Origin of the sequence: Enterococcus faecalis (genome assembly GCF_029024925.1) — a bacterium.
In the GTDB taxonomy this organism is placed as follows: domain Bacteria; phylum Bacillota; class Bacilli; order Lactobacillales; family Enterococcaceae; genus Enterococcus; species Enterococcus faecalis.
The window spans coordinates 1938088-1995758 of the sequence record NZ_CP118962.1; the positions used below are offsets into that span (position 1 = coordinate 1938088).

Here is a 57671-nt window from a genome sequence, read left to right on the forward strand (position 1 = left end):
AAAAAGAAGAAGAATTCGTAGACAAATGTCTACGAATTCTTCTTAACTTCAAAAAGCGATTACCCTTCTTCGCTGTATAACATCCCTGTTGCTTCATCAACTGGATCGACTTTATTAAAGATGCCTTTCTTTCTGAAAATATAAGTTAAGCCCATTGGTACGATAATGGCAATCACCATTGCGACTAAAAACGGCAAGTAATATTGTGGCACAATAGATAAAATTCCTGGCAAGCCACCGACGCCGATACTTGTCGCACGAACGCCCATTAAAGTGGCAAACATTCCTGCCATTGCTGAACCAATCATGCCCGCAACAAATGGATAAACATATTTTAAGTTGATCCCAAACATCGCTGGTTCAGTCACACCTAGGTAACAAGAAATCATCGCTGGAATCGAAACTTGTTCTTCTTTTTTGTTTCCACGATGCATAAAGATAACTGCTAAAACCGCTGAACCTTGTGCAATATTTGATAGAGCAATCATTGGCCATAAGTTGGTTGACTGAAAGTCAGCAATCAACTGTAAATCAATAGCATTACTCATATGATGTAACCCAGTGATGACTAATGGTGCGTACATAAAGCCAAAGACGGCGCCAAATAACCAATTAAATGTTGACGTTAATCCTGCATTTACGATATCAGAAACCCAACTACCAATCGTCCAACCGATTGGTCCTAAAATGACATGTGCAGCCAATACTGTTGGTACTAAAGCAAACAATGGGACAAAAATCATTGAAATTGCTTGAGGAATCACTTTTCTAAAGAAAATTTCAAGATAGGCAAGCAAGAAGCCGGCTAACATAGCTGGGATAACTTGCGCTTGATAACCAATCATGTTAACTTGAGCAAACCCAAAATCCCAGAAAGGAATTTCTGCTGCTTTAGTCGTCGCAACTGAATAAGCATTCAGAAGTTGTGGTGAGACTAATGTAATCCCTAGGACAATCCCCAAGATTTGTGTGGTTCCCATTTTCTTCGTAATACTCCACGTAATCCCAACTGGCAAGAAGTGGAAAATTGCTTCGCCGATTAACCATAAGAATGAATTGACTCCATTCCAAAATTGAGAAACTTCCACGATTGTTTGACCATCAAGAAAGCCAAATGGAACCCCTTCCAAAATATTGCGGAACCCTAAAATCAATCCCCCGATAACAAGTGCAGGAATTAATGGTGTAAAAATCTCAGCTAAAACAGAAACAACTCGTTGAACAGGACTCAAATTACTTTTGGCAGCTGCTTTCCCTTCTTCTTTTGAAACCCCTTCTAAACCGGAAATTGCAGAAAAATCATTATAAAATTGTGGGACTTCATTCCCAATAATTACTTGAAACTGTCCAGCATTTGTAAAGGTTCCTTTTACAGAAGGAATATCTTCAATCACAGGTACATCCGCTTTTTTTGGATCTTTTAATACAAAACGCATTCGAGTTGCACAATGAGAAACAGCTGAAATATTTTCTTTGCCTCCTACTGCTTTCAACAACTGTTGTGCATCGCTTTGAAACTTACCCATTTTACATTCTCCTCTCAAACTTGTATATACAATTAAGTTGTATATACATCATACTTGATTATTCTTTTTTTGGCAAGCGCTTTCTTTCAAAAAAAAGAATTTTATTTTTTTACAAATCCCTTGTCTTTTCTTAAAGAGTCAAACAGAACGCTTTTTTAGCTGCTTCTTTATTGCTATACTACAGAGGGAAAAAACGAAAAGGAGTATGAAAAATGTTTTTTAAAGAAATTCATCATGTGGCAATCAATGCCTCAAATTATCAAGCAACTAAAAATTTTTATGTCGAAAAGTTGGGCTTTGAAGTTCTTCGCGAAAATCATCGTCCCGAAAAAAACGATATTAAATTAGATTTAAAATTAGGCAGCCAAGAATTGGAAATTTTCATTTCTGATCAATTTCCAGCTCGCCCCTCTTATCCTGAAGCTTTAGGATTACGTCATTTAGCTTTTAAAGTTGAACATATTGAAGAAGTGATTGCTTTTTTAAATGAGCAAGGAATTGAAACAGAACCGCTACGAGTAGATGATTTTACGGGTGAAAAAATGACCTTCTTTTTTGATCCAGATGGACTACCTTTAGAACTTCATGAATAATAAATAAAGGAGAGAAACAAAATGAAAGATACCTTTCGCTTAGAAAACCAGACGATTTATTTTGGTACAGAACGAGCAATTTCAGCCAGCCCTCAAACGATTTGGCGCTACTTAACTGAGACAGACAAGCTAAAACAATGGTTTCCAGAATTAGAGATTGGTGAATTAGGTGTTAACGGGTTTTGGCGGTTTATTCTGCCCGATTTTGAAGAAACAATGCCTTTCACTGATTATGCAGAGGAAAAATATCTGGGCGTGACTTGGGATACTGGTATCATCTATTTTGACTTAAAAGAACAAGCACCTCATCAGACCCTGTTAGTCTTTTCAGAATCTCTCCCAGAAAATTTTACAACACCTCGCCATAAAGATATCGCTGGTTGGTCAATTGTTCTCAATCGCTTGAAGCAAGTAGTTGAAACTCCTGATGCAGCACCAGAAAAAATAGATTTTCCGCAAATAGAAAATCATTACTTGGAAAAATTAACGAATTTAGAAAATTAAAAAGTGTGGCACAACGGGTAAATAACCCTCTGTGCCACACTTTTTAAAAACGCAAGATACGCTGATAAACAAATAAACCTAAATCAATTAAGCAAACAACAAAAATTGCCAATAATACAAAAGAGACCCGCAACTCTGCGGCGTACATCCCTCGTAAACTAATTGTTGCCAAACATAACCCAAAAATCGTTGCCATTGTCACTTGTAACACGGTTCCTGGTTTTAGGGCATAAACAAAAATGCCAATAATACTAGAAACAACGAGGTGTGTCAGTGGCAATTGAAGCCAATTGACAACAAACAGACTAAGGAAACATCCTAAAAGAGTCCCCCAAAAACGTGTCTTAATACGCGTGTTCATTTCTGCTTTCACTGGATGCAAGAGTAGAAAAACATTCATCGGAATCCAAATTATTTTAATGCCTCCTACACTCCACATTAAAATAAAACTCAGCGTAATGGTGAAACTCATACGAACAGCTAAACGAAATCGTTGCACCCTTTCGTCAGGACTTTCTAAAAATTGTTTGAAACTTGTAATCCCAAAAAAAGTCTGTTGTAAGTCGTGCCAGAAATTAATAACCGCCAATTTCTGTTGCTTCATATTTAATTGAATACTTTTATGGCCCCTACTCTTTAAGCTGGTTAGCTGACTTAATCCTGTTTGCCACCAAGCATTTAATGTTAAAGCCAATAAAAAAAGACCAATTAAAAAGGCCACAACTTGAGATTGCATCAAAAATGTATTTCCTTTAACCTGGATTAACTGACAAAACGTAAACATCATCAAATAACTATGATACCGCATCGGTGTCGCAGATGAATAAAATAAATAAACAATTAAAAATGTCACACTACTATTTAAAATAATAGACCAGCTAAAGGAACTACTAGCTATAAATGCTAAAAAACTGATCACAAATTGCCTGATACTCATTTTGAGCAGCGCTACAAGCGAATAATCTTTTTTATAGTTAATTTTAAACATAATAGTAAATACAGGCACCATAATTAAATAGCTTGGGGAAAATAAAAAATCCAATGTATAAAAACTAACCAAAAAAAAGGCGATGACTGGGAAAATGGCCCAAACATACGCAAAAAATTGCTGACTTTTTGTACTAAAAAAATAAATAACAATCACTCCAATATCGATTCCTTATCCATTGTAACATGCTTGTCAATTCCCTCTCCAAATTGAATATACCAATTCGTTAAAAATAAATAAAAAAGCAAATAAATACGCTTTCATTTCTCGTTTTTTGTGCTATAATCAGCCTATATGATATATCATTTAAAACAAAGGAGCTACTTTCATGAATATTCAAGCGATTGATACGCGACACGGAACTGCCAACCAACATAGTTTTTCAAATGGAAATTGTCTACCCTATACTGGCGTGCCATTTGGGATGAATTTTTACGCCCCGCAAACAACTGACCAAAAAGGCAGCTGGTGGTTTCATCCAGAAGATCGAACATTTCAAGGCTATCGAGTAACGCATCAACCAAGTCCTTGGATGGGTGATTTTAGCCATTTATTAATGACCCCTGTCAGTGGTTCATTGTCGGAACTTTCTTTATTCCATGCCCAAAGTTCTTATCGTCCAGAAGAAAGCCTTTTTTCTCCTGTCGAAATTAACTTAACTCAATTACGCTATCAAATAACTTCTCAATTAATCCCAAGCATGTATGGTGGTATCTTAACCATTGATTATCACCAAAAAGATAATCACTTACTACTAACTCTGCCTGGACGTTATCAAGTAAAACAATTAGATGACCATCAAGTGGCTGTAAAAGTCATCAACTATTCTGGTTGTGAAGATCCAGATTTTAGTTTTTATTTTGTGCTTCATTTTGAACAGCCTTTAACCAAATGGTTTGCCCCTTCTTCAGGTGAAGATGGCAAAATCCTTCTTTCTTTTGGAAATATTGCTCAACAAGTTGTTCATTTTAGTAGTTCATTTATTTCTGAAAAACAAGCGCAGTTAAATTTAGCGCGAGAAATCTCTTTGCGTTCTACTGAGATGCTGCAACAAGGAATCGCAGATTGGCATAATTATTTCGATCGCCTTAAAGTAACGCATGAAAATCCTGAACATACTAAAACGTTTTATCATACACTGTATCGAACATTCCTATTTCCGCAAACCTTTTATGAATTGGACGAAAATCAGCAGCCGATTCATTATGATACGTTCTCGCAAACGGTTCGTCCTGGTGTACTATATACCAATAATGGCTTTTGGGATACTTATAAAACGGTTTACCCATTGTTCTCACTAATTGCTCAAGAAAAATACGAAGAGATGCTAGAAGGCTTTTTAAATAGTTACAACGAAACAGGTTTCTTGCCAAAATGGTTATCTCCAGATGAGCGTGGTTTAATGCCCGGCACCTTGATTGACGCTGTCATTGCTGATGCCGCCGTGAAAAAGATTCGTCCTGACTTGATGCCTCAGTTCCTAGAAGCGATGAAAAAAGGCGCCACACAACAAAGCGAACGAGAAAATTATGGACGTCAAGGAACTCTGGATTATCTAAAATATGGCTATGTTCCTTCAACCTATCATGAATCTGTCAATCATACCTTAGACTATGCGTACAGCGATTTCTGTATTTCGCAAGTTGCAAAAACACTGAATGATTCAGAGACCGCAACGTTTTATCGTCAACAAGCCTTGAATTATCAACAACTTTTTAATCCTGAAACTGGCTTTATGCAAGCCAAGGATACTGAAGGTAATTTCCGTCCTGACTTTTTAGATATTCGTTGGGGCAAAGATTACGCCGAAGGAAGTGCTTGGCAATCAAGTTTTGCGGTTTATCAAGATTTTGCAGGTTTGATTAAGCTATATGGTAGCGAGTTAGCTTTCGAAAAAAAATTAATTCAGCTCTGCAATCAAGCGCCTAACTTTAACGTTGAAGGCTATGGTTTTGAAATTCATGAAATGAGTGAAATGGCGGCAATTGATTTTGGTCAATTAGCCATCTCAAATCAACCAAGTTTCCATTATCCGTTTCTATTCAGCTACATCGGCAAACCAGAGATGGCTCAACCACTTTTAAAACAACTAATGCAAACATTTGATGCTTCACCAACTGGCTATCCAGGTGATGAAGACAATGGTAGCATGTCTGCTTGGTATATTTTTAATAGCTTAGGCTTTTATCCCGTCACACCAGGAACTGGTGAATATGTAATCGGGATGCCTTTAGTCCAGACGGCGGAAGTAAAACTATCAAATGGTAAACAATTAACCATTCAAACATCACCAAACAAAGTCCAACAACAATTTATTCATGAAATTCAGTTAAACCAAGAAAAACATACTGCGCCTTATTTTACTCATCAAGAACTATTAAACGGCGGGACTTTAGATTATCAATTAGGGATTGTCCCGAATCCACAAAACACAGCAGAACGACCGTTTTCATTAAGTACAGAAAAATAATAAAAAGAAAGATGTTCATAAAAATTGAACATCTTTCTTTTTATTATTCGACACCTGCGTAATTTGATTGGTATTGCTCTCGAAATTCTTTTGGCGTAATTCCATTTAATTTTTTAAACATTTTTGAAAAATAGTTGGTATTGTTGAACCCTACTTTTTCTGAAATTTCGTTGATTGTATCATCCGTGTACAATAATAATTTCTGGGCATGCTTGGTACGCACTTGATTCAAATATTGAGAAAAACTCCGCTTGGTTTCTTTTTTGAAAATTTGGCCTAAATAACTAGGGTTCAAATGAAGTTCATCCGCCACCGTTTTTAAGTTTAATTCTTCTAAATAGCCTTGTTCAATTCTTTCTACAGCTTGGCTAACACTTTCTGAATATTTTTTTATTTTAGGTTTATTTTTCACTTCTGCTAAGACTTGCTGCATTAACGCATACAGTGTATTAAGATTGTTGCTGGCTCGAATTTCTTCCACGATTTTTTCATAGTTTTCTTCTAACACAGTTGGATACTGACGCGAAATATCTGAAAAAAGTAAAAAGACTACATAGCGTACATATTCTGGTGTAGCGTGTTGTTGACTTAACTGATTGAAAATGGCATCTAATTCCCGTTGAATGGTCTGCATATCCCCAATCATCAAGGCTTGGTTAAACGCTAGAAAAGTAAAATCTTCTGCCGAACGATTCATTTGTTCTTTTTGATTATTTGGCAGAAATTCTTGATAGAACGTTTCAATTGCTTGCAACTGTTTTACTTTCTCATAACTTTCATAAACCGTTTCCCATTCATTGACAGATTCCCCTACAAAAATCTGACCTTGACCAGCTAGAATCGCTTCAATTTCACGAATAAATAAGAACGCTTCTTGTCTGGCCCCTTTATAGATAAGTAACAATTGGTGGTACGTACTCATCCAACTTTCAATGAATAACAGTTGGCCTTTTTTCATAAATAGTTCCTTGATTGTTTCTAAAAATGACATCTCAGCTTCAACCAATAAAACGGTAAAATCACCTGGTTTTATAGTCGCAAATTGCTGCATTAACTCTTCGTATTCTCCTTCGCTGATTTCATCATTAAGCCAACGCATCAAGCCATTTTCTAGATATAGACGAACGCGGGCATGGGATTTTTTTTGTTGGTCCAATTCTGTTTTAATTCTCTGGATATTGGCTAATAGTTCTTGCTTATTGACTGGTTTCAAAAGATAATCTTGGACCTGCAAAGCCATGCCTTTTTTGACGTAATCAAACTCTTGATAACCTGATAAAATTAAACTAATAAATTGATGTCCTTTTTTCTTTGCTTGCTCAATTAATTCGATCCCACTCATTTCCGGCATCGTAATATCTGTTAATAAAACATCAATGGATTCTGTTTCTAAAAAAGCCAATGCTTCTTGCGCACTACGCGCTGTTTTAACAATTTCAAAGCCTAACTCTTGCCAAGGAATAATCCATTTTAAGCCTTCTAAAATCATATATTCATCATCAACAAACATCACTCGATACATCTTTTCACCCCTTATGCTACAAACGAAAGACGAATTGTCGTCCCTTCTCCTTCTTTCCCTTCAATGGTTAAACCATAACTCTCCCCAAAAAAGCGTTGTAAACGTTCATGAACATTTCTTAACCCAATGGATTGTTCCGTGTCTATTTCTGTTTGATTTAAACGTGCGCGAATTTCCTCTAACCGATTGGCGGTAATTCCTTTTCCATTATCCACAACAGCCACAATAATTTTTTCGCCTTCTCGGTAGGCGTGGACCTTAATAGCATTGTCTTGTCGTTGATAGTCAATACCATGCACAAAATAATTTTCGACAAGCGGCTGAATAATGAACTTAGGAATTTCAACATCAGCAATTGCTTCTTCTATTTCGAACTTATAGGCAAATTGGTCGGGATAACGCATTTGATACAAATACACATACTTTTCGCAAAATGAGATTTCCTCTGCCAAGGTCGTGGTTTTTTCTTGGTTAATATTATTCCTAAGTAACGTTGAAAAAGCATAGACAACATCAGCTAGTTCTTCTTGTTGCCGACTCAAGGCATACATACGAATATATTCCAACGTATTATAAAGAAAATGAGGATTAATTTGCGACTGTAACGCTCTCATGTGAGCATCGCGTTGCTTAATTTCTAAAGTATAAATATCGTGAATGTATTGATCTAAACTGTCTACCATAAAATTAATCGCGGAAGCAATATCATTCAACTCTTCCTGAACTTGATTCGTGTCAATTCGTTCTTTTAAATTGCCATCGCCAATGGCTCGTGTCGCTTCTAAAATTAATTGGACTTGTTGAGAATAGCGTTTAAACAGGCGGTTTAAGCCCACTAATAAAATAACAATCAAAAGTAACCCAATCCCTAAAATGGCCGCATAATTCATAAACAATTGCTGAAATAAGACTCGGCGGCTTGTTAATAAGAGAATGGTACTCCGGCCACTGCTTTCTATTTCCGTAATATCGTAGCGATTATGAAAAACCTGTTGAATGTCACTATCGGTGTGCATTCTTTTATCTAGTTGCCGCTCTTCTTCTTTGGTAAATTGTGCTTTTTCAGAAAAAATTTGATTTCCAGCACTATCATAGATAAACGCATTAATACCTGATTTTTTCAATAAGTCTGCTTGGTTGCCTAGCAACTCTTGACTTGAAAACACAGTGTATAATTCTCCCAACGGTTGTCCTGTATAAGGATCGGAAATAATTCGCATTAGTTGAAAGCCATGTTTTTTAATTGATGACATATCCATTTTTTTCCCATTTGTAGCTGTGCGATTGGCGAACAAAACCTGATCAAATTCATCTAAGCGAATAATCACTTCTTCTAAGTCAGGAAAGGTGCTAAATAATGTACTTAAATTATTTCCAAAGTGGGTACTGACCCGATCTTCCGACCATTGACTGTAAGTATAGTCAAAATACTCAGGAGGAGAAAGTTCCATATATTTTCGCATGTTTTCAATTTTACTTGCAGAGCCAGCTAATTCATTAATCATATTTGTCGCCGCATTATTTTTATTCGTTACATAGCTGTCAATTTGGGAAATGGCATTATTTTTTTGTGAATCAATTGATAAGTTAATTGTATAAGTAACATAAGCGCACAAAGCAGCCACCGTTAACAAAATAATACTTGTTAACAGTAGACTGTATTTTTGTACTAATCGATTTAATAAATATTTTTTTTTAAACAGTTTTTTGAAGATTCGCTTCATTTTGTTCCAACTTTCCATCAATAAACTGGCGATTTTTACGCGTGACATAGGCACACCACATCATAATTAAGGCAAACGAAGCAAATAGTAGCAGTCCTTTCATTTTCCAAGTTAAAGCAATGATACTAATTACACCGAATAAGACTTTAAAAAATACACCGAGGTTTAAAAAGATACTGATAAATGAAAGCTTCATTAAATCAATAGTTGAGATAAAATAGCTTCCTTCATATAGTAGCATATAAATGTAAAAAATAACGAGTATTAGGGAAACAAAAAATAAAATAAATGTAATAATTAACCACATTATTCCGGTAAATTGAACGGCTAAATAAATATTATAAAAAACAAATCCTAAAGTGAAGAGAAAAAGTAAAAAATAACAGTTACTTCTTTTAAAATGTGCTTTCCATGATTCAAATGCTCGTTTAACGGTGATTGCTTGATAATTCATGCCCTCTTCCAAAATGAAATCAGTCATCATTTGGAGTGCTGGACCAACACCAAAAATAATCCCTCCAGCTAAACTAAATAAAACAAACAGTAAATTTAGTTTGATTACTGTCCAGGAAAGGTAAAACAACCGTTGAATCCCTGTACTTTCCATCTTCCTCTTCCTTTCTATTATGTAAAAGGCTGAGCCAAAAGCGCTCAGCTAATGCCTCAGCCTCCTGTGATTATTTTTGAGATTGGATATATTCGTCTAATTGTGTTTGCATTTCTTTTTGAACTTTATCCCAGCCAGCTGTTTTTAGGTCATCCATTAATTTTGGAAGTGTTTCTTCTGGATCAACAGTTCCTGTATTTAAGCTTGCTGCGTAGCGGTTCATAACTGTAGCAACGTTAGTGATTTCAGTTTTCACTTTATCATTTACAAAAGTAAACCCAAGAATTGGTGAATCTTTTGCTTCTTCGATGCTCTTATCACGTTCTTTAACCATGTCTTCAGTGACAGATTCTTCTGGCCAAATGATTAAGTTGTTTCCTGTGTTCCAAGCACTCAAATGAGTTGTTGGTGTGTAATCTTTCAATAATTTCACGCGATCATCGCCAACTTTTTCATATTGTTTGCCTTCTTCACCATAAACAAGTCCGTTTAACAATTCTGGATTGCTGTTTAATAAGCCTAGCAATTCAACAGCTTTTTCTTTGTTTTTAGACGTATTTGCAACAACATAGTTAGCCATTTGCGCTTGTGCTGTTGTTTTTAATGGCTCTGTTAGTGGGCGAGAAACAAGTGGTTTGCCAGCAGCTTGTGTTAAGATTGTATCACCATAATCCATAGGTCCTTGTGTTTCTTGACGCATGAACCAAGTATTGGTATTTAAGTCATATGGTGTTGTACTTGTAGCAGCATCTGTTGGAATCAAGCCATCTTTATACCATTGATGTAAGACTTTTAAGTTATTAATCATGTCTTTGTCGGCATATTGGTTAATAATTTTTGGTGAGCCAGTATCAGTTGTTTTTACTGCAAATGGATATTGGTTACCAATAGGGAAGTCATAATTACCTGTTGCAAAGAATGTTTGGCCGATAGCAAAAGCAGCAATATTTGGTTCTTTTTTATGGAATTCTTTTAGAACTTCCGTTGCACTTTCATAACTACCATCGACTTTACTAATATCTAAATTGTATTTATCGACATATTCTTTATTAAAAGTTAAAACTTGTTGACCGTAAGAGTTACCTAAAATTGGGAACGCATACAGTTTTCCATTGATCGTATTTCCTTTAATATAGTTATCTGGTAATTGATCATAGGCTTCTTTTGCATATTTAGGTGCTAAATCAGTTAAATCAGCATAGGCGCCTTTTTGTGCATTCGTTGCATAATTTTGTGCTAATGAAATATCATAGCTTTCACCAGAAGCAACGATTGTTGACATTTTTTGGTCCCAATCGCCCCAACCAACAAATTCCATTTTTAATTTTGCCCCAATTTTTTTCTCGATAATTTTATTCGCATTATCGATTAATTGGTCATAATTATCTGGTTTGTCCCCAACACGATACATTAATAACGTTGGTGTACTATCATCACCTTTTGACGCTGCATCTTTTGAAGATTTACCGCACGCGCTTAATCCTACAGCTAAAGCTGCTGCGCCAGCTACGGCTAATCCTTTTTGCCATTTTTTCATTCCTTATTTCCTCCTGTACAATTTTATTCTTTCACGCCACCGATTGTTAAACCACCCACGAAATATTTTTGGAAGAATGGGTAAGTTAACGCAATTGGTAACGTAGATAAGACAACAATCGCCATTCGAGCCGATTCACTTGGTAGAACGCCTAACCCTTCTTGTGCTGCTGCACCCATATCCGTACTTCTTGATAAGAACTCTAAGTTGTTTTGAATTTTCATCAATAAATACTGTAATGGTACCAAGGTATCTTTTTGAATGTAAAGTAATGCATTGAACCAATCGTTCCAATAACCCAAAGCCGCAAACAAACTAATTGTGGCAATCCCTGGAACGGCTAGTGGTAACACAATGCTGACAAAAATGCGCATTTCACTTGCGCCATCAATACGTGCCGATTCAATAATACTGTCAGGCACGGTTTTCTTGAAAAACGTTCGCATCACTAAAATATTAAATGGTCCTAAAGCTAAAGGCAAAATTAACGCCCAAATTGTATCTTTCAATTGCAATAAGTTTGTCATTACTAAATAGTTCGCAACCATCCCTGGTGAAAATAACATTGTAATTAAAGCAAACAATGTAAAGAATTTTTTAAATGGAAAGTTGGAACGAGAAATGACATAGGCATATAATGACGTCATTGTTGCATTGACAATCGTCCCTGTCACCGTAATGAAGACCGTTACCCCTAAGGCATGAATAATACGTTGACTCATTGCCCCTTGGAAAATGTAACGATAGGCCTCCAATGAAAATTCTTTTGGCCAAAACCGGTAGCCGTTTGCTGCTAATGATCCTTCACTTGTCAATGAAATCATAATAACAAAGAAAAACGGAACCACACAGGAAATAGCAAAAATAGCAATGACAATATTGAAAATCAAATTCGCTGTCGGGTTGAAGGATCGAACGTTAACGCTAGTGACTTTTTTCTTTTTCATAATCCTTCCTCCTAAAATAGTGCTGAATCTGGTTCAATTCGACGAACAACTAAATTCGCAATTAATAATAAACATGCCCCAACGACAGATTGATATAACGCTGCAGCTGCCGTCATGCCTACATCACCAGTAGCCGTTAAGCCATTGTAAATATAGGTATCTAACACACTTGTCACGTTGTAAAGCGCACCTGAATTTCTTGGTACGATGTAGAACAAACCAAAGTCTGCTCTGAAGATACCGCCGATGTTTAAAATTAATAAAACAGACATCATTGGTAAAATTTGTGGAATCGTAACATTTTTTATTTGTTGCCATTTGTTGGCACCATCTACCATCGCTGCTTCATAGTATGTCGGATCAATCCCCATCACAGAAGCATAGTAGATAATACTGTTGTAGCCTAGACTCTTCCAAACATTTAGGAAGACAAAAATTACTGGCCACCAACGTGGATCTGCATACCAGTTAATCATTGTACCGCCATTACCAGTAATCCATTGATTCAAAATCCCTTTATCTGGACTTAAAAAGGCATAAACAAAATAGTTAATAACCATCCAAGATAAGAAATATGGTAGCAATGACATCGTGTGATAAACTTTAACCAAGCGACGATTTCTTAATTCACTCATAATAATAGCAAAAGCAATCGCGAAGAATAAGTTAAAGGCTAAAAAGACGACATTGTACAAAATGGTATTTCTAGTAATTAACCAAGCATCTTTTGACGCAAATAAAAATTTAAAGTTTTCAAAACCAACCCAAGGACTTTCTCTTAGACTAGCTAAGAAACCATCTGGTGAAATATGAAAATCTTTAAATGCGACCACATTGGCTAAGACTGGTATATAGAAGAAAAATATAAACCAGATAAATCCTGGTAACGCCATAAGAATTAAGGCCTTATAACGCCATACATTTTGAAAAAACCCGTTTTTCTTCTTCATTCATTTCGCTCCTTTCATAAATATAATAGCGTTTTCATAATATCTTTTTAAGGAACAAATTATAGGATTTGAGAAACAAATTATAGATTTTGTATCATTTTAAGGTAAAAATTTACCGAATTGACCGTTCTTTGTGAAAACGTTTATCTGATATTTTTTTAATAACTATTTAAGAACTTAAAAAATAATTGGATAAATCTCACTCATAAAGCGGTTTCGCTAGTGCGTATTTGTTGTATAAAAGCTGAGAACTTGTTATTTTCACAAAGGATATTATCTAATTATTTTTGAGGAGGACTATTTTTGAATTTTATCCGTAAAAACACTAGAGCAATTAGTTTAATTGTGGTATATTTTTTCACAGTTTTAATGCAAGCTGGTTCTTTATTATTATTAGCTATTTCACTGTTATTTGATAATAATTTAGTAGAATCATCTTTTGCAAATCTCGTAACAGGTTTAACTATTACTGCTATTGTGGGAATAGTTTTATTTTGGAAAGAAATCGTTGCTGGGTTCGACTATTTTAAAGAAGAGACTCTTTGGCGTATTTTTAGCATTTTCTTATGGGTGGGGCTGATTTTTTTAGTCGATATTATTATTCAAAAAATCATGAGTAATAATCCAATTGCTAATCAACAAGATGTTCTCTCATTTGGTGCACAAGTTCCATTGCTTGTTACTCTATTTTTCTTAGCAATCGTGGGGCCAATTGCTGAAGAACTAGTTTTTCGGCAAGTATTAATGAATTGTTTATCGGAAACAATTGGTATAGCCAGTGCGACTATAATTTCAATTTTTTTATTCACCTTTATGCACACACAACAGCCCCTTGATTTTCTCATTTATCTGCCAGGAGCTATTTTATTATCTGCAGCTTACTTAAAATCAAATCGTTCGCTTGTATTTGTTATGGCTATTCATATTGTTAATAATATGTTGGGTTTCTTGTTATAAATCAAAAAGAGTTGGCGACATAGGTCATTTTGACTTATGTTGCCAACTCTTAAATTTTCAGCTAATTAGTCGTTCTAAAACAATCGATTTTGTTTACTCTTCTTTTTCTTTGTTTCTCTTTATAACATAGAGAATTAATACAATTAAGATCAGTCCTACACCCAGATATGCAAATATTTTTTGGACTTTTTCTCCTGTTTTTGGTAAATAGGATGATTTAGACGTTTCTTTCTTGTTTATGGCAATTTCATTTTTACTATTTTTTGTAGGTTTGTTCTGGTCTGTAACAACTTTTTTTGTTTCCTTTTTATTTTTCGCTGGTTCTTCGGGTGTAATAGGCACCTCTGGTTCTTCGGGCGGATTAACTGTGTCATCTACTTTGGCTTTGTTGAGAATTGTTTCGCCCGCTTTGGCTTCTTCATTAACAATCACTTTGAAGCGAATACTCCGCTCTTTTGTATCAGTGATACTTGGGTATTCCGCCGTGATTATGCCGTTGGCTTCTTTCAAGCTGGTAGGTTTTGGTGCATCACCGACACTTGTTAGGCTATCTTTGACATACGTCAATCCTTTTGGTAGTTGGTCTGTGATAACTACTTTGTTTAGGATGCCATTTTCGATAGTGTTGCGGAAGCTAATGGTGTATTCGATTGCTTCCCCTAGTTTTGGTTTGGCGTTATTAACGGTTTTTGTTGCGGTTAGTTTGCCTTCTTTTATTCGAGGTGTGATTGGTTCTTCGGGTGTAATGGGTACCTCTGGTTCTTCGGGCGGATTAACTGTGTCATCTACTTTGGCTTTGTTAAGAATTGTTTCGCCCGCTTTGGCTTCTTCATTAACAATCACTTTGAAGCGAATACTCCGCTCTTTTGTATCAGTGATACTTGGGTATTCCGCTGTGATTGTGCCATTAGTTTCTTTCAAGCTGGTTGGCTTTGGTTCATCGCCGACACTTGTTAGACTATCTTTGACATACGTCAGTCCTTTGGGTAGTTGGTCTGTGATAACTACTTTGTTTAGGACGCCATTTTCGATGGTGTTGCGGAAGCTGATTGTGTACTCGATTTCTTCCCCTAGTTTTGGTTTGGCGTTATTAACGGTTTTTGTAGCGGCTAGTTTGCCTGCTTTCGCTTCTGGTACCACAGGCACCTCTGGTTCTTCGGGCGGATTAACTGTGTCATCTACTTTGGCTTTGTTAAGAATTGTTTCGCCCGCTTTGGCTTCTTCGTTAACGATCACTTTGAAGCGAATACTCCGCTCTTTTGTATCAGTGATACTTGGGTATTCCGCTGTGATTGTGCCATTAGTTTCTTTCAAACTGATTGGCTTGGGTTCATCACCGACACTTGTTAGGCTATCTTTGACATATGTCAGTCCTTTGGGTAGTTGGTCTGTGATAACTACTTTGTTTAGGATGCCATTTTCGATGGTGTTGCGGAAGCTAATTGTGTACTCGATAGTTTCGCCTAGTTTTGGTTTGGCGTTATTAACGGTTTTTGTAGCGGCTAGTTTGCCTGCTTTCGCTTCTGGTACCACAGGCACCTCTGGTTCTTCGGGCGGATTAACTGTGTCATCTACTTTGGCTTTGTTGAGAATTGTTTCGCCCGCTTTGGCTTCTTCATTAACAATCACTTTGAAGCGAATACTCCGCTCTTTTGTATCAGTGATACTTGGGTATTCCGCCGTGATTATGCCGTTGGTTTCTTTCAAGCTGGTTGGCTTGGGTTCATCACCGACACTTGTTAGGCTATCTTTGACATACGTCAGTCCTTTTGGTAGTTGGTCTGTGATAACCACTTTGTTTAAGACGCCATTTTCGACAGTGTTGCGGAAGCTAATGGTGTACTCGATAGTTTCGCCTAGTTTTGGTTTAGCGTTATTAACGGTTTTTGTTGCGGTTAATTTGCCAGTTACTTGTTCGTCCGCAATTTTTGCTTCTACTATATTAGAAGTTTCGTTGACTTTTGCAGATGTTAAAATATCTACTGCCTCAACGGTTGCGCTATTAGGCACTAATTCATTTGCTTTTGCTCGTTCATTTATCTGCGCTTTAAATTCGTAAATTGTTTCAGCTGTATCAGCTTTGTAGCTACCTCCTTGTGTAGCAGTTGCACCATTGCCAACACGGACTATAATTTGTTTATTGGTTGCATCATATTCTGCTTGATCATCGCCTGAAGCATCCGTTTTTTCACCAGAATTTGGTCCACTAATAATTTTTAAAGAGCCTGGCAAATAATTTAAGCGACCATCTAGTGCATCCTTCGAAACTGAATTTATCGCTTCTGAATCAGCTTTTGTATTTTTTAGTGAGACACGATACGTGATTGTTTCACCAACTTTGTAAGTTTCTTTTGGTTCCACAATTTCTTTCTTAATTTCAAATTCAGGTGTTTCTGCGTTTACAGCAAAACCAATCGCATTCGTAGAATAATCGTCACCACTACTTGTTGTTCTAAAATTAATTTGGTTTTGTCCAGCATTTAAAACACCTTCGGGAATTGCCATACGATCGATATCAATATCTAAAAAATTAGGATAATCCGGCGCAAATTTCCCTGGATACTTGTCTACCATATGTTCATCGTTATCTGTCACAGTTGCGTTCATAGCATTGTTAACTGGATTGAGCGTGTTCGAAATATTTACCCAAGTTCCTGCGCTATTTTTAATTTGTGCGTTGTCTCCAGTCCAGTATTTATCTCCTTGAACAGTAAACCAGGTCACAATTGGATCAAGCTTTCCTTGTTTTGCTGTTAAAAAGTTGCTCATAGTAAATTCATTATTAGTTCCAGCAGCATTGCCACGTGCTCCATAGTAAATACTAAAAGCTCTTGACTTACTTGCCTGATCCTTTGTAACAACAAACAAACTCCAACCACTAAAGTTATAATATTGATATTGACCATTTAAACTACTTGTCATAGGAATATCTGCTAACGTATAACTTCCTGTCGCACTTTTATCCCCTTGTAAAATTGAAGTTACATCTGCATAATTAGAAAATCCAGTATTATTGTATCCGAAACGTTGTCCTGGGTTTGTTGCATCTTGATCGATACGATGGTACCTTTGGGGCGAAACACGCTGTACGGTTCCATTTGGTGTTGTAAATTGAACTGGTGCACTAATTTCTTCATCAGAAAGATTTGTTCCGTAAGCAGGGCCTTTATATCTAGAGGCACTCCAAAATAAGCCCGCCCAAGCAATCTCTTTTGCACCATTTAAATCAATATAAGCCCGACTAGAGTTATACGTATTTGGATCATTGTCAACATCTGCAAATTCTAAAGGAAAATTGTTAATTGCATAACCACTACTTGCTCCTCGTGTGTTTAAAAATGTTTGCGCAGCCCCCGTATTTTCATTCGCAATTTTTAAGTTGGTATTTCCCGTTGAAAAAAGTTCTCCTCTATGAACGCTTTGATAAATCGGTGTATTAAACCCCCGACCAGGTGTTGGTGGCACTAACGGACCAGTAGGTTGCGCCTTTAATGGAGGTTGCTCAGGACTTTCGGTAGCCTGCGTTAGTGCTGTCTCTTGAATACTTTCTGTCGCCTTTCCTGCTTCAGGCTTTGTTTCGTTACTAGTAGTTGCGGTCATTTCATTTGTAGAAGAGGCTGTTTCGCTTGCCTGATTTTCTACTTTTGTTTCTGAAGTTTCCTGTTTTTCCTTCGAAACAAACTCTTTATCTGCTAGCATATCTTTACTAGGTAAATCAATTACTAGTGTCCCTTTTTCATTATCTTCTATTAGTACGCTGACCAATAACTTGCTCGACGCTTTTGTAGTTATTTGCCCATTTATGGTAATCTTTCTTGTTGAATTTGGTTGAAGGTTAAGCAGTTTAATATCGGTTGTTTGATCTTTCTCATTTGTTTCAACCTTTGCTTGTTCTTCTAAAGACGTAGGTCCTCGCTCTTCGCTTAAAGTATCTAATACAAATTTGATTGGACTATCATTGTTATTTTTTTGTTTTAAAATGAGATTTTTGATTGGTACATCTCGTGTATTTGTTATTTCGTAAGTGACCGTTTTAATATCTTCTTGAGACGATGTATCTTCTATTTTCCCTATTACTTTGAGCCCGTCTTTTTCAACAGTATTCTCAGCATCACTCGTTACTTCTTGAGCAAATGCGTTCATCATTGGTAACAAATTTAAAATAAACAGCATGGTAATCATAAGGTAACTCACAAAATTTTTAACTGCTTTATTCATTTACATTCTCCTTCGTTCTTTTCATTTACTTAAACAAATCATCTTCAAACAACTTTTACAATTACTCATTGTTTCTCAATATCCACCTCCATAAAATACTTTTCAACCTTCAATTCTTTCTTTATTTAGCTACAACAACTTTTTTTAACGTACGATTTTCCGTTTCTCCTTATAATCAAAAAGTAACACATTATATTGGCTAAAAAAAGAAAAAAACCCGATATTTCAACAAAAAATTACGAATTAAATAACACGTTTTATATGAAGCAAATATATTGACTTTCCCTAAAAAAATACAAATATAGGTAAGTTCTAGCTTTAAGAGTAATTTTTTTATTGTTTTCCCTTTAATAACATTCGTTCTAAATTGTTTTAAAAACTAAAAATTTTTTCATGTAATTTTCATTACATTTACCAAAAAAAGAAACTAGCTTAGCTACATTTGCTATTACTAGTTTCTTTTTTTTAAATTGTTTTACTTTTCCCCTAAAATTTCAATCCAACCATAATAATATTCAATATATTGATTTTCCTCTTCTAGTTGTGTCAAGATATGCTCTCCGACAACGATGCCTGTTTCAAATCCTTGTTTTGCTAAACGCTTTTTTACTTCTTCGATATTATTCAAACGGGTATCTTGTGTATTGACTTTTAAAATAAAGCCTTTGTATTGGCTACTTGGTTCTTTGAGCCAAATCACTTTGTCTAAACTTTTTTTATTCACATGATTTGCCAAACAAATCCCATACGTCAGTTCATTGGATTCACTTAAATCCCCGTAAATACCTAAAGTTGAAATGTGTTCCATGTAAACTTTCATCTCTTCTGGATCCTCAATATCAACAACAACAATTTTATCAAAAGGAATTGGTTCATCTGAAAAAACCAATGTTTCTAAATCAATTAACGCATGTAAATGTAATTTTCTTTTCTTGATTTCTTTGTATTTATGCTGAAGCCTTTTTATTTCTTGCCCCAGTTGTTCTTCTGTTGCTTCCATGGTGGCATAGAGATCGGTAGGAGTCTTTTTATACAAATTCAACATATCTTTGATAGGAATCCCCATTTTTCGATAAAAATCAATATCATATATTTTGAACAAATCTTCTAAATCAAAGGTTCGATATCCGTTTTCTTCATTGCGTGTTGTACTAATCAACCCTTGCTCGTCCCAATAACGAATCGTGGACTTAGGGATATTTAACAACTCAGAAACATCTTTTATTGTGTAATTTTTTTCCATACTGTTCCCTCCATCAAAAAGTTTAGCATTTCTACTGTTGACATTCAAGTTACTTGAACGTGTACAATGACTCTTTGTAACAGCTAAAACGGTATTGTTTAAGGAGGAAATTTCATGAAATTAATGAAAGAGTTTATTAAAGAAAATAAATGGATTGTTCTTGCGACAACTTTAACCATCTGTTTGCAAATCGCAGGAACCCTTGGCGTCCCTAAATTAGTTGGCAAGTTGATTGATGTGGGCATCGTTAGCGGTGACCAACAAGTAATTAAAACGATTGGCATACAAATGTTTCTTGTGGCATTCATTGGAACAATTGCCGCAATTATTTCTAGCTATTTGTCTGCTTTAGTAGCTGCTAAATTTGGTTTCCAAGTTAGAGGATTGTTCTTTAAAAAATTTCAACAATTCTCGATGAAAAATGTTGATAAATTTGGTTCAAATTCTTTGCTAACTAGAATGACCAACGATGTAGATAATGTTCAAACAATGATTGTGCTGTTTTGCCAATTAATCTTTCCAGCGCCTATTATTAGTTTATTTGCCTTAGTGATGACATTTTCTTATTCAGTTTCACTCGCTTGGGTAACATTGGCTTCCATCGTATTTTACTTAGTCGTTGTTTATTTTTTAATGAAAAAAGGCACCCCTTTATCTTTAAAAATTCAACCAAAAATGGATCGAATTACTACGACTTTACGAGAGTTCTTTACTGGAATTAATATGATTCGTGCGTTCAATAATCAAGACTTTGAAGAGCAGCGAACCAATCAAACATTTAAAAATTATGCTGAACGCATGAGTAAAGTGAATCGAATCTTTGCTTGGATTACTCCTGTTGCCTTTTTATTAATGGGCGTTGTGTATGCCTCTATTTTGTGGTTTGGCGGTAATTTAGTGGCGGTAGGCACCCTACAAATTGGCACCGTTACAGCTGTGATTGAATATACGCTTCTAACTTTGGCCTACTTAATGATCGCGGCTATGGTATTAGTTGTCATTCCACGGTCCGTTGCTTCCTTGAATCGCTTGCAAGAAGTTTTGTCAGAAGAAATTGAAATTAGCGATCCTCATACTGAAGCAATCATTGCTTATCATCCTGAGAAAGCCTTGATTTGCTTCGATCACGTCACGTTTCAATACACAGAAACAGCTGATCCTGTTTTAGAAAATGTTAGTTTTGTCATCCCTAAAGGAAAAACAACGGCGATTGTTGGGGCAACTGGCGCTGGTAAAAGTACTTTAGTTAAGTTACTTTTACGAATAAATGAGGTCACAGCCGGCACGATTAGCTATTCTGGCACAGATATCCGCTCATTATCTCAGCAAACGATTCGCCAAGTCATCAGTTATGTGCCACAAAAAGCCTTTCTTTTCAGTGGGACAATCTTATCAAACTTATTAATGGGAAATGCCAAAGCAACTACAGAAGAAATAAGAACGGCACTAGAAATTTCACAATCTTCTGAATTTATCGATTCCTTACCACAAGGGATTGAAAGTTTCGTAGCACAAGGCGGGGCCAACTATTCTGGTGGTCAAAAACAAAGAATGTGTATTGCACGAGCCTTAATCAAACCGGCAGATGTTTATATTTTCGATGATAGCTTTTCCGCATTAGATTACAAAACTGATGCCGCTCTACGTGCCGCTTTACATGCACAAATGGCGGACAAAACTTTACTCATTGTTGCTCAACGGTTAAGTACAATCATGAACGCTGACAATATTATCGTCCTAGATGAAGGAAGGATTGTTGGTCAAGGCACCCACGCTGATTTACTTACCACTAATAGCTATTACCAAGACTTTGCTAAATCGCAAGGTATCTTACCCAAGTAATTAAAGAAAGGATGTGACTGCTTGAAAGAAAGTTTTCTTTTCAAGCCATACAATGAAAAAAACAATGAATCTTCAAAGCTTTAAACGTTTCTGGAAAATGATTAAACCTGAGCATCCAATCTTTTATGGTCTAATGATCTGCAGTTTAATTGGAAACTTATTAATTGTTGCCATGACCTATATTATGGCAATCGGGATTGATAACCTCTTAGAAGCGATCAAGCGTGTCGGGCTCAAAGGCATGACACTTCCTTTAGTTGAAGAAGCACTCTTAGGTCCCGTCTTACTTTTAATTCTCTTTTCAATCATTAGTAGTATCACTTCTTTTATCCAGGAACGAGCAATGGCTTCTTTAAGCGAACGGGTTACTTTAAGAATTAGAAAAGAAGTGACAAAAAAGTTTAAAACTTTACCAATGGCCTTCTTTGACAATCACCAAGTGGGCGATATCATTAGTCGTTCAACAACTGGCTTAAACCAATTGTCACAAGTTCTTTTAACAGGCATCAACCAATTTTTCACTTCCGTCGTGACTATCCTTTTTGCAGGAATTATGTTGTTCTATATTGATGCAAAATTAACTATTTTAGTGTTGCTACTAATTGGCGGTAGTACTTTCATGACGACAAAAATTGCGAATAAAAACAAGGTGTTTGCTGATCAAAGTCAAGCTGAATTAGGTCAATTAAATAATAAAATGGAAGAATATTTAGCAGGAAATTTGGTCACAAAAACCTTTAATCAACAGCAAAATGCTGAAAAAACAATTGCTGCTGTTAATCAACAACATTATCGTGCCTTTAAAAAAGCACAGTTTCTAAATTTTGCGATTTATCCAGCTATTCGTTTTATCAATCAGTTGGCTTTTATTATCAGTGCTATCTTAGGCGCAATGCTCGTTTTATCTGGTGGTATTACGATTGGTTTCTTGCAAGCGTATTTGCAATATATCAACCAAATTTCTGAGCCGATTTCTACCGCTTCTTATGTCATTAACTCAATTCAAGCAGCGATGGCTTCCATTGATCGGATTTTTGTTATCTTAGATGAAGCTGATGAACAGCCAGAAGCAACTCATTTAGAAACTATTTCTTCTCCTAAAGGAGCCATTGAATTTAAAAATGTTCAATTTGGCTACACACCAGAAAAAATTTTAATGAAGAATGTTGATTTTTCTGTTCAACCGAAAAAAACAGTGGCCATTGTGGGACCCACCGGCGCTGGTAAAACAACATTAGTCAACTTATTGATGCGTTTCTATGAAATAAATCAAGGCGCCATTACTTTTGATGGGATTGATATTACGAAACTTTCTCGACAAAATCTAAGAAATTTATTTGGCATGGTATTACAAAACACTTGGCTATTTGAAGGAACCGTAGCAGATAATATTGCCTATGGAAAAAAAGACGCTTCTCGTGAAGAAATAATTGAAGCGGCTAAAATTGCTCAATGTGATCATTTTATTCGGACCCTTCCTCAAGGATATGACACAATTATTTCTAGCGAAAATGGTGCATTATCACAAGGGCAACAACAGTTATTAACCATCGCCCGAATCATTTTAGCAAATCCGCCCGTTGTTATTCTCGATGAAGCAACTTCGAGTGTGGACACACGAACAGAAGCCCATATTCAAAAAGCGATGGAAACTGTCACAGAAAATCGAACAAGCTTCGTTATCGCTCATCGATTATCCACGATTGAAAATGCTGATTTAATTTTAGTGATGAAAAATGGCGATATTATTGAAAAGGGAACGCATCAGGAACTATTACAAGCTCCGACTCTTTACGCCAGCTTATATAATAGTCAATTTCAAACCACTTAAAAAGAACTGGAACAAGTCATTCTTCTTTTGACTTGTTCCAGTTCTTTTATTGCTTAGAAATATTGAATTCCCATCGCTTTTTTGACTTCTGTTAAGGTTTGTGCTGCCACTTTTTCAGCAGCAAGACTTCCTTTATGCAACATTTCCATAATCGCTTCTGGATTTTTAGCCAGCTCTTCACGACGTCGACGAATCGGTGCGAGTTCTTCTTCTAGGACATCAATTAAGTAACGTTTAATTTTCACATCTCCTAAACCGCCATGACGATAGTGCTCTTTTAATTCTTCAATATATTCTTTCTCTTTCCCAAAGACATCCAAGTAAGTAAAGACCATATTTCCTTCAACTTGTCCTGGGTCCTCTATACGAATATGATTTGGATCGGTATACATACTCATTACTTTTTTCTGAACCACTTCAGCTGGATCTGAAAGATAAATACCATTACCTAAAGACTTACTCATTTTTCCGTTGCCATCAATTCCTGGCAAGCGTCCCATGCCTTTTGGTGGTAACACAGCTTCCGGTCTAACTAAAACTTCACCGTACGTCTGATTAAAACTATGCACAATTTCTTGCGCTTGTTCCAACATTGGTTTTTGGTCTTCCCCAACTGGGACTAAGTTCGCTTGAAAGGCAGTAATATCAGCAGCTTGTGAAACGGGATAAATAAAGAATCCTGTCGGAACACCCTCGCCAAATTTTTTTTGCTCAATTTCTGCTTTGACCGTTGGATTCCGACGAACACGTGACGTGGTCACTAAATTTAGATAGTACATTGTTAATTCAGCTAACTGTGGAATTTGCGATTGGATAAAAATTGTTGTTTTCGTAGGGTCTAAACCAACTGCTAAATAGTCCAAAGCAACTTCTAAAACATTGGCTGAAACTTTTTCGGGATTTTTTGCATTATCTGTCAATGCTTGTAAATCTGCAATCATGACAAATAATTGATTTGTAGGGTCTGCTTGCATTTCTACTCGTTTTTTTAAGGAACCTACGTAATGTCCTAGGTGCAATTTACCAGTTGGACGATCACCTGTTAAGATAGTATTCATTGTCTACACACCTTTATCGTTTTTAAGTAGTTTAGAAAAACAAGACAACGAAAAAGGTTGTCTTGTTTTTCTGTTTATTTTTTCTGATCATCTTCATCCATTTTCAGAACCGCCATAAAGGCTTCTTGAGGAACTTCCACGGATCCAATTTGTTTCATCCGTTTCTTCCCTTCTTTTTGTTTCTCTAACAATTTACGTTTACGAGAAACATCGCCACCATAGCATTTAGCCAGTACGTTTTTGCGTAAGGCTTTAATATCTGAACGAGCCACAATTTTTTGACCAATCGCCGCTTGAACTGGGACTTCAAACTGTTGACGTGGAATTAGTTTTTTCAGTTTCTCAACAATCGCTTTTCCACGCTCAAATGCGAAATCTCGGTGAACAATAAAGCTTAACGCATCCACTTTTTCAGCATTTAATAGAATATCCATTTTCACTAGGCGGCTGGTACGATAGCCAGCCATTTCGTAATCTAAGGATGCATAGCCTTTTGTACTTGATTTCAATTTATCGAAAAAGTCAAACACGATTTCAGATAACGGAATTTCATAAACTACGTTTACACGATAATCGTCTAAGTAATCCATTGTAATGAATTCGCCACGTTTACGTTGTGATAATTCCATTACTGCTCCTACATAATCGTTTGGCACCATGATTTGCGCTTTAACATAAGGTTCTTCCACAGATTCAATCGTTACTGGTTCTGGAAATTCAGCTGGGTTATCAACAACAACGGTTGTTCCGTCAGTTTTATTAACGTGATAGATTACAGACGGTGCTGTTGTAATTAACTCTAAATTAAATTCTCGTTCCAAACGTTCCTGAACAACATCCATGTGCAGCAAACCTAAGAAACCACAACGGAAACCAAACCCTAAAGCTTGCGATGTTTCCGGTTCAAATTGTAACGCCGCATCATTTAATTGTAATTTTTCTAATGCTTCCCGTAAATCATTGTAGCGCGACGTATCAATTGGATATAAGCCACAATAAACCATTGGATTCATTTTGCGGTAGCCTGGTAGTGCTTCTGCTGCTGGATTGTCAGCCAAAGTCACTGTATCCCCAACCCGTGTATCTTGAACCGTTTTAATGCTAGCGGTGATATAGCCCACATCACCAACCATTAAATAATCACGAGCAATTGGTTTCGGTGAAAAAACGCCGACTTCTGTTACATCAAACGTTTTACCGTTACTCATCATTTGGATTTTATCTCCAGGACGAACGACACCGTCAATTACACGAATGTTTAAAACGACCCCCCGATAACTATCGTAAATAGAGTCAAAAATCAAAGCCTTTAAAGGAGCCTCAATGTCCCCTGATGGAGCTGGTACATACTCCACCACTTGTTCTAAAATATCTTCAATCCCAATTCCTGCTTTTGCACTTGCTAAAACAGCTTCCGATGCATCAATTCCAATTACGTCTTCAATCTCTGTCCGAACACGCTCTGGATCAGCAGCGGGTAAATCAATTTTATTAATAACAGGTAAAATTTCTAAGTCATTATCCAATGCCAAATAGACATTTGCTAGCGTTTGCGCTTCAATTCCTTGCGCCGCATCAACAACTAAAACAGCCCCTTCACAAGCTGCCAAACTACGAGAAACTTCGTAGGTGAAATCGACGTGCCCTGGTGTGTCAATCAAATGGAAAGTATAGGTTTCACCATCTTTGGCTGTATAGTTTAATTCAATGGCGTTCAATTTGATGGTAATGCCGCGTTCTCTCTCTAAATCCATTGAATCAAGTAATTGATCTTGCATTTCTCGACTGCTGACTGTATTTGTTTTTTCCAAAATCCGGTCGGCTAAAGTTGACTTCCCATGGTCAATGTGGGCAATGATCGAGAAATTACGAATTTTCTCTTGTCTTGCTTTCATTTCTTTATTGTTCATTTTTTGCCTCATTTCTTTTAAGAAAAGCTAGCTCCCTGCTAGCTTCATCAATCAATTGTTATATTTTAGTTGCCTTTTTTATCAAATTATCATGTTTAAAGGTCTAGGATAATCAGCACTTTTCATTATACCAATTTTTGATGAAGATTTAAAGCACTTCCCTTTTATTCTTTTGGTTTCGAAAGGCTAACAGAGTTTCGAAAAATTTGGTATACTAAAAACAGTAAATTTATTGGAGATGGAAAAATGGATGAACAAGAATTTCGAAAGCAACTGACCTTAAAGCCTGTTGAGGAAGAACACATTGATCAATTTAATGAACTTCTTTCCTATGTTTTTCAAGTGACTGAAGCAGATATTGAAGAAAGTGGTTTTGAAAACAAACGCGCATTTATCAAATCAAAACAACCGATTTTAGAACTTTCAAAAGTATTTGGCTGGTTTCACGAAAATCAATTAATTTCACAAATTGCTATCTATCCATGCGAAGTCAATATCCATGGTGCTTTATATAAAATGGGCGGCGTTACTGGTGTCGGTACCTATCCTGAATATGCCAACCACGGTTTAATGAAAGACTTGATTCAAACGGCATTAGAAGAAATGCGCCAAGATAAACAGTGGATTTCTTATCTTTTCCCTTACAACATTCCTTATTACCGACGTAAAGGTTGGGAAATCATGTCCGACAAGTTATCTTTTAAAATTCGGGATACACAATTACCAAAAACCGTTCCAGTTCCAGGAATGATTGAACGATTAGCTGTCGATCACCCAGATGTCTTTGATGTCTATGCGCGATTCGCTCGTCAAAATCACGGCGCACTCATTCGTAGTGCCTTCAACTGGGAAGAATATTGGCGTTTCGAAAACGAGGAAGAACGGACTGCTGCTGTCTATTATGGTGCCAATCAAGAACCTTTAGGAGTACTTTTCTATTGGGTGGCCGATGAGGTATTTCATATTAAGGAAATGTTTTACTTGAACCAAGAAGCCCGAAATGGCTTGTGGAATTTTATTACTGCGCATTTTTCGATGGTTTATTGGGTCAAGGGCGATATCTATAAAAACGAACCATTAGCCTTTCTTTTAGAAGACAGCCAAATTAAAGAAAGCATTGAGCCCTATTATATGGCGCGAATTGTTGATGTCAAAGCCTTTTTAGAAAACTTTCCTTTTGAAAGTACAGCTAAGCCCTTCCATTTTGTCGTTAAAGATCCTGTCGCTGAGTGGAATAATGGTATTTTTGGCTTAATTTGGGATGAAAATGATCAAGTGACCATTACGGATGAACCTCTAGGCACCGCCGTTCACTTAGATATTCAAACACTAACTTGTTTAGTCATGAATTACCGACGCCCTTCGTACTTACATCGAATTGAACGTATTGATACAGATAAAGAAACTTTAAATTCTTTGGAACGGATTTTTCCTGACCAAGAAGCTTATTTCAGTGATTATTTCTAAACCCTTGGATTGGAGACAGACAAATGACAAAAATTTATTTTGCAGGACCTTTATTTTCGCAAGCTGACTTACGTTATAATGCCTATTTAGTCGAACAAATTCGACAATTGGATAAAACAATCGATCTTTATTTACCACAAGAAAATGCGGCGATTAACGACAAATCTGCTTATGCCGATAGCAAAATGATTGCCTTAGCAGATACAGAAAACGTCCTTGCTAGCGACTTATTGGTTGCTTTATTAGACGGACCAACCATTGATGCGGGCGTAGCTTCAGAAATTGGTGTTGCTTATGCCAAAGGAATCCCGGTGGTTGCCCTTTACACAGACAGCCGCCAACAAGGTGCTGATAATCACCAAAAGCTTGATGCTTTGAACGAAGTCGCTGAAAATCAATTCCATTATTTAAACCTTTATACAGTTGGTTTGATTAAATTGAATGGTCGGGTTGTTTCTTCAGAAGAGGACTTGTTGGAAGAAATTAAGCAACGATTGTCATAATAAAAAAGAACGAGCGAATTCGCTCGTTCTTTTTTTATACTTCTTCTATTGGTTCATTTTCAAAAACTAATTGATTGTCTAATAGACTAATCGTGACTTTTGTTTTTGGCATTACTCGACCAGAAACAATTTCTTTTGCTAATGGTGTTTCGACTTCGCGAGTAATGAAACGTTTTAACGGACGAGCTCCATAAGCTGGCTCATACCCATTTTCAGCAATCCATGTTTTAGCTTCATCAGTGATTTCCAACACAATTTCTTGTTGCTCTAAACGATGAGCAAGTTGTGCGGTCATTTTACCAATGATTCCTTTCACATTATCCAAGCTCAATGGTGTGAATAAAATGGTATCATCAATTCTGTTTAAGAACTCTGGTTTAAAGTGTCCTTTTAGAATATTCATGACTTGATTTTCAACTTCTTCGGGAATTGTTCCTTCAGGTGTCACACCTTCCAGTAAAAGCTGAGAACCGATATTGCTTGTCATAATTAAAACTGTATTTTTAAAATCAACGACTCGACCTTTAGAATCTGTCAAACGACCATCATCTAAAACTTGTAATAAGATATTAAAGACATCTGGGTGCGCTTTTTCAATTTCGTCTAATAAGACAATTGTATAAGGGTTTCGACGAACAGCTTCCGTTAACTGGCCACCTTCTTCATAACCAACATAGCCTGGAGGGGCACCAACCAAACGAGACACGGCATGTTTTTCCATGTATTCACTCATGTCAATCCGTACCATATGATCTTCAGAATCAAACAAATCTTCAGCTAAGGCTTTAGCAAGTTCTGTTTTACCAACACCAGTTGGTCCTAAGAAAAGGAACGAACCGAGTGGGCGATTTGGATCTTGTAATCCTGCTCTTGAACGAATTACCGCATCACTAACAGCATCGACGGCTTCATCTTGACCAATCACACGTTTGTGTAATGTTTCATTCAGTTTCATTAATTTTTCTCGTTCGCCTTCAACTAATTTTGTCACAGGAATGCCGGTTAAACGACCGACCACTTGCGCAATTTCGTTTTCAGTAACCGATTCTTGTACCATTTTGACGTTATCTTTAGCGTTCTTTTCTTCCAATTCTTTCAATTCATGTTCTAATTGTGGAATTGTTCCATGACGCAAAACAGCAGCTCGTTCTAAATCATAATTATTTTCAGCATCTTCTAATTCGTGTTTTGCTTTATCAATCTCTGCACGTTTGTTGGAAACCGCATTAACTTCTTCTTTTTCCGTTTCCCATTGCATTTTCATTGAGTTGGCTTCTTCACGCAAATCTGCTAATTCTTCTTGCAAGTTGGCTAACCGTTTTTTACTTGCATCATCCGATTCTTTTTTCAAGGCCGCTTCTTCAATTTCTAGTTGCATTAACCGACGTGTTACTTGGTCGAGCTCTGTTGGCATCGAATTCATTTCCACTCGAATCGTTGCGCTTGCTTCATCGACTAAGTCAATCGCTTTATCTGGTAAGAAACGATCAGTAATATAGCGATCGGATAAAGTAGCGGCAGCAACTAAAGCATTGTCATGAATATTCACGCCGTGGTGAATTTCAAATCGTTCTTTTAAGCCACGCAAAATAGAAATTGTATCTTCTACTGTTGGTTCTTTGACTAATACTTTTTGGAAACGACGTTCTAAGGCTTTATCTTTTTCCATATATTGGCGATATTCATCAAGCGTTGTGGCACCGATTAAATGCAATTCACCACGTGCTAGCATCGGTTTTAATAAATTCCCGGCGTCCATACTGCCTTCAGTTTTACCAGCTCCGACGATATTATGAATTTCATCAATGAATAAAATGATTTTGCCATCACTTTTTTTCACTTCTTTTAAAACAGCTTTTAACCGTTCTTCAAATTCGCCACGGAATTTTGCTCCCGCAATTAAGGCACCCATATCTAAAGAAAAAATGGTTTTATCTTTTAAGTTTTCGGGAACATCTTTACGAACGATTCGTTGTGCTAATCCTTCAACAATCGCTGTTTTACCAACACCTGGTTCACCAATTAAGACTGGATTATTTTTAGTTTTTCTTGATAAAATCCGAATAACGTCACGAATTTCTTCGTCACGACCAATGATTGGATCTTGTTTTCCTGCTTTTACTTGTTGTACTAAGTCAACACCGTATTTTTCTAGTGCTTTATATTGTTCTTCCTGGTTTTGAGAAGTCACACGATCTCCTCCTCTCATCTCTTCAATATTTTTTCTTAACTCTTTTTCCGTAATGCCTTGTTGCATTAAATATTTTGTTAAACGATAATTTTTCAATTTCATTAAAGCTAAAAGTACAATTTCGGTTGATAAAAATTCATCTTGGAATTCTTCTCGAAGTGAATCAGCTTCTTGCAATAAATGGAACAAATTTTGACTTAAATTTTGACCATATTGCACATTACCGCCCGCCACACTTGGATATTCATCTAACGCGTTATCTACTTCTCGTTCAAATGCGTCAACATCTAAACCAGCATCTGTGTAAAAATTACGTCCAAAATGGTTTGGTTGAAGAAAAATTTTCCATAAATGTGCGATATCAATTTCTTGATGTTGCCGTGTCACCGCAACTTTTTGAGCTTCAGCAATCGCCTCTTGTAGCGTGGTTGTCATTTTTTCAATATTCATAAACGATCCCTCCCGTTTATTGTTTTGTCTTTTTTATTTTAACATTCTTTACAATTATTATTATCCGACTTTTGATGGATTTCTTCAAAAGTTAAGGTATTCGTAAACCTTATAAATTTATTATACTCTATTGGTCAGTAAAGGTCAATAAGCAAATTGACCTTTTTTGACCTTTTTGATAAAAAAAACCTAAAACAACTAAATATCACTGTTTTAGGGCTTTTTCGCAATCACAACTAGTTTGACCAACTCTTTATTGCTTTGATTTATTAAAAATAAAGTTTTAACGTAAGATACTTTTTATCGGCATAGCTAACCAAAATAGCCAAACTGGTTATCGCTAAAAATAATTCGTACTCATAACCACTAAAACCACTTGCCAAACCAAAAGAAAAAATAGCTCCGACTAAAACTGCTATGAATCCTACTGATACCAAAGGAATTAAAAAGCCAATAATCATAAATAATCCACCAATTAATTCAATTGCCGCTACACCATACACGAAAAGGCTTGGCAAACCAATACTAGCAAAAAACGCTAAAGTATCTTCTAATGACGTTACTTTCATCACTCCATGAATTAGCATCGTCACCCCTAGCCAAATTCTAATCACTTGAATGCCTCGTTGTTGTTTATCCATGCTTCTCCTCCTTTGTTTGCATTAAATAGCTAATGTAACTATTTAAGTTACATTATAAAGGATAAATCGAAAAAAGTATAGAAAAAAACAAACGTATTTAACAATACGTTTGTTTTTTAATCCTTCAGTTTATAACATTATAAGAGAAAAGCGAGAAGAATCATCCTTCTTCTCGCTTTCTTGTTATCCTAAACCAACACGTTCAAAAATCGTGTCAACGTTTTTTAAATGATAATGGTAATCAAAGGCATCATCTAGCTCTTCTTTTGATAAGACAGATGTAATTTTTTCATCCGCATCTAGCAACGGACGGAACGCCGTTTGATGATCCCATGCGTAAGCTGTTTTTGGTTGGACCAGATCATACGCTTCTTCACGTGTCATGCCGTGGTCAATCAATTTTAATAAGACACGTTGGCTGTAAATTAGTCCATAGGTCGCATCCATGTTACGTTTCATATTTTCTGGGAAGACCGTTAAGTTTTTGACAATATTACCAAAACGATTCAACATGTAATTTAGCAAAATCGTCGTATCGGGAATAATAATCCGTTCAGCAGACGAGTGAGAAATATCTCGTTCATGCCATAAACTCACATTTTCAAAGGCAGTAATGACATGACCACGAATCACACGTGCCAAACCAGTCATATTTTCAGAACCAATTGGATTCCGTTTATGCGGCATTGCCGAAGATCCTTTTTGTCCTTTTGCAAAAAATTCTTCTACTTCACGCGTTTCTGATTTTTGTAGACCACGAATTTCTGTTGCAAATTTTTCAATACTTGTCGCAATTAATGCCATGGCAGAAACATATTCTGCATGTAAATCACGTGGTAAAACTTGTGTCGAAATCTCTTGAGCACGGATCCCCAAATGTTCGCAAACATATTCTTCAACAAATGGTGAAATATTGGCAAAGGTACCTACGGCTCCACTGATTTTACCTGCTTCGACACCTTTGGCTGCATGTTCAAAACGTTCAATGTTGCGTTTCATTTCAGAATACCACAACGCTAATTTCAAACCAAATGTAGTCGGTTCTGCATGAACGCCATGCGTTCTTCCCATCATGACCGTATGTTTATACTCTTTGGCTTTGGCTCCGACAATCTCCGTAAATGTTTGTAAATCTTTCCGTAAAATATCATTCGCCTGTTTCAATAGATAACCATAGGCAGTATCCACAACATCTGTGCTGGTTAACCCATAGTGCACCCATTTTCGCTCTTCACCAAGCGTTTCTGAAACGGCACGAGTAAAAGCGACAACATCATGACGTGTTTCTGCTTCAATTTCTAAAATACGTGCAACATCAAATGATGCATTTTCTCGGATTTTTTGTACATCTTCTTTAGGAATTTCGCCAAGTTCTGCCCAAGCTTCATCCGCCAAAATTTCAACTTCTAGCCATGCCTTGTAACGGTTCTCATCTGTCCAAATTGCGCCCATTTCGGGTCTTGTATAACGATCAATCATTGTGCCTTATCCCCTCTTTACTCCTCAATTTTTGAAAAATAATTACGACCAAATCTTTGTTTCTTTAATTTCTTCCAGTGTTTCATCGATTTCTTTGGTTAATATAGTAATGTGCCCCATCGCTCGTTGCGCTTTTGCTTCACTGTGGCCATAATAGTGGAAATGCCAATCTGGATGTTCATTAATAATGTCCATCGTTTCATAGGCTTCATTCCCAAGCACATTGACCGTAACCGCTTCTGACAACAGTTGAATCGTTGGCATTGGCCAATTACATAAACCACGAATATGCGTATCATATTGGCTAAAAGAACAAGCATCTATAGAAAAATTCCCAGCATCTTCTGGACGAGGTAAAATTTTATTTACATAAATCCCGCCTGTTTCTGTATAAAACATTTCAATTGAAAGGGTGCCGACTAAACCAACTGCTTTAGCAATCACCTTAGCAATTCGTTGCAACTCGCCACTAACTTCTTCATCAATTCGGGCTGGCGCAATCGTTTCATGTAGCTTACGCTCTTTTTTAATTGTTTCCACAACTGGAAATGTCGCAAATTCGCCGCGACCATTACCAGAAATCAGAACAGATAATTCTTTTTCGTAAGGAATCCAAGCTTCCAAGACACAGGTTCCTTCTCTCAGAAGATTCATGGATGGCGCTAAGTCTGAAGTACTATGTAGTACATAGCGACCTTCCCCTCGCGTATTCTTCAAGATACACGGGTAGCCAATGCCATCAATTGCTTCCTGAATATCAGTCGGACTAACAATCGTTGCATAAGGCGCAATCACAATATTATTATCTTCCAAGAAACTTTTTTCCATTAAACGATCTTGCGTAATCGCTAAAATGTCTGTTCCTTGAGGTATATTCGCCAAATGTTGAATCGCTGTTAACGCATCAACATCTGCATGTTCAAATTCATACGTAATCACTTGGGCACGTTTTGCCAATTTCTCTAACGCTTCAGGATCATTATATGCTCCTAATAATTGCCAATCGGCAACTTGTGCAGCAGGACAATCAATTTGTGGATCTAGCACACCCACTCGAAACCCCATTTCTCTTGCACTAAGGGCCATCATTTTTGCTAAATGTCCGCCACCAATGATACCAATCACTTGACCAGGTAATAGTGGTTTATCCAAGTTCATCACAACTTTCCATCACAGTTTTATCCTTAAAATCCTTCTACGGTTTCTCGTCGCAGTCTAGCCTTTAAGAGTGCTCTTTTTACATGATACAAGGAAAAAGGCTCAACTTCAAGTGCCAGCAGTGTTTCCCTTAGGTTTTCTCATCAGAATTTATTAACATACTTTAGGATAAAACAGCGGTAACTTACTACTCGTCTCTTTGTAACCAAGCTCTTTTCTCTTTTTCTCTTCAAATTGATGAAAACATTAAATTTTTCTAAACGATGATTAGGTCAAAAAAGTATGAAAGAAAAGCCATCTGACCTTATCTATCATACTTTTTTGAAACTATTCGTTACTTTCTGAGGTTTCTTTTAAACCATTGAATAAAAGATTTAAAATAATTGCGGTAATGCTGCTCATGACAATTCCATTACCAGTAAACATGCTAACAGTTTCTGGTACTTTATTAAAGAGCGTTGGCATAATATTAAAGCCTAAACCAAAGCCAATCGAGATGGCAATAATTAATAAATTTTTGTCATTTGAGTAGTCAACTTTTGACAACATGCGCATTCCTTGGACAGCCACCATTCCAAACATAACCAGCATTCCGCCGCCTAAAACCGGCTCTGGGATAATTTGAGCCATCGCACCAATTTTTGGTAATAAGCCTAAAATAATTAAGAAAAAAGCAGAAAAATAAATTGGTCGACGTGTTTTGATCCCAGATAATTGAACTAACCCGACATTTTGAGAGAAACCTGTATAAGGAAACGTATTAAAAATCCCCCCTAAAATGACGGCTAAACCTTCTGCATGATACCCACGACGTAAATCATCTTCGCCAATTTTCTTCCCTGTAATGTCTCCTAAGGCAAAATAAACACCTGTTGATTCAACCATACTAACAATTGAAATAATAATCATCAACACAATAGAAGAAAGATCAAACGTTGGTTTGCCAAAATAAAATGGCTGTGGAAAATGAAACCACGTAGCTTGACCAACAGGAGACAAATCCACTAATCCCAGAAACGCAGCTAAAATTGTGCCACCGACTAGGCCGATTAACACGGCAATTGACTTGATAAAGCCACGTCCCCAAACTTGCACAACAATGATTAAGGCAATTGTTACAAATGCGAGGAGCAAGTTTTTAGGATCACCAAAACTTTTGTCCGTTGCTAAGCCGCCACCCATTTTTTCAACAGCAACAGGAATTAAGGTCAAACCAATAACTGTAATGACTGTGCCGGTGACTAAAGGCGGAAATAGACGTTTAATTTTTGAGAAAAATCCTGCAATAAGAACGACAAAAATGCCCGAAGCAATAATTGAACCGTAAATTGCACCAACCCCTTTGTTCGTACCAATCATGATTAAAGGTGCAACTGCTTGAATGGCACAACCTAAAACGACTGGCAAGCCAATCCCAAAAAACTTATTCACCGTTAATTGTAAAAGTGTCGCAACGCCGCACATAAAAATATCGATTGAAATCAAATACGTCATTTGTTGCGAATCAAAATTCAAGCCGGTTCCGATTAATAAAGGTACGGCAACTGCTCCAGCATACATCGCTAATAAATGTTGCAATCCTAAAACGGCGGCTTTCCCATTTGGTGTTTCCGTCTGTTGTGGTGTATTCAATTGTTTTGTTTCCAAGATTATGCATCCTCCTCTAAAAACGTCACCGTTCCTTCACTTAATGAAGCAATACGTGCTAAAGAGACTACATTTAAGCCCATGTCTTCTAATAACTGACGACCATCTTGGAATGATTTTTCAATTACGATACCAATTCCTTCAACCTTTGCACCAGCCTGTTGGCATAATTCTACCAACCCTTTGGCAGCTTGTCCGTTAGCTAAAAAGTCATCAATAATCAACACTTTATCAGCATCAGATAAAAATTTTCTTGAAATGGAAATTTGACTTGTCACTTGTTTTGTAAATGAATAAACTGAAGCCGTTAAGAGCTCTTCATCCATGGTTAAACTTTTTGCCTTACGAGCGAAGATCATTGGCACACCTAATTTTTGCGCTGCGTATAAGGCAGGAGCGATTCCTGATGCTTCAATTGTAATTACTTTGGTAATGCCTGCTTCTGCGAAAACCTCAGCAAAACGATTACCCATAGCCTCCATTAATTCTGGATCCACTTGGTGCGTAATAAAACTATCTACTTTTAAAACACCTTCACCTAATACACGGCCATCATTTTTAATACGTTCGACTAATTCCTTCACAATATGAACTCCTTTACTTATTTTTCGATAGATGCTTTGTTCTCATCCTGAGGAAAGGACGGTTCGTTAAAAACGAACGAAATAAAACAAAGTGCTATTTATATTCGTGTTCTAACAAAAGAAAAAAGCCCATTTTGCCAAAGCAAAAAAGGGCTATCCGCTCTTCTTCACTTATAGACCAGCATTTACGGTGCTGGGTAGAGACGGTCAACCGTATTTTGACCTTATACAAGCTTCTATGTTTCTCTAGGATAGTACAAAAATCTCTAACTTTCAATGGTTTAACAACTTTTTTTCATTAGAATTTTCAAATAATTGGTTCATTCTTCCATTGTTCCGTAAAAGCGAACATTAAATAGCTAAAAACGCTTTGGCAGGATAGACTGCCAAAGCGTTTTTTATTCTTCATCGGTTGCTTTTTCTTGTTCACGATATTTTTTCATTTTTTTGCTGAATAATTCACCGTTACTAGGGGGCGTATATGTAATAGCATTCGCTCCGGCGATAATGGTTTCATGAATACTCGATTCAGTTGGTCCTCCTGTTGCAATAATCGGTAATTCTGGATACTTGCCACGGAAATAGCGTACGGTGGCTGCAGTGTCTTTTCCTGCACTGATATTAATCATATCCACGCCAGCCGCAAGTTTTTCATCAATTGGTGTATGAATAGAAGTTACTGTGCTGATAATAGGAATATCGATTGCTTCATCCACCATTTTAATTGTTTCAATTGGTGTAGGACCATTCAAAACGACACCCATTGAGCCTTGTGCTTCTGCAAATAAACTCATATAAGCAGAACGCATGCCTTGCGTTAAACCGCCGCCGACTCCTGAAAAGACAGGAATATCCGCTGCTTCAATAATGCCTTTTGTAATCGCTGGATGCGGTGTAAAAGGATATACAGCAATCACTGCCTGTGCATCCGTATTGCGGATAATCGCAATATCTGTCGTAAAAATAATTGATTTTATTTTACGGCCAAAAATTTTAATGCCACTGGCTTGCCGAATAATCTCTGGCATTTTTACAATATCTTGTTTCAGCGGCGTCATAATTTCTGGAATCCACTTTTCGCTCATTGTCATCGTTCCTCCATGCTTAACGGTCGTATTTATTTAAATTGTATTCTTCAATTACATGAATGATCTTATCAGCGTATGTAGGATCCGTTGCGTATCCAGCATCTTGAAGCGCTTGTGCAGCCTCTTTATAATTTTTGGCTAACAAGACTTTTTCATATAAATTTGGATCCCAATCGACCCCATCAACAAATAACTTGGTATGATCTCGCATGGATTCTTCCCAATTGTCATAAACTCGAAAATCACCCTGAATCGTAATCCAGACCTCATTGACATACTCTTTTGTTTCTAAATTGACTTTTGGTTGATTGCCATATGCTTTAATCCCAAAAAGATTGTTATATTTCGATGCTAATTGACTTTGTCCAAAATTTGATTCTAAAACTGCTTGCCCCATAATAATACTTGGTAATACCCCGTAAGATTCTTGTAATTCACGTGCATACGGTGTGATTTCAGCAACAAATTCTTCTTTTGAGATGTTTTCATTTTGGCGATTGACTGACTCGCTTTGTCCCTTATCTGAATCAGAAAGGACAGATAACGAAAAGACAAAGGCCAAACCGACGACAACTACGCCTAAGAATAACTTTGGCAAATTCAGCTGCTTTTTTCTTTTTTTCTGATAGTTGCTCACTTCATTAATTCCCCACTTCATCTTTTATTTTCCGATAAAATGTTTCACTATCTTTCACTCTCGTGATTGATTTCATTTGTTACTATAACCGAATAATTGTATCATTTTCACAGAAAATTATCAACTTTCATCACTGCTTACGCTCGTGATTTCAGTACTTGATTCAGTGGTAGCAGTTGAAGAAACTGTACTACTTTCAGAAATTTTAGTGGATGATTTCACTGTTGTTTCAGTTGATGTGTGAACAGATTCTTCAACTGGCTTTTTGCCAAAAAAGACAAAAATTACCGCACCAAACATAATAATCACAGATAAAATCCCAGCAATTGTGTATTTCAAAAGACCATCCTTCCTATTCGTTATTCACCTACGTAAGTATCCATCAGATTTTCATTGACCCAATCTAATAATTCAACTTTTGAACCTTCCAATTGTCGTTGAATCGTAGCTGGTAACCGGAATGTAATAATATCATCAAAACCCCATTCACCATAGGCCAGCGTCACTTTCAAATCAATATAACCAGCAGCAATTTCTTGTTCCTGTTTATTGTTAGGAATTAATTCTACAACGCCCAAATCAGATTGTAGCCATTTTTTGGCAATTGTTGTTTTTAACCGTTTATATTCCGAAACAGCTAGGTTACGTTTTTCCGGAAATAAGATGGTTTGGCGGAGTATTTTTTGAGTCAGCATCCACTCATAATCCGTAAACAAATTCTTAATTTTTTGCATGACTTCATTGTCCAAACCAAATTGGCCTTCTTTCCAAGCTTGCCAATCGGCTGCTTGAATTTGATAAGCGGAGTAAAAATTTTCTTCTGTTTGATACTGTTCAATAATTGCGTCAACAATAATATCTACATAAACTTGATGCATAATCATTCGCCTCCATTTTCTATTTTACTGAAATTCTCTAAAAAAAGCATCTTTTTATCTCTGGATTTTATCATATTTACAAAATTGTCCTTGTTTTCTAATTTCTCTTGTTTACAGTATAATAAATAATGAAGAAGATTTGAAGAAATTGCATAGATTAGGAGGACTTCTTTTGACAAAAAAATTATATCAATGGGGCATCGTAGGATTAGGTGGAATTGCCCACGAATTTGCTTCAACGTTTAAACAAGAAACTAGCCAACTTGCAGCTGTTGCTTCACGGACATTGACTAAAGCAGAACAATTTGCCGCTGATTATTCAATCCCTAAAGCCTATGGTTCTTATGAAGAATTGCTAGCAGATGAAACAATCGATGTTGTTTATATAGCAGTGCCAAATAAACAACATGCTGAACACATTTTAAAAGCGCTCCAGGCCGGAAAACATGTGTTGTGTGAAAAAGCTATTACGATGAACGCGGCAGAATTAAAACAAGCCTTGGCAGTTGCAGAAAAAAATGACCTTATTTTAGCAGAAGCCATGACTATTTTTAACATGCCACTATACGACGAATTACGTCGCTTGATGGATGCTGGCAAATTTGGTCAGTTAAAAATGATTCAAGCACCATTTGGAAGTTACAAAGAACCCGATCCTAAAAATCGCTTTTTTAATCCTGACTTAGCAGGCGGCGCATTGTTAGATATTGGTACTTATGCGGTTTCGTTTGCTCGTTGGTTTCTCAGCTCACAGCCAGACGTTTTAGCTTCTAGCATGGTTCCCTTCTCTACTGGCGTTGATGAACAATCGGTGACATTGCTTCGGAATAAAGAAAATGAGTTGGCTACTATTTCATTAACATTCCAAGCAAAAATGCCAAAGCAAGGAATTGTTGCTTTTGAAGATGCCTATATTACCATTACAGATTATCCACGTGCAGATGAAGCAATCGTTCACTACAATGACGGTACAGTTGAGACCATCGTTTCTGGGTACTCAGCTGAAGCCATGAATTATGAAATCTACAATATGGTTGAAGCAATCAAAGGTACTCAACCCAACCGCTCCTTATTTTTCACGACAGAAGTCATTGATATTTTGGACCAGATGCAAAAATTATGGCAGAATTAAAAAAAGAACTTCGGCTTTTGCCGAAGTTCTCTTTTTTATTTGTTCTCTATGGATAAATACGGTTTAACATACGTGGGAACGGAATCGCTTCACGAATGTGTTCATTACCAGTAATGAACGTAACAGCACGTTCTAAACCTAACCCGAAGCCGGAATGTGGCACAGAACCGTATTTACGTAAATCTAAATACCAGCTATATTCTTCTTCAGATAAGCCAAACTCAGCAACTTTTTCTTTCAAATAATCATAATCAGTTGCACGCTCTGAACCACCGATAATTTCACCATAACCTTCTGGTGCAATTAAATCGGCACAAATTACAACATCTTCACGTGTTGGATGTGGTTTCATATAGAAGGCTTTAATTGCTTTTGGATAATTTAAAATGAATGTTGGAACGCCATAGTAATTTGAAATAAAGGTTTCATGTGGGCTACCAAAGTCTTCGCCCCATTCAATGTGATCATAATCATTGTTTGCTTCTTCTTTTTGTAATAACTCAATCGCATCATCGTAAGTAATACGTTTGAATGGCTCCGAAACATATTTTTCCAGTAACGCTGTATCACGTTCTAAAACATCCAATGGATATTGTTGATTTTTCAATACCGATTTAATTAAATGTTTTACGTAGGCTTCTTGAATATCTAGTGATTCTTCATGAGTTGTGTATGCCATTTCTGGTTCAATCATCCAGAATTCCGTTAAGTGACGACGAGTTTTGGATTTTTCCGCACGGAAAGTTGGTCCAAAAGTAAAGACTTTTCCAAATGCCATCGCACCAGCTTCTGCATATAATTGACCTGTTTGTGATAAGAATGCTGGTTGTCCGAAGTAATCTGTTTCAAATAATTCTGTTGTGCCTTCTGGTGCTGAGCCTGTTAAAATTGGGCTATCAATTTTAATGAATCCTTGTTCGTTAAAGAACTCGTAAGTAGCACGAATAATTTCGTTACGAACTAACATGATCGCATGTTGTTTGCTTGAACGTAACCATAAATGACGATGATCCATTAAAAAATCTGTGCCGTGTTCTTTCGGCGTAATTGGGTAATCTTCTGAAGCGCCAACGACTTCTAAATCAGTGATATCCATTTCATAGCCGAATTTAGAACGGCTATCTTCTTTGATAACACCAGTAACCATGACTGCTGTTTCTTGTGATAAATGTTTAATTTCTTGGAATTTTTCTGTACCAGCTTCTTCACCAAAGGCTTCAATGAAGTTTGGTTTGAACACGACACCTTGGAAAAAGGCTGTCCCGTCACGTAATTGTAAAAAGGCAATTTTTCCGCTTGAGCGTTTGTTAGCAATCCAAGCGCCAATTTTTACTGTTTCTCCAACATGTTTGTTTGAATCAATAATTTGAATTTGTTCCACGTTTGTCTCTCCGTTCATTTCTTAGTTTATTCTTTTAGGCGTTGTGCTGAATTCGTTTCTTTTCTATAAAGTCATTCATTCGCTCAATCGCTTTTTCTAACGTCATTAAATCTGTCGCATAGCTCATCCGCACATGTTCTGGTGCACCAAAGCCCTCTCCCGTTACCAGAGCAACATGCGCTTCTTGTAATAAATCTTCCACCCAGTTAGTCACGTTATCATACCCACAAATTTCTAACGTTTTTTTGACATTCGGGAATAGATAAAAGGCGCCTTCAGGTTTTATTAGCGAAACACCTGGCAAAGCTGCTACTTTTGGATAGATATGATTCAGGCGTTTTTCAAAGGCCTGACGCATGTCTTCAACTGTCGACTGTTCACCTGTTAAAGCCTCAATTGCCGCATATTGGCTAACTGCGACTGGATTACTGGTGGATTGTGAAGCGAGTTGTGTCATTGCTTGAATAATTTTTTCATCACCGACTGCAAAACCAATGCGCCAGCCTGTCATTGCATATGTTTTGGAAACACCATTAATAATGATTGTCTGTTGACGAATTGCTTCTGAGATGGTTGCAATTGGTGTGAACCGATGTCCATTGTACACCAAACGACCATAAATATCATCTGCAATAATGAGGATATTATGAGCAACTGCCCATTCACTAATTTGGCGTAATTCTTCTTCCGTATAAATAATACCAGTTGGGTTAGATGGTGAATTTAAAATGATTGCTTTTGTTTTGTCCGTTCGTACAGCTTCTAATTGTGCGACTGACACTTTAAATGATTGCTCTTGCGTGCTTGATACAAATACTGGCTTGCCTTCTGCTAATTTGACTTGTTCACCATAACTTACCCAATAAGGGACAGGGATAATCACTTCGTCCCCAACGTTCAAAATGGCTTGAAATAATAGATACAGCGCATATTTGGCACCATCTGTCACAATAACTTGCTTGGGTTGATAACGAAGTTGATATTCTCGTTCCACATAAGAGACAATTGCTTGCTTTAATTCAGGAATGCCGCCAGAAGGTGTGTAATAACTTGCTCTTCCATCCTCAATTGAAGCAATTGCTGCTTTTTGAATATTTTTCGGGGTTACAAAATCTGGTTCCCCAACCGTTAAGCTTAAAACATCTACACCTTTTGCTTTTAATGCTTTCGCCTTGGCGGCAGCTGCTAATGTAACAGAAGGAGTCAATTGCTGTGCTCGATTTGATACGTTCATACACCTTTCACTCCCACTTTCATCAAAACCTATCTAAATTAAATATCTTTGACAACGTTGATCTCTTCGCCCTTATCAAAGCTCATAAGATAATACGTTAGTACTCCTTGATCATTTTCGGTGACCACTTCCCATGCAGGGCGCTTATCATAAAGCCCTAACGTAGCTTTCATCACCGATTCATCGGGATGGGCTTTAGCAACAATGTCTGTTATTTGTTGTTCAGTTTGACCATCTTTTTGATTTAAGACCGTGACTTTTTCTCCCGATTTAGGGACAATCACGACAATCTCTGTGCCTTTATCATTTTTGCCGGTTAAAGTAAAATACGTATTTTTGCGTGTAAACCAGTAAAATTTATCAACTGTTTCTAAATTAGCAGAAGTTTTGGCAATTGCGGTTGCTTCTTTTTCGGCTTGAGCCATTGGTTGATTGGTTCGTACAAAAAAGATAATTATTGTTACAAGAATTGCTAAAAGGATTGCCAATAGGGTTACAAGGACAGTAATCCGTTTCTTCTCTTTCTTTTCTTCTAATTCCTCCAAAAATCCTTCCATCCTCTCTAAACTTACTGGGTCTTATTATAGCAGAAAAATAGCGGCCTTTCACAAATATGACCTAAAAATAATCAATTATTTGTTTAAAAATTCCTTTAATTCTTCTAAAATTTCAGGCATGGGCGCTTCTTTTACTGAGAGTCCCTTGGGAAACGCTTTGATTAATCGTTTGCCATATTTTGCAGTGACTAAACGACGATCCAGAATCAGCAATGCCCCTCTGTCTTCTTCAGAACGGATTAAACGGCCCAGTGCTTGTCGCAAACGTAAGGCTGCTTTCGGTACCGCTTCTTGAGCAAATGGTTGTATCCCTTCTGCTTCTAAATACGCATATTTTGCTTGCACAAGTGGTCGTTTCGGGTTTTCAAAAGGTAAACGCGTGACTATCAATAACTGTAAAGCTGTTCCTGGTAAGTCCACACCTTCCCAAAAGCTATCGGCTCCTAGCAAGACATTCGGTTTTCCATTAGAGAACCGTTTAAGAATTTTTTCACGACTGCCGCTAATCCCTTGGGCGAGGACCTCTTGTCCTTTTTCCAATAATCTCGGCTGGACTTGATGATACACGGTGGACAATAATTCATGCGAAGTAAAAAGAACCAACATCGAACGTTCCTCTTGCGCCATCAATTTTTCAATGGTATCTGAAATGTATTGACCCATTTCATAGGAAGAGGCATTTTGAATGGCTACTGCTTCTTCCGGTACATAGACTCGCGCATTTTCTGCATAGTTATATGGCGTTGGCAGGGTTTTGAACGTCACCTCTGTTAAACCTAACCGTTGCGGTAAATACTTTTTATTGTTGCCAAACTTCAATGTGCCGCTTGTATAAATAATTCGTTCATACCGCGGATACCACTTTGTTTCAGGAAGCAAACTAGCTTCTAAGTCATGAATTTCAATCAAGCCATGGTCTTCATTTTGTGGTAAATATTCTTTTACCCAACGTGGACGCCAATCATCAAGATAAATGGTAAAACAGTGATGAATACGTTCAATTTCATCAAAAAATTGAAATAAGCGAACAAAAACGATGCGATCAGCCAAACTAAAGGTTTCCAACTGACTCATAATTGTTTGCTGTAACTTACTTTGAATAGTTAACAGCTCCTGCAGTAAAAGCTGGAGCGTTTGACTATGTTTTTCTCCCGCAGCAGATAAATAATCAATACGTTCTTTGGTTAAAAGCAACTCCTGATGGTCTATCCGCTTCTGCGTTTTACTAAATAAACGATGCAATTCAAAAAGAAAATCTTGCCATTCATCCACAAAATCCAGTAAACCTTGCTGATAAATTTTTACAAACCGCTGCTCTTCAGAAAACTGTTGAAAAATTTGCTGTAAAGCAACAAAAAGTTGTTCTTTTTCAATAAAATGCGTGACTTGTTTTTTTAGTATCACGCTGTTCACTCGTTCGCTCGCCATCCGACTAGCGATGTCTGGTAAATGATGTGCTTCATCAATAATTAGCCACGGACTTTCAGGTAATAACGGTTGTTTTCTTAGCGACTCTTGCGCCAAAAATGCATGATTAACAATCAACACGTTACTTTGAGCGACTTTTTTATACAGATGTCTTAAAAAGTCAACTTCATAAAGTTCATCTTTTTTTGAAAGAAAATCCAATCCGCGATGTGTAACTTCTTTCCAGAATAAATGATTTAAATTCGTCAATTGTAGTTCATCTAAATCGCCCGTTTCTGTTTCTAGCAACCAGACGAGAACGCCCATTTGATAAAGAGCGTATTGTTTTTGCGGAGTTGGCTGATTCAACGTTGCCTTAAAGCGTTGTAAATCAAGATAGTGTCGATGGCTTTTAATAACAATGCCTCGTAATTTCCCTTGGCAGATTTGATTGGCTAATGGTAAATCTTTTTCCACTAATTGATTTTGTAAAACAATCGAAACTGTTGAAATGATGACTGGTTTTTCTGGCGTTGCTAAATAGCTCATCGGCAACAGATAGCCTAATGTTTTTCCCGTTCCAGTCGCTGCTTCAATAAATAAATCTTTTGTCGTTCCTTCTGTAAAATGATCATAGACTAAATTCATCATCCGACTCTGTTCCGCACGATAAGCGAAACGTTCGCCAAACAGTTTTTCTTTGGCTTTTTTAGTTTTGGGATACGTGCTAGTCTGATAGAACGTTTCTTCAAAAAGTGGAACTTCTTTTTTGCGTAAAGCAATGCCACTGACCACTTGATAAGCTGGATTTAATGGTGTGACTTGTTTTTTCATTTGTTCATACGTTTGTTGAATAAAGGCACTGGTTTCCCGCGCTGTCTGTTGACTTAATTCCGCAATTTTTTCCATAGTGACTAATGGTAAAGATTTCATTTTTTCTTGAATTAATAACAAAAGTTCGGCTGTAACCTGCGCATCACTATCTGCTTGATGGGGATTCTCATGAGACAAACCTAAGCTTTCCGACAAATCACTTAAGCGGAAACTTTTTTCTGTCGGTAAAAAAATCTGTGCCAATTCCACTGTATCAATGGCTGGAATGGTAAGTGGCGGCGTGCCACACCGTACCAGTTCACGAGCTAAAAAATTATAATCAAAGTGGACGTTATGCGCCACAAAAATAGTATCTTCCAGATAATGATAAATTGTATGTGCTACATCTTCAAAATAAGGCGCTTTTTGAACTTGCGTATTACTAATCCCCGTTAAACTTTGAATTTGTTTTGGTACTACTTGATTGGGATTCACATCTGTCGCAAAGTTCGCAATAATCTTTCCATCTTGAACGAGAACGCATCCAAACTGAATGATCCGATCACTTGTAGGATCTGTTCCAGTCGTTTCAAGGTCAACTACTGCATACACTTGTTTGTCTTTCAATGACTTCACGCCTTTCATTCATCTTTGAAAATTATACTACAATTTATAGGATTTTCACTAGTATTTCAAAAATTCTCTTGAAATCTTTTCCAGAGATAATAAGAAAGAGCCTGAAACAAAAATTCAAAGTGATTTTTGTTTCAGGCTTAAAAGCTGATAAACTGAATGGTTTTGTCTTACCTTCTCCTAAATAAACGATTAATAACAGTCAAGGATTTTCTGCATATACTGATTTAATTGCCCATAGCCTTCCAATTCTCTGATTACTGGGAGCGGACAACGAACCTTTTTATTAAATAGTGTCCGCTTTTCAACATATTCTGTAACTTCGTCTAAAAATTTATCTAATCCTTTTTCTAGTTTCATACAGCTTAACTGATTGCAAATTCGCACGTCTCCTGCTTTTTTCTTTTGAACTTGTTTAAATGATTGTGAGAATGCTTTTGCTTCAATCATTTGTGCTTCTAACTGTCTTTTTTCAATCGTTATTTTCGGTACTGCTTGATTTCCATCAGTATCCTCTAACTGGCGACTCATAAAGCGACGATAAATTTCCTCTTCTAATTCGTCCAATTGTCGTTGAAAGTCCGCAGGAATTGTCCGACTTGATGAATTTTCTTTCTCACTTTCCATAGAGACAGCTTCTTTTTCTGACTTCTGCTCCTCCTCTTTTTCGGCAGACTTATTCACTGAATTTAACGAGCTTTTTTCTGTTTCTTGTGGAAAAGTAAATAAAGGTTTTGCCGCAGTACTCTGCTGGTTTTCTTTTTTTTTTTTCTGGCTGTGCTTCTTTAATTGGCACTGTTTCAGATAACACTGGTTCTTTCGCTGGTTCTTCAAGCGCTAGTTTGTTAACAGGAAGCACTGCTTCACTTGTTGCTACAGTTGTTTCACCTTCTTGATTTTCCAGATTATCAGGCGATAGATTGACGTCTGGTTGTTCCAGATTAGTATCCTCTGATACTTTCAGCGATGCCTGTTCTGCGGCTATCACAGGAGAAGCTCTTTTCAAATGGATCGTTTTTATTTGTCTAGAAATGACGGGATTTCTCGTTTGATTAACGGCTTCATTTAAGGAGGCTAAATTTTCTTTTAAAAGTGTCAGCATTTCACGTAAGACAGCAATTTCACCAGCTAATTCCGTTAATTGATTTTCTTGCGGCACTACTTGCACATTGGTTTCATTCATACGGACTGTTTTTTTATTTTTAGTTGTTGGTATTTCATACATCCATTGTTTCAGTGCGGATCGTAAGTCACGAGTGGTCGGCTCAAAACTTCCAAAATAAACAGTGTAGTACATTAACTCTGTTTCAACATAGACATAAATCTTTTTAACAATTAACTCTTCAAACTGTTCTGATTCATCCCAACTTTCACATAAAGCCTCAAAAAATTGTTCCCCTTCTGCTAAATTTTGGTACTCTTTCGCTAAATAAAGCTTGCGAATTAAGTAAAAATTATACGGTGTTTCAACATTATCCGCATAAATTTCTCGTCCTAAAAAATCTGGATTCGTTTCTTTACAAAGAAAGACCGTTTTCTCTTCTGGTTGTGTTTCAAGTGTTTTAGTCATGAGGTTCACTTCCTTTTTCTCCGTTAATAACCATTTTTTAATGATAGATACCTTTAGTATACAGGAGAAATTCTTCTGATTTTCTCATATTTTTAAGAGACAATAGAAATTTTAGAGAAAAATCGACAGAAAAAAAACGTGAGATAAACAGTCCTATTGACCATTTATCTCACGCAAAATACTTAAACTGACTATTTTATCCTTGAAACATGCAACCATTTATTCTGCTGAATCAATTGGCAAAATCGTGTCTTTTTTCTCGCGACGTGCAATTGCTGGTAAAATCATTCCTAATAGAATTAAGACGATTGGTGTCACAATGTTAGAAGCTAATTGGAACAACCAGCCTTGAGGGTCTGAGGCATACTCAAATTTAGGCACCATTCCTAGGATACAAGCAAAGGCTGTAAATAGGAAACACCAAAGACCAAACACAAAACCAATTTTAGGATTTTTAACAAATTTATATTCTGAATTAAATTGTTTGTATGCTTTGTTTAGAAGCATATAGGCAAAGAAGACCCACAAGTAACGCATTGGCATAACTACAGAATTTAAGTTAGTTAGCCATTTAACCACTTCGTTCATGTCCTTCAACCCAAACATCGGTAAAGCGATAATAATACTTACTAAAATACCTGTTAATAAGTAACCATTAATTAACGTACCTTTTTTCGTACGTTTACGTAACCAACTTGGAACAAATTCTGGATCTGCTTCAGCTAAAAGAATTTTCAGTGGAGCATCAATTGAAAAGGCTAACGCAGCCACTTGACCCACTGTATTCGTCAAAGCATAAACAATCATTAAGAGATTACCGACACCATAATATGCGCCTAATTTTTGGAAGGCACTGTAGGCACCATTTGCCATTAAATCTTTAGGAATATTGTCACTTGAGAATAACATTCCCATTGCAAATGAACCTAAAACAGCCGATAAACCAACCATTGCCGCTAGGAAAATCATTCCTTTAGGGAACTCTTTGGCTGGATTTTTAGTTGCATTTACGTAAGGAGAAATTTTTTCAGCGCCACCTACCGCAAAAACTAACATTGATACGGTTGTAAAATAACTAAAATCAAATTTAGGAATGTAGGTGCTGACTTGTGACATGTTTGGCGTCGCAAATTCAACCGTTGAATTAATAAATGGTGCGCCTACCGCTAATAAAATGAATAAAATAGACATCACAAACATGGCGGTTCCAGCTAAACCACCAATAACTTTTAAGGTGGTTAACCCTTTTGTTGATAATAACAAGAAAACCAAGAAAATTATTAATGAAATAAATGATACCGTTACGATTGGCATCGTATTGACTAGGTTTCCATTCCCTTGAACTGCCCAACCTAAGGCAATTAAAATTGCTTGTGGTTTTTGTGCCAAGTAAGGAATGTGCACTACCCAATAAGTCCATGCTGCATAATAGGCTAGACGTTTAGTACTGGTGTTTTGCACCCACGAACTAACCCCACCATTGCTGTCTTTAAATGTTGAACCTAATTGTCCTACGATTAACGCATAGGGAATAAAATATAAAACTAAAATCAAAAGCCATGAAGTGACCACTGAAATCCCTTGTTGTGCATAATTATTCACAACATTTCCAAGACCCCAGACCATGTTAAAGGCAATTAACCCGACGGTGAACCATCGTAATTGCTTTTTGTCCATATAACCAATTCCTTTCTTATTAAAAAAATAAAGCTCTTCATTTATCATAAGCATTTTACTTTTTATGCACAAGCTCAACATAATTAAATAAAGATGGCTTTTTAATAAGTAATTAAAACGCTTCTAGCAATGATTTTCTAATTTATTTGATGACTAAAAAAGGCCGGTGAATAAGTTGCTTCACCGGCCTTTTTCTAAAAGATTTTTCTTTTATAACATATCAAATAATGATAATTGGTTTTCATCTGGCAAGTCTTTTAAGACACCATTTTCATTCATGTATTCAATCAACGTTTTAGAAACTTTGCCTCGTGTTGCCAAATCTTCTTTCGACAAGAACGGTTGCTCTTCTCGCGCAGCGACAATGGCTTTCGCTACGTTGAGGCCTAAACTTGGCACTGCTCGGAAAGGTGCAATCAAGGTATCCCCTTCAATCACAAAATTTTCAGCATCTGATTTGTACAAATCAATCATGCCAAATTTATAGCCCCGTTCCAACATTTCATTACATAATTCTAAAACCGTTAATAAGTTTTTCTCTTTAGTGGAGGCGTCCATCCCTTTGTCCGTAATTTCTTTCATTCGTGCTTTCACAGCTTCTTTCCCTTGTGACATTGCCACTAAGTCAAAGTCATCCGCCCGAACGGAGAAAAACGCACAGTAATATAAGATTGGGAAATAAACTTTAAAGTAAGCGACCCGCAATGCCATTAATACGTATGCTGCCGCATGGGCTTTCGGGAACATATATTTAATTTTAGAACAAGAATCAATATACCAGTCAGGGACGTTGTTTTCCTTCATCGCATTTAAATACGTATCCCGTAGTTCATCAGGAATCTTATTCCATTGTCCTTTACGTACCGTTTCCATAATCTTAAAGGCCATCCCACTGTCCAAACCAGCATGAATTAAATATACCATGATATCATCCCGACAACCAATTACTTCAGCAAGATTGGCTTCGCCACGGCGAATCAACTCTTCTGCATTTCCTAGCCACACATCAGTTCCGTGAGACAGTCCAGAAATTTGAAGTAATTCTGCAAAAGTTGATGGATGGGTCTGTTCTAACATACCTCGAACGAAACGTGTCCCAAATTCAGGAATTCCTAAAGTTCCTGTTTTAGAATAAATTTGCTCTGCATCCACACCTAGAACATCAGGTCCTTCAAAAATACGCATCACTTCTGGATCGTCTGTTGGGATGGTTTTTGGCTCAATCCCAGATAAATCTTGTAACATCCGAATCACGGTTGGATCATCATGTCCCAGAATATCAAGTTTTAAAATATTATCGTGAATGGAATGGAAATCAAAGTGCGTCGTTTTCCATTCTGCCTCTTGATCATCAGCAGGGTATTGGATTGGCGTAAAGTCATAAACATCCATGTAATCAGGAATTACAATAATACCGCCGGGATGCTGCCCAGTCGTCCGTTTAACCCCTGTTGAACCTTTAGCTAAGCGATCAATTTCAGCACCACGCAAATGTAAATTATGATCTCTTTCATATCCTTTAACAAAGCCATACGCTGTTTTGTCGGCTACTGTACCAATGGTTCCTGCCCGGTAGACATATTCTTCACCAAAAAGAACTTTCGTGTAGTTATGGGCTTCGGCTTGATAATCGCCAGAAAAGTTCAAATCGATATCGGGAACTTTGTCGCCATGAAACCCTAAGAACGTTTCAAAAGGAATGTCGTGACCATCTTTAAACAATCGAGCACCACATTTTGGACAGGCTTTTTCAGGCATATCAAACCCTGAACCATAGGAACCATCTTCATAGAACTCAGAATATTGACACTCAGGACAATAATAATGTGGCGCTAAAGGATTTACTTCAGTAATCCCTGTCATTGTCGCAACAAAACTCGAACCGACAGAGCCCCGTGAACCAACTAAATAGCCATCTTCATTACTTTTATGCACTAGTTTTTGAGAAATTAAATAAATAACCGAGAAACCATTCCCGTTAATCGAATTCAGTTCCTTTTCTAACCGTTTTTCGACAATTTCTGGTAAAGGATCGCCATACAATTCGCGCGCACGATTGTAGCTTAAATCAGTGATTTCTTGTTCAGACCCAGGAATTTTTGGCGTATACAAATCGTCTTTTACTGGAATAACTTCTTCACATAAATCAGCGACTTTGTTGGGATTTTCTACTACAATTCGCTTAGCGACGTCTTGTCCTAAAAATTGGAATTCCGTTAACATTTCATCGGTGGTTCTGAAATGAACCTTTGGTAAACTATGGCGATTTAACGGATTAGCGCCACCCATAGACCCGACTAAAATTTTCCGATAGATGGCATCTTCTTCATTTAAATAATGAACATTTCCAGTGGCGACAACCAGCTTGCCAAGTTCGTCACCGATTTTCACTAGATTACTAATAATTTCTTCCAAATCTGCTTCATTTTTCACCAATTCTTGTTCAATTAATGGCGCGTAAACTGGTTTGGGCATAACTTCAATATAATCGTAGAATTTGGCACGATTTTTTGCTTCTTCGACACCTTTTTGCATCATTGCTTCAAAAATTTCGCCGTTTGAACATGCGGAACCGATTAAAAGCCCTTCTCTTAACTTCGATAATTGCGAACGAGGAATCCGTGGTACTCGGAAAAAATAATCTACATTGGACATCGAAATCAATTTAAAAAGATTTTTTAATCCTGCTTGAGTTGTTGCTAAAATCGTTGCATGGAAAGGTCGAGCACGTTTGTATGAGTCTCCTTCGCCAATATGACGATTCAAATCATCATGGAAATGCATATCATGATTCTCTTTCGCTTCTTTTAAGAAAATCCAGCACAAATGACCTGTTGATTCTGAGTCATAGATGGCACGGTGATGTTGTTCTAAGTTGACGCCAAATTTTTTCGATAAGGTATTTAGACGATGGCTTTTGAAATGTGGATACAAGAATCTGGATAATTCTAATGTATCGATGACGGGATTAGCCGCTTCAGGTATTCCGTGTTTGCCATAACTTGTATTTAAGAACCCCATATCAAAAGAAGCGTTGTGGGCCACTAAAATAGTTCCTTCTGAAAACTCTTTAAACATGCGTAAAACTTCTTCTTCGGATTTTGAACCGCGCACCATTTCATCTGTAATCCCAGTTAAATTAATTGTCGTTTGAGATAATGGATGGCCAGGATCAATAAACTGCTCAAAAGTCTCAATGACATTTCCTTTGTGCATTTTGACAGCGGCCAATTCAATAATTGTATCATAAACAGCGGAAAGCCCCGTTGTTTCCACGTCAAAGACCACATAGGTAGCATCTGTTAATTCAATATGTTCTTCGTTGTAAGCAATAGGTACACCATCATCAACAATATTGGCTTCCACGCCGTATAAAATTTTAACGCCTGCTTTTTTACCTGCAGCATGGGCATCAGGAAACGCTTGGGCGCCGCCATGATCCGTAATTGCGATGGCCTTGTGACCCCATTTCCCCGCTTGCGCCACTAAGTCACCGACTTTATTGGTCGCATCCATTGTACTCATGTTACTATGCATGTGTAATTCTACACGTTTTTCACCTTCTGGCGCGTAGTCTTTTCTTGGCGCATGGGCGACTTCCATCAAATCTTGAGCATTCATGACTAAATCACGCATGAAGGTATCTTCTTGTACACTACCACGAACACGAATCCAACTTTGTGGTTGAATCGCATCAAAAACTTGTTCATCTTTTTCCCCATTCGAAAATTTCTTCACCACGAAAGAGGAAGTATAATCAGTTATTTTCAAAATTAAAATTTTTCGTTTAGAACGCAATTCACGCACTTCTTTATCAAAAATAAAGCCTTCAATCGTTATCCGACGTTCTTCTTCCAGTATGTTTCCCATTGGCATAATGGGTTCATCGTTGGGAATATTCCGCCCTAAACGAATTGGACCATCAAACGCAGGCGCTTGTTGTTGTTTTTCTTTTTTCATTTGTTCATGTTTAACAAGCGATTCAGCAGCTTGTTGTTGAAAGGCTGCGGCTTGTTCTAATTTTTGCTCTTCAAACTTTTTCAGCACTTCTGCAGCTTGCTGTTGATCCATTTTTGGTTCAATATGAAATTTAGGAAACCCGTAAGAGAAATAAAGTTCCTCAATAATTGGTAAATATTGTTGCTTCAAATAAGGAATAACTGCTTCATTATCAACAGGTAAAATAATTTTCCGATCTTCAAATTGTGGTGTCTGTGTTTTTAAGACTTTCTGAACTAACGGCGTATTGCATTGACTATTTAACAAGGCCAACTGCCAATAATCCGTTAATTGTTCCTCAGTAAATGTTGTCTGATTTGTGGTTATTTGAACGGAAACCTGTGCAATTTGTTGAAAAGCTAGTTCCAATTGTTGCATAAATGTTTGATATAGCATCACTGGCATCAATTCATCAAAACTTAAATGAAATTCCCATAAGCGACTTTGTTGGTGAACAATGACCTTGTCAATCCGGCCATTTTGAATTAAGGGATGTTCTTTCGCTGTGTCATCTAACTGAATTTGCGTCATCAGTTTATCAAATAAATCGCGTGCTTTTTCTGTCACAAAATGAACCTCCTTCTATCATTGAAAAAAGGCCCTCAGACAAATCTGTCAAGTGCCTTTTTTCGGTTTCTCTGCATTCGCTTCTCTATTAAGTATACTCGTTTTTTGTAAAAAAACAATCTTGTTCCGTCAATGGCTTGCTAAAAATTAGAGAACAAGAGTAATGTACTCGTGAAGAATTCCATTATTTGTTTGAACATATTGAACAAAAAACATCCTGTCAATCCGTATTTACCAATCCCTTACAAATCCATTCTTGCCATTTCTTCCAATTTCTCAATCTCTTTTCGATAATTTTTCCGCATGGTTTGTTCTGTTTCTTCTAGGATTGAAACAAACCGATTTTCTGTTCGTTTCACTTCATCTAAACTGGTGGCTATTTGATGATGAAACATTCGTTTGTCCCAAGTATCATTTCTAGTAAAATAAGCCACCTTGTCTACTAGTTGGTTCGTTTGTTGTCTAAATCGCTGGATTTCAGCGGAAACATGTTGCTGTTGTTGATTGATTCTGCGCTTTTCTTGATAATAGCTGTCTTCAATCATCTGGTAACTGCGGCGTTTTTCTTCCGGTGTCATCTCCTAACCTCCTTTTGCTGGTGTTTTTAAATTTGCGTCAGGAATCGCTTTCAAATAATGGCTCGCTGCGTCCGCCGCTTGCCCTTGAAACGCACCTTTTAAGGAAGATGGCAACGCAGTTTTTGATTGCTTGCTCATTAATTTTGAAAGTTCCTTGATTGTCTGTGTGGAGGTTTGTTTGATGGTTGCGATTCTGGTTTGTTTTGCTGTAATCACAGCTTGAATGGCTTGGCGTTCTTGCATCTTTTGTATGCGTTCTAATTCTAATTGAAGTTCTCTTTCCGGTTCATCCATGTGCGACATCCTTTCATTTCTGTGTAAATAACTGATTCCCTGCTTGGCGATCGTATTCTTGAATATTTTTAGCCGCAGTTGTTAACTTTTCACTAAATGTCATCAGTTTTTGATTATATTGTTGAACTTGTTTCCGATTGTGACTGGCCTGTGCCTCGTCCCACAAACGACTTTTTTCATAGGGTGCAATCATTGCTTGGACCTCAGAATAAGACAAATATTGTCTTATTTCATTGGCACTTGTTAAAATTTCCTTGGAAATTTCTGCTAACGCTTGTTCTGTGTCTTGCTGGCTTTGTTTCAGCAATTTCTCCGCTTCTTCACCGATTGTTCTAGCCTGATTAGCTACCTGTAATGCCAAGTCTGCTCGTAACTTGATTTTTTGACCGCCAGAAGCACTGGCAATTTTTGTATGTAAGGAACGAATAGCTTTATCAGTACCAGATTTTAATTTTTCCAAATTCGCATTCGTTTGCGCAAATTCGCCATAGAGTTCTAAGTACTCCTGCACTCGTTTTTTCGCTTCGGCTTCATTATTTGTGGTGGGATCCCAGTCGCCATTTTTCTTTGCCCAGACTTTCGCTGCTAACTTGACTTGCTCCAAAGTCATATTCGGTGCGAAAATGCCATCTTTGGCTAAACGATCCAAATCCAAGTCGTCCCCGTCAAAATAGTTAGCTAAAGTATTATGTTCACCAACCCCTGAAATCGAAGAAAGCGTGCCATATTTACTATCACGTCCTGACAGTGCTGCCCATGAATCATTTTGGTAGCGAATCAAAAATTCTGGATTTTCTTGTAACCACTGTTTTTCACTCGTCGTTAAACGTTCAAATTGATTGCGGCCCCAATCATCAAAACTGGTGGTACGAAAGCCCATTTCTTGCCCGTATTTCCCTGCCATTTTCATCATGTAGCCACCTGATTGACTAAAGCCTGCAACATCGGTAATTGTGCCGTTTTGCGAGGCGATTTTTTGCTGCGTTTGTTTTAAAAAATTTTCAGCTTCCTGATATTCTTCAGAAAGTCCACCTACAAAAGCTGTCCCAGCTGTCTCAAAGCCTTTTTTACCTTCATCCCCAAAGGAATTGGTACCAGCGTACACGACAGCGACGTTGTTATAGTCAGGTTTACCTTGGTCATCTAAAGGGGCGATGGCCATGGCATTTAGTTGGCTGGATTGGGTGCTGGCGGCTTTGTGGATTATTTTGAAGTCTTGTGTTTTGTCTTGAATTTCTAAAACTACTGTATCACTATTCAATTGAACTGTCTCTTTTGTAGAATCAATTGCTTTTGCTAAGGTCTCTGTTGTAATTTCATCATTACTCAAATTCCTTTCCCTCCTAATATATTAATTCATGAATTTCTAAGTTATAAACTACTTTTGCATTTGGTCTTCCTTTATCAGACTTTCTAAATCTCTCAAAAACTTTTTTTTCAGCTTGGTTCAAATCGTATGTCGCATTCCTTAATCCTACTCTAACTGCAACATCTGTATTTTTATCGTTTAATGAGTCTAGCACAACATATTTTTTCAATTCATCATCATATTCTGTTTTATCGGTTAGACGAAAATACATCATGAAATAATCATCTTTAGATACATATACTCTAATTTCACTATTAACATAATTCCCCAACAGCGAAGTCCCATATCCTTTTGCATTCCGCCATTCTACGCCAACGCCTTGCCACTCAATCTTCTCAATGCCTTCGTAGTTTTCCACTAAATAGTTCGACACATATTTTTGAATTAAATCGATTCCTTGTTGGTAATCCTTTTCTATTGCTTTTTTATCCATGTATTGTTTTCCTCCGATTCCTATTATGATTAGTAATGCAGTAGCTAAACCAATTAGCCACCATCTTCCTTTTTTCACTAGCTTCCCTCCTTTCTTTTTATGTACAATCATGTTTTAAAACTCTATGTTAAGATATTCAGGCTTCCTGATATTCAGAAGAAAAGCCACCTACAAAAGCCGTCCCAGCTGTTTCAAAGCCTTTTTTGCCTTCATCACCAAAGGAATTGGTACCAGCGTACACGACAGTGACATTGTTATAGTCAGGTTTGCCTTGGTCATCTAAAGGGGCGATGGCCATGGCATTTAGTTGGCTGGATTGGGTGCTGGCGGCTTTGTGGATGATTTTGAAGTCTGTTTTTTTTCCTTGAATTTTCAATCGTACATTTGTATTCTTTGTTTGAACAGTATCTTTCGTCTCATCAATAGCGTTAGCTAATATTTCCGTTGTGATTTCTCTACTCATAGATTCTCCCCCCTAATAGTTCAACTCATAAATTTCTAAGTTATAAATGATTTTTGCATTATCACTACCAAAAATTGACTTCTCTAGCTTCGTGAATGATTCTTTTTCACTCTGTTTTAAATCATAGGTAGCATTTTCCAAATCCGATTTGATTGAAAAATCAATATTTTCAGAATTCAAAGAACTTGCTTTAACATATTTTTTCAAATTATTGTCATAATCTGTTTCATCTGTCAAAGTAAATCTTACAGAAAAATATTTATCTTCTGATACAAATATATTCACTCTAGTATTCACATAATTCCCCAACAACGAAGGCCCATATCCTTTTGCATTCCGCCATTCCACGCCAACGCCTTGCCACTCAATCTTCTCAATACCTTCATAGTTTTCTACCAAATAGTTTGATACATA

General features: G+C 37.0%; 42 protein-coding genes, 2 pseudogenes and 1 riboswitch (1 of these 45 running past the window's edge). Of the genes and pseudogenes, 9 read left to right on the forward strand and 35 right to left on the reverse strand.

Features of this window, described 5'->3' with window-relative positions; translation table 11 throughout:
• Positions 1-59: 59 nt before the first annotated feature.
• Positions 60-1526 carry a PTS system trehalose-specific EIIBC component gene (treP, locus tag PYW42_RS09655; RefSeq protein ID WP_002388267.1) on the reverse strand — a complete coding sequence of 489 codons (1467 nt, stop codon included), beginning with the start codon at positions 1524-1526 and terminating at the stop codon, positions 60-62.
• Between the two features lie 212 nt (positions 1527-1738).
• On the opposite strand from treP, the gene gloA2 reads away from it, so the two are divergent.
• Both gloA2 and PYW42_RS09665 read left to right on the forward strand, forming a co-directional pair.
• Positions 1739-2119, forward strand: a complete 381-nt coding sequence (gene gloA2 / locus PYW42_RS09660; RefSeq protein WP_002356864.1) for an SMU1112c/YaeR family gloxylase I-like metalloprotein — start codon at positions 1739-1741, stop codon at positions 2117-2119.
• A gap of 21 nt (positions 2120-2140) precedes the next feature.
• Positions 2141-2623: an SRPBCC family protein gene (locus PYW42_RS09665; protein WP_002356863.1), complete on the forward strand. Its 483-nt coding sequence runs from the start codon at positions 2141-2143 to the stop codon at positions 2621-2623.
• A 43-nt stretch (positions 2624-2666) separates the two neighbouring features.
• On the opposite strand, the gene PYW42_RS09670 is transcribed toward PYW42_RS09665, so the two are convergent.
• Positions 2667-3767 carry an FUSC family protein gene (locus tag PYW42_RS09670; RefSeq protein WP_002389175.1) on the reverse strand — a complete coding sequence of 367 codons (1101 nt, stop codon included), beginning with the start codon at positions 3765-3767 and terminating at the stop codon, positions 2667-2669.
• A gap of 172 nt (positions 3768-3939) precedes the next feature.
• Here PYW42_RS09670 and PYW42_RS09675 point away from each other — a divergent pair, with 172 nt between their 5' ends.
• Positions 3940-6081: a GH92 family glycosyl hydrolase gene (locus tag PYW42_RS09675; protein ID WP_002389127.1), complete on the forward strand. Its 2142-nt coding sequence runs from the start codon at positions 3940-3942 to the stop codon at positions 6079-6081.
• A gap of 43 nt (positions 6082-6124) precedes the next feature.
• Here PYW42_RS09675 and PYW42_RS09680 read toward each other — a convergent pair whose 3' ends face one another.
• The 6 genes from PYW42_RS09680 to PYW42_RS09705 form a co-directional block, all read right to left on the reverse strand.
• Positions 6125-7603, reverse strand: a complete 1479-nt coding sequence (locus tag PYW42_RS09680; RefSeq protein ID WP_002389323.1) for a response regulator transcription factor — start codon at positions 7601-7603, stop codon at positions 6125-6127.
• 11 nt (positions 7604-7614) lie between these two features.
• Positions 7615-9345, reverse strand: coding sequence for a sensor histidine kinase (locus PYW42_RS09685; protein ID WP_002410847.1), 1731 nt, complete (start codon positions 9343-9345; stop codon positions 7615-7617).
• Complete coding sequence (locus PYW42_RS09690; protein WP_002381610.1) at positions 9299-9934, reverse strand: YesL family protein; 636 nt, start codon at positions 9932-9934, stop codon at positions 9299-9301. Before PYW42_RS09690 ends, PYW42_RS09685 begins: the two co-directional genes overlap by 47 nt.
• A gap of 70 nt (positions 9935-10004) precedes the next feature.
• A complete protein-coding gene (locus PYW42_RS09695) occupies positions 10005-11471 on the reverse strand; it encodes an ABC transporter substrate-binding protein (RefSeq protein WP_002369012.1) in 1467 nt (488 codons plus the stop codon).
• A 23-nt stretch (positions 11472-11494) separates the two neighbouring features.
• Positions 11495-12418: a carbohydrate ABC transporter permease gene (locus PYW42_RS09700; protein ID WP_002359877.1), complete on the reverse strand. Its 924-nt coding sequence runs from the start codon at positions 12416-12418 to the stop codon at positions 11495-11497.
• A gap of 11 nt (positions 12419-12429) precedes the next feature.
• Positions 12430-13368, reverse strand: coding sequence for an ABC transporter permease (locus PYW42_RS09705; RefSeq protein WP_002389270.1), 939 nt, complete (start codon positions 13366-13368; stop codon positions 12430-12432).
• 369 nt (positions 13369-13737) lie between these two features.
• Between PYW42_RS09705 and PYW42_RS09710 the strand changes: the two genes are divergently transcribed.
• Positions 13738-14325 carry a CPBP family intramembrane glutamic endopeptidase gene (locus PYW42_RS09710; protein WP_002410846.1) on the forward strand — a complete coding sequence of 196 codons (588 nt, stop codon included), beginning with the start codon at positions 13738-13740 and terminating at the stop codon, positions 14323-14325.
• 93 nt (positions 14326-14418) lie between these two features.
• Here the strand turns inward: PYW42_RS09710 and PYW42_RS09715 are convergent, their stop codons facing one another.
• Positions 14419-18543, reverse strand: a complete 4125-nt coding sequence (locus tag PYW42_RS09715; protein ID WP_010816149.1) for an isopeptide-forming domain-containing fimbrial protein — start codon at positions 18541-18543, stop codon at positions 14419-14421.
• A 475-nt stretch (positions 18544-19018) separates the two neighbouring features.
• Positions 19019-19834, reverse strand: coding sequence for a MerR family transcriptional regulator (locus tag PYW42_RS09720; protein WP_002395516.1), 816 nt, complete (start codon positions 19832-19834; stop codon positions 19019-19021).
• A gap of 66 nt (positions 19835-19900) precedes the next feature.
• Here PYW42_RS09720 and PYW42_RS09725 point away from each other — a divergent pair, with 66 nt between their 5' ends.
• Together PYW42_RS09725 and PYW42_RS09730 are read left to right on the forward strand one after the other, a co-directional pair.
• Positions 19901-21628, forward strand: coding sequence for an ABC transporter ATP-binding protein (locus PYW42_RS09725; RefSeq protein WP_002389238.1), 1728 nt, complete (start codon positions 19901-19903; stop codon positions 21626-21628).
• Between the two features lie 52 nt (positions 21629-21680).
• Positions 21681-23459 carry an ABC transporter ATP-binding protein gene (locus tag PYW42_RS09730; protein WP_002388273.1) on the forward strand — a complete coding sequence of 593 codons (1779 nt, stop codon included), beginning with the start codon at positions 21681-21683 and terminating at the stop codon, positions 23457-23459.
• Positions 23460-23512: 53 nt separating this feature from the next.
• On the opposite strand, the gene trpS is transcribed toward PYW42_RS09730, so the two are convergent.
• Both trpS and lepA read right to left on the reverse strand, forming a co-directional pair.
• Positions 23513-24517 (reverse strand): tryptophan--tRNA ligase, encoded by a 1005-nt coding sequence (gene trpS / locus PYW42_RS09735; RefSeq protein ID WP_002356846.1) that lies wholly within the window; start codon positions 24515-24517, stop codon positions 23513-23515.
• 74 nt (positions 24518-24591) lie between these two features.
• A complete protein-coding gene (lepA, locus tag PYW42_RS09740; RefSeq protein WP_002362155.1) occupies positions 24592-26427 on the reverse strand; it encodes a translation elongation factor 4 in 1836 nt (611 codons plus the stop codon).
• A gap of 246 nt (positions 26428-26673) precedes the next feature.
• Here lepA and PYW42_RS09745 point away from each other — a divergent pair, with 246 nt between their 5' ends.
• Entirely contained in the window at positions 26674-27894 is a 1221-nt protein-coding gene (locus tag PYW42_RS09745) for a GNAT family N-acetyltransferase (RefSeq protein ID WP_002356813.1), read from the forward strand.
• Between the two features lie 23 nt (positions 27895-27917).
• Positions 27918-28397, forward strand: a complete 480-nt coding sequence (locus tag PYW42_RS09750) for a nucleoside 2-deoxyribosyltransferase (protein WP_002362157.1) — start codon at positions 27918-27920, stop codon at positions 28395-28397.
• A 34-nt stretch (positions 28398-28431) separates the two neighbouring features.
• On the opposite strand, the gene clpB is transcribed toward PYW42_RS09750, so the two are convergent.
• The 10 genes from clpB to PYW42_RS09800 form a co-directional block, all read right to left on the reverse strand.
• The gene (gene clpB / locus PYW42_RS09755; protein ID WP_002356811.1) at positions 28432-31038 is read right to left on the reverse strand and encodes an ATP-dependent chaperone ClpB; all 2607 of its coding nucleotides are present in this window, start codon (positions 31036-31038) and stop codon (positions 28432-28434) included.
• A gap of 269 nt (positions 31039-31307) precedes the next feature.
• Positions 31308-31679, reverse strand: coding sequence for a DoxX family protein (locus tag PYW42_RS09760; protein WP_002359784.1), 372 nt, complete (start codon positions 31677-31679; stop codon positions 31308-31310).
• A gap of 183 nt (positions 31680-31862) precedes the next feature.
• Positions 31863-33158: an adenylosuccinate lyase gene (purB, locus tag PYW42_RS09765; protein WP_002356808.1), complete on the reverse strand. Its 1296-nt coding sequence runs from the start codon at positions 33156-33158 to the stop codon at positions 31863-31865.
• A 42-nt stretch (positions 33159-33200) separates the two neighbouring features.
• A complete protein-coding gene (gene purK, locus PYW42_RS09770) occupies positions 33201-34316 on the reverse strand; it encodes a 5-(carboxyamino)imidazole ribonucleotide synthase (RefSeq protein ID WP_002394696.1) in 1116 nt (371 codons plus the stop codon).
• Between the two features lie 327 nt (positions 34317-34643).
• A complete protein-coding gene (locus tag PYW42_RS09775; RefSeq protein ID WP_002382793.1) occupies positions 34644-35963 on the reverse strand; it encodes a nucleobase:cation symporter-2 family protein in 1320 nt (439 codons plus the stop codon).
• A 2-nt stretch (positions 35964-35965) separates the two neighbouring features.
• Positions 35966-36547: a xanthine phosphoribosyltransferase gene (locus PYW42_RS09780; protein WP_002356804.1), complete on the reverse strand. Its 582-nt coding sequence runs from the start codon at positions 36545-36547 to the stop codon at positions 35966-35968.
• A gap of 154 nt (positions 36548-36701) precedes the next feature.
• Positions 36702-36799: riboswitch (purine riboswitch) on the reverse strand.
• A 146-nt stretch (positions 36800-36945) separates the two neighbouring features.
• Positions 36946-37632 carry a beta/alpha barrel domain-containing protein gene (locus PYW42_RS09785; RefSeq protein WP_002356802.1) on the reverse strand — a complete coding sequence of 229 codons (687 nt, stop codon included), beginning with the start codon at positions 37630-37632 and terminating at the stop codon, positions 36946-36948.
• Between the two features lie 19 nt (positions 37633-37651).
• Positions 37652-38293, reverse strand: a complete 642-nt coding sequence (locus PYW42_RS09790; protein ID WP_002366997.1) for a glycoside hydrolase family 73 protein — start codon at positions 38291-38293, stop codon at positions 37652-37654.
• A 99-nt stretch (positions 38294-38392) separates the two neighbouring features.
• The gene (locus PYW42_RS09795; protein WP_002384259.1) at positions 38393-38572 is read right to left on the reverse strand and encodes a hypothetical protein; all 180 of its coding nucleotides are present in this window, start codon (positions 38570-38572) and stop codon (positions 38393-38395) included.
• A 59-nt stretch (positions 38573-38631) separates the two neighbouring features.
• The gene (locus tag PYW42_RS09800; RefSeq protein WP_002382789.1) at positions 38632-39156 is read right to left on the reverse strand and encodes a hypothetical protein; all 525 of its coding nucleotides are present in this window, start codon (positions 39154-39156) and stop codon (positions 38632-38634) included.
• Positions 39157-39322: 166 nt separating this feature from the next.
• On the opposite strand from PYW42_RS09800, the gene PYW42_RS09805 reads away from it, so the two are divergent.
• Complete coding sequence (locus PYW42_RS09805; protein WP_002389307.1) at positions 39323-40282, forward strand: Gfo/Idh/MocA family protein; 960 nt, start codon at positions 39323-39325, stop codon at positions 40280-40282.
• Between the two features lie 46 nt (positions 40283-40328).
• On the opposite strand, the gene asnS is transcribed toward PYW42_RS09805, so the two are convergent.
• The 13 genes and pseudogenes from asnS to PYW42_RS09870 form a co-directional block, all read right to left on the reverse strand.
• Positions 40329-41681 (reverse strand): asparagine--tRNA ligase, encoded by a 1353-nt coding sequence (gene asnS, locus PYW42_RS09810; RefSeq protein WP_002376912.1) that lies wholly within the window; start codon positions 41679-41681, stop codon positions 40329-40331.
• A gap of 16 nt (positions 41682-41697) precedes the next feature.
• A complete protein-coding gene (locus PYW42_RS09815; protein ID WP_002410844.1) occupies positions 41698-42897 on the reverse strand; it encodes a pyridoxal phosphate-dependent aminotransferase in 1200 nt (399 codons plus the stop codon).
• Between the two features lie 38 nt (positions 42898-42935).
• Positions 42936-43454: a cell wall elongation regulator TseB-like domain-containing protein gene (locus PYW42_RS09820; RefSeq protein ID WP_002410843.1), complete on the reverse strand. Its 519-nt coding sequence runs from the start codon at positions 43452-43454 to the stop codon at positions 42936-42938.
• Positions 43455-43529: 75 nt separating this feature from the next.
• The gene (locus PYW42_RS09825; RefSeq protein WP_002407157.1) at positions 43530-46319 is read right to left on the reverse strand and encodes an ATP-dependent DNA helicase DinG; all 2790 of its coding nucleotides are present in this window, start codon (positions 46317-46319) and stop codon (positions 43530-43532) included.
• 180 nt (positions 46320-46499) lie between these two features.
• Positions 46500-47877: pseudogene (locus tag PYW42_RS09830) on the reverse strand (hypothetical protein).
• Positions 47878-48096: 219 nt separating this feature from the next.
• Positions 48097-49554 (reverse strand): amino acid permease, encoded by a 1458-nt coding sequence (locus PYW42_RS09835; protein ID WP_002356790.1) that lies wholly within the window; start codon positions 49552-49554, stop codon positions 48097-48099.
• 210 nt (positions 49555-49764) lie between these two features.
• On the reverse strand, positions 49765-54120 hold the full coding sequence (locus PYW42_RS09840) for a PolC-type DNA polymerase III (protein WP_002381593.1): 4356 nt from the start codon (positions 54118-54120) through the stop codon (positions 49765-49767).
• 242 nt (positions 54121-54362) lie between these two features.
• A complete protein-coding gene (locus PYW42_RS09845) occupies positions 54363-54698 on the reverse strand; it encodes a hypothetical protein (protein WP_002381591.1) in 336 nt (111 codons plus the stop codon).
• Positions 54699-54701: 3 nt separating this feature from the next.
• Positions 54702-54992, reverse strand: coding sequence for a hypothetical protein (locus tag PYW42_RS09850; protein ID WP_010816152.1), 291 nt, complete (start codon positions 54990-54992; stop codon positions 54702-54704).
• Between the two features lie 13 nt (positions 54993-55005).
• The gene (locus tag PYW42_RS09855) at positions 55006-56322 is read right to left on the reverse strand and encodes a hypothetical protein (protein ID WP_010816153.1); all 1317 of its coding nucleotides are present in this window, start codon (positions 56320-56322) and stop codon (positions 55006-55008) included.
• 13 nt (positions 56323-56335) lie between these two features.
• Positions 56336-56872 carry a BAR domain-containing protein gene (locus tag PYW42_RS09860; RefSeq protein WP_010816154.1) on the reverse strand — a complete coding sequence of 179 codons (537 nt, stop codon included), beginning with the start codon at positions 56870-56872 and terminating at the stop codon, positions 56336-56338.
• A 61-nt stretch (positions 56873-56933) separates the two neighbouring features.
• Positions 56934-57257: pseudogene (locus PYW42_RS09865) on the reverse strand (hypothetical protein); the annotation flags it as partial.
• A gap of 12 nt (positions 57258-57269) precedes the next feature.
• A protein-coding gene (locus PYW42_RS09870) for a hypothetical protein (protein WP_010707318.1) crosses the window boundary here: on the reverse strand, positions 57270-57671 show its 3' portion. The gene runs 129 nt beyond the window's last position; the window shows 402 of its 531 coding nt (coding positions 130-531); the start codon falls outside the window, past its right edge; its stop codon occupies positions 57270-57272.

Coding starts and splice junctions, on each gene's coding strand:
- PYW42_RS09795 (WP_002384259.1), bottom strand. CDS start 38,572: ATGTTTGGTGCGGTAATTTTTGTCTTTTTTGGCAAAAAGCCAGTTGAA.
- PYW42_RS09820 (WP_002410843.1), bottom strand. CDS start 43,454: ATGGAAGGATTTTTGGAGGAATTAGAAGAAAAGAAAGAGAAGAAACGG.
- PYW42_RS09825 (WP_002407157.1), bottom strand. CDS start 46,319: ATGAAAGGCGTGAAGTCATTGAAAGACAAACAAGTGTATGCAGTAGTT.
- PYW42_RS09700 (WP_002359877.1), bottom strand. CDS start 12,418: ATGAAAAAGAAAAAAGTCACTAGCGTTAACGTTCGATCCTTCAACCCG.
- PYW42_RS09695 (WP_002369012.1), bottom strand. CDS start 11,471: ATGAAAAAATGGCAAAAAGGATTAGCCGTAGCTGGCGCAGCAGCTTTA.
- PYW42_RS09725 (WP_002389238.1), top strand. CDS start 19,901: ATGAAATTAATGAAAGAGTTTATTAAAGAAAATAAATGGATTGTTCTT.
- treP (WP_002388267.1), bottom strand. CDS start 1,526: ATGGGTAAGTTTCAAAGCGATGCACAACAGTTGTTGAAAGCAGTAGGA.
- PYW42_RS09750 (WP_002362157.1), top strand. CDS start 27,918: ATGACAAAAATTTATTTTGCAGGACCTTTATTTTCGCAAGCTGACTTA.
- PYW42_RS09790 (WP_002366997.1), bottom strand. CDS start 38,293: ATGAAGTGGGGAATTAATGAAGTGAGCAACTATCAGAAAAAAAGAAAA.
- PYW42_RS09850 (WP_010816152.1), bottom strand. CDS start 54,992: ATGGATGAACCGGAAAGAGAACTTCAATTAGAATTAGAACGCATACAA.
- lepA (WP_002362155.1), bottom strand. CDS start 26,427: ATGAACAATAAAGAAATGAAAGCAAGACAAGAGAAAATTCGTAATTTC.
- PYW42_RS09705 (WP_002389270.1), bottom strand. CDS start 13,368: ATGAAGAAGAAAAACGGGTTTTTTCAAAATGTATGGCGTTATAAGGCC.
- PYW42_RS09715 (WP_010816149.1), bottom strand. CDS start 18,543: ATGAATAAAGCAGTTAAAAATTTTGTGAGTTACCTTATGATTACCATG.
- PYW42_RS09685 (WP_002410847.1), bottom strand. CDS start 9,345: ATGGAAAGTTGGAACAAAATGAAGCGAATCTTCAAAAAACTGTTTAAA.
- PYW42_RS09675 (WP_002389127.1), top strand. CDS start 3,940: ATGAATATTCAAGCGATTGATACGCGACACGGAACTGCCAACCAACAT.
- PYW42_RS09745 (WP_002356813.1), top strand. CDS start 26,674: ATGGATGAACAAGAATTTCGAAAGCAACTGACCTTAAAGCCTGTTGAG.
- gloA2 (WP_002356864.1), top strand. CDS start 1,739: ATGTTTTTTAAAGAAATTCATCATGTGGCAATCAATGCCTCAAATTAT.
- purK (WP_002394696.1), bottom strand. CDS start 34,316: ATGAACTTGGATAAACCACTATTACCTGGTCAAGTGATTGGTATCATT.
- PYW42_RS09690 (WP_002381610.1), bottom strand. CDS start 9,934: ATGGAAAGTACAGGGATTCAACGGTTGTTTTACCTTTCCTGGACAGTA.
- purB (WP_002356808.1), bottom strand. CDS start 33,158: ATGATTGATCGTTATACAAGACCCGAAATGGGCGCAATTTGGACAGAT.
- PYW42_RS09785 (WP_002356802.1), bottom strand. CDS start 37,632: ATGAGCGAAAAGTGGATTCCAGAAATTATGACGCCGCTGAAACAAGAT.
- PYW42_RS09710 (WP_002410846.1), top strand. CDS start 13,738: ATGCAAGCTGGTTCTTTATTATTATTAGCTATTTCACTGTTATTTGAT.
- PYW42_RS09835 (WP_002356790.1), bottom strand. CDS start 49,554: ATGGACAAAAAGCAATTACGATGGTTCACCGTCGGGTTAATTGCCTTT.
- PYW42_RS09680 (WP_002389323.1), bottom strand. CDS start 7,603: ATGTATCGAGTGATGTTTGTTGATGATGAATATATGATTTTAGAAGGC.
- PYW42_RS09665 (WP_002356863.1), top strand. CDS start 2,141: ATGAAAGATACCTTTCGCTTAGAAAACCAGACGATTTATTTTGGTACA.
- trpS (WP_002356846.1), bottom strand. CDS start 24,517: ATGAATACTATCTTAACAGGTGATCGTCCAACTGGTAAATTGCACCTA.
- clpB (WP_002356811.1), bottom strand. CDS start 31,038: ATGAATATTGAAAAAATGACAACCACGCTACAAGAGGCGATTGCTGAA.
- PYW42_RS09800 (WP_002382789.1), bottom strand. CDS start 39,156: ATGATTATGCATCAAGTTTATGTAGATATTATTGTTGACGCAATTATT.
- PYW42_RS09815 (WP_002410844.1), bottom strand. CDS start 42,897: ATGAACGTATCAAATCGAGCACAGCAATTGACTCCTTCTGTTACATTA.
- PYW42_RS09845 (WP_002381591.1), bottom strand. CDS start 54,698: ATGACACCGGAAGAAAAACGCCGCAGTTACCAGATGATTGAAGACAGC.
- PYW42_RS09760 (WP_002359784.1), bottom strand. CDS start 31,679: ATGGATAAACAACAACGAGGCATTCAAGTGATTAGAATTTGGCTAGGG.
- asnS (WP_002376912.1), bottom strand. CDS start 41,681: ATGAACGGAGAGACAAACGTGGAACAAATTCAAATTATTGATTCAAAC.
- PYW42_RS09730 (WP_002388273.1), top strand. CDS start 21,681: ATGAAAAAAACAATGAATCTTCAAAGCTTTAAACGTTTCTGGAAAATG.